Annotated in this window: 53 protein-coding genes, 5 tRNA genes and 1 pseudogene (1 of these 59 only partly in view); 15 read left to right on the forward strand and 44 right to left on the reverse strand. The window is 55.8% G+C overall.

The features are described 5' to 3' along the window. Window positions 1-253: 253 nt before the first annotated feature. Genes hemG through pepQ form a run of 4 tightly spaced genes read right to left on the reverse strand, consistent with a single transcriptional unit; the run spans window position 254 to window position 4,240 of the window. A complete protein-coding gene (gene hemG, locus ACLGE8_RS18665; protein ID WP_411000397.1) occupies window positions 254-787 on the reverse strand; it encodes a menaquinone-dependent protoporphyrinogen IX dehydrogenase in 534 nt (177 codons plus the stop codon). A gap of 12 nt (window positions 788-799) precedes the next feature. Further along, window positions 800-2,251, reverse strand: coding sequence for a Trk system potassium transporter TrkH (gene trkH / locus ACLGE8_RS18670; RefSeq protein ID WP_185669736.1), 1,452 nt, complete (start codon window positions 2,249-2,251; stop codon window positions 800-802). Window positions 2,252-2,294: 43 nt separating this feature from the next. Then, window positions 2,295-2,909 carry an IMPACT family protein gene (locus ACLGE8_RS18675; protein WP_411000399.1) on the reverse strand — a complete coding sequence of 205 codons (615 nt, stop codon included), beginning with the start codon at window positions 2,907-2,909 and terminating at the stop codon, window positions 2,295-2,297. Further along, complete coding sequence (gene pepQ, locus ACLGE8_RS18680; protein WP_411000401.1) at window positions 2,909-4,240, reverse strand: Xaa-Pro dipeptidase; 1,332 nt, start codon at window positions 4,238-4,240, stop codon at window positions 2,909-2,911. Before pepQ ends, ACLGE8_RS18675 begins: the two co-directional genes overlap by 1 nt. 191 nt (window positions 4,241-4,431) lie before the next feature. Between pepQ and fadB the strand changes: the two genes are divergently transcribed. Then, window positions 4,432-6,621: a fatty acid oxidation complex subunit alpha FadB gene (gene fadB / locus ACLGE8_RS18685; RefSeq protein ID WP_411000403.1), complete on the forward strand. Its 2,190-nt coding sequence runs from the start codon at window positions 4,432-4,434 to the stop codon at window positions 6,619-6,621. Window positions 6,622-6,630: 9 nt separating this feature from the next. Then, window positions 6,631-7,794: an acetyl-CoA C-acyltransferase FadA gene (fadA, locus tag ACLGE8_RS18690; protein ID WP_035894432.1), complete on the forward strand. Its 1,164-nt coding sequence runs from the start codon at window positions 6,631-6,633 to the stop codon at window positions 7,792-7,794. 176 nt (window positions 7,795-7,970) lie between these two features. On the opposite strand, the gene fre is transcribed toward fadA, so the two are convergent. After that, entirely contained in the window at window positions 7,971-8,672 is a 702-nt protein-coding gene (gene fre / locus ACLGE8_RS18695) for an NAD(P)H-flavin reductase (protein ID WP_411000405.1), read from the reverse strand. 87 nt (window positions 8,673-8,759) lie between these two features. Next, a complete protein-coding gene (gene ubiD / locus ACLGE8_RS18700) occupies window positions 8,760-10,238 on the reverse strand; it encodes a 4-hydroxy-3-polyprenylbenzoate decarboxylase (RefSeq protein WP_411000407.1) in 1,479 nt (492 codons plus the stop codon). 162 nt (window positions 10,239-10,400) lie between these two features. Here ubiD and rfaH point away from each other — a divergent pair, with 162 nt between their 5' ends. Then, a complete protein-coding gene (rfaH, locus tag ACLGE8_RS18705; protein WP_411000409.1) occupies window positions 10,401-10,889 on the forward strand; it encodes a transcription/translation regulatory transformer protein RfaH in 489 nt (162 codons plus the stop codon). 1 nt (window position 10,890) lies between these two features. Here rfaH and tatD read toward each other — a convergent pair whose 3' ends face one another. From tatD to rmuC, 8 genes are all read right to left on the reverse strand, one after another. Beyond that, on the reverse strand, window positions 10,891-11,685 hold the full coding sequence (tatD, locus tag ACLGE8_RS18710) for a 3'-5' ssDNA/RNA exonuclease TatD (RefSeq protein ID WP_411000411.1): 795 nt from the start codon (window positions 11,683-11,685) through the stop codon (window positions 10,891-10,893). A 30-nt stretch (window positions 11,686-11,715) separates the two neighbouring features. Beyond that, the gene (tatC, locus tag ACLGE8_RS18715) at window positions 11,716-12,480 is read right to left on the reverse strand and encodes a Sec-independent protein translocase subunit TatC (protein WP_185669745.1); all 765 of its coding nucleotides are present in this window, start codon (window positions 12,478-12,480) and stop codon (window positions 11,716-11,718) included. A gap of 2 nt (window positions 12,481-12,482) precedes the next feature. Further along, complete coding sequence (gene tatB / locus ACLGE8_RS18720) at window positions 12,483-13,004, reverse strand: Sec-independent protein translocase protein TatB (RefSeq protein WP_411000413.1); 522 nt, start codon at window positions 13,002-13,004, stop codon at window positions 12,483-12,485. 3 nt (window positions 13,005-13,007) lie between these two features. Continuing rightward, complete coding sequence (gene tatA / locus ACLGE8_RS18725; protein WP_411000415.1) at window positions 13,008-13,262, reverse strand: Sec-independent protein translocase subunit TatA; 255 nt, start codon at window positions 13,260-13,262, stop codon at window positions 13,008-13,010. 76 nt (window positions 13,263-13,338) lie between these two features. Further along, the gene (gene ubiB, locus ACLGE8_RS18730) at window positions 13,339-14,979 is read right to left on the reverse strand and encodes a ubiquinone biosynthesis regulatory protein kinase UbiB (protein WP_411000417.1); all 1,641 of its coding nucleotides are present in this window, start codon (window positions 14,977-14,979) and stop codon (window positions 13,339-13,341) included. Continuing rightward, on the reverse strand, window positions 14,976-15,581 hold the full coding sequence (locus tag ACLGE8_RS18735; RefSeq protein ID WP_333497230.1) for an SCP2 domain-containing protein: 606 nt from the start codon (window positions 15,579-15,581) through the stop codon (window positions 14,976-14,978). Before ACLGE8_RS18735 ends, ubiB begins: the two co-directional genes overlap by 4 nt. Window positions 15,582-15,595: 14 nt before the next feature. Next, window positions 15,596-16,351: a bifunctional demethylmenaquinone methyltransferase/2-methoxy-6-polyprenyl-1,4-benzoquinol methylase UbiE gene (gene ubiE / locus ACLGE8_RS18740; RefSeq protein WP_185669749.1), complete on the reverse strand. Its 756-nt coding sequence runs from the start codon at window positions 16,349-16,351 to the stop codon at window positions 15,596-15,598. A gap of 100 nt (window positions 16,352-16,451) precedes the next feature. Beyond that, on the reverse strand, window positions 16,452-17,861 hold the full coding sequence (gene rmuC, locus ACLGE8_RS18745) for a DNA recombination protein RmuC (protein WP_411000420.1): 1,410 nt from the start codon (window positions 17,859-17,861) through the stop codon (window positions 16,452-16,454). A 398-nt stretch (window positions 17,862-18,259) separates the two neighbouring features. Between rmuC and ACLGE8_RS18750 the strand changes: the two genes are divergently transcribed. Beyond that, window positions 18,260-18,697 carry a CZB domain-containing protein gene (locus ACLGE8_RS18750; protein ID WP_411000422.1) on the forward strand — a complete coding sequence of 146 codons (438 nt, stop codon included), beginning with the start codon at window positions 18,260-18,262 and terminating at the stop codon, window positions 18,695-18,697. A 54-nt stretch (window positions 18,698-18,751) separates the two neighbouring features. Here the strand turns inward: ACLGE8_RS18750 and udp are convergent, their stop codons facing one another. After that, a complete protein-coding gene (udp, locus tag ACLGE8_RS18755; protein ID WP_185669752.1) occupies window positions 18,752-19,513 on the reverse strand; it encodes a uridine phosphorylase in 762 nt (253 codons plus the stop codon). A 237-nt stretch (window positions 19,514-19,750) separates the two neighbouring features. Here udp and ACLGE8_RS18760 point away from each other — a divergent pair, with 237 nt between their 5' ends. After that, a complete protein-coding gene (locus ACLGE8_RS18760; RefSeq protein ID WP_411000424.1) occupies window positions 19,751-20,563 on the forward strand; it encodes a dienelactone hydrolase family protein in 813 nt (270 codons plus the stop codon). Between the two features lie 44 nt (window positions 20,564-20,607). Here the strand turns inward: ACLGE8_RS18760 and metE are convergent, their stop codons facing one another. Next, entirely contained in the window at window positions 20,608-22,869 is a 2,262-nt protein-coding gene (metE, locus tag ACLGE8_RS18765; protein ID WP_411000480.1) for a 5-methyltetrahydropteroyltriglutamate--homocysteine S-methyltransferase, read from the reverse strand. Window positions 22,870-22,986: 117 nt separating this feature from the next. Here metE and metR point away from each other — a divergent pair, with 117 nt between their 5' ends. After that, window positions 22,987-23,940 (forward strand): HTH-type transcriptional regulator MetR, encoded by a 954-nt coding sequence (gene metR, locus ACLGE8_RS18770; protein ID WP_411000426.1) that lies wholly within the window; start codon window positions 22,987-22,989, stop codon window positions 23,938-23,940. Here the strand turns inward: metR and ACLGE8_RS18775 are convergent. The 3 genes from ACLGE8_RS18775 to pldB form a co-directional block, all read right to left on the reverse strand. Then, window positions 23,828-24,727: a carboxylate/amino acid/amine transporter gene (locus ACLGE8_RS18775; protein ID WP_185669755.1), complete on the reverse strand. Its 900-nt coding sequence runs from the start codon at window positions 24,725-24,727 to the stop codon at window positions 23,828-23,830. The genes metR and ACLGE8_RS18775 overlap by 113 nt on opposite strands. 85 nt (window positions 24,728-24,812) lie before the next feature. Then, a complete protein-coding gene (gene yigL, locus ACLGE8_RS18780; protein ID WP_411000427.1) occupies window positions 24,813-25,613 on the reverse strand; it encodes a sugar/pyridoxal phosphate phosphatase YigL in 801 nt (266 codons plus the stop codon). Window positions 25,614-25,654: 41 nt separating this feature from the next. Then, a complete protein-coding gene (gene pldB / locus ACLGE8_RS18785; RefSeq protein ID WP_411000429.1) occupies window positions 25,655-26,647 on the reverse strand; it encodes a lysophospholipase L2 in 993 nt (330 codons plus the stop codon). A gap of 109 nt (window positions 26,648-26,756) precedes the next feature. Here pldB and rhtB point away from each other — a divergent pair, with 109 nt between their 5' ends. Both rhtB and ACLGE8_RS18795 read left to right on the forward strand, forming a co-directional pair. Further along, complete coding sequence (rhtB, locus tag ACLGE8_RS18790; protein WP_411000430.1) at window positions 26,757-27,377, forward strand: homoserine/homoserine lactone efflux protein; 621 nt, start codon at window positions 26,757-26,759, stop codon at window positions 27,375-27,377. Window positions 27,378-27,531: 154 nt separating this feature from the next. Beyond that, window positions 27,532-28,204: pseudogene (locus tag ACLGE8_RS18795) on the forward strand (Rpn family recombination-promoting nuclease/putative transposase). Window positions 28,205-28,249: 45 nt separating this feature from the next. Here ACLGE8_RS18795 and rhtC read toward each other — a convergent pair. From rhtC to pldA, 3 genes are all read right to left on the reverse strand, one after another. Continuing rightward, window positions 28,250-28,873 (reverse strand): threonine export protein RhtC, encoded by a 624-nt coding sequence (gene rhtC, locus ACLGE8_RS18800; RefSeq protein ID WP_411000431.1) that lies wholly within the window; start codon window positions 28,871-28,873, stop codon window positions 28,250-28,252. An 81-nt stretch (window positions 28,874-28,954) separates the two neighbouring features. Then, window positions 28,955-30,784, reverse strand: coding sequence for an ATP-dependent DNA helicase RecQ (gene recQ, locus ACLGE8_RS18805; protein ID WP_411000432.1), 1,830 nt, complete (start codon window positions 30,782-30,784; stop codon window positions 28,955-28,957). A 117-nt stretch (window positions 30,785-30,901) separates the two neighbouring features. Next, window positions 30,902-31,768 carry a phospholipase A gene (gene pldA / locus ACLGE8_RS18810; protein ID WP_411000433.1) on the reverse strand — a complete coding sequence of 289 codons (867 nt, stop codon included), beginning with the start codon at window positions 31,766-31,768 and terminating at the stop codon, window positions 30,902-30,904. Between the two features lie 159 nt (window positions 31,769-31,927). Here pldA and yigI point away from each other — a divergent pair, with 159 nt between their 5' ends. Both yigI and rarD read left to right on the forward strand, forming a co-directional pair. Beyond that, window positions 31,928-32,395 (forward strand): acyl-CoA thioesterase YigI, encoded by a 468-nt coding sequence (gene yigI / locus ACLGE8_RS18815; protein WP_220439443.1) that lies wholly within the window; start codon window positions 31,928-31,930, stop codon window positions 32,393-32,395. Window positions 32,396-32,445: 50 nt separating this feature from the next. Next, window positions 32,446-33,339 (forward strand): EamA family transporter RarD, encoded by an 894-nt coding sequence (gene rarD / locus ACLGE8_RS18820; RefSeq protein ID WP_411000434.1) that lies wholly within the window; start codon window positions 32,446-32,448, stop codon window positions 33,337-33,339. 93 nt (window positions 33,340-33,432) lie between these two features. On the opposite strand, the gene corA is transcribed toward rarD, so the two are convergent. The 8 genes from corA to lptM all read right to left on the reverse strand — a co-directional run bounded on the left by corA (window position 33,433) and on the right by lptM (window position 40,346). Continuing rightward, window positions 33,433-34,383 (reverse strand): magnesium/cobalt transporter CorA, encoded by a 951-nt coding sequence (gene corA, locus ACLGE8_RS18825; protein WP_411000435.1) that lies wholly within the window; start codon window positions 34,381-34,383, stop codon window positions 33,433-33,435. 149 nt (window positions 34,384-34,532) lie between these two features. Continuing rightward, a complete protein-coding gene (gene ysgD, locus ACLGE8_RS18830) occupies window positions 34,533-34,589 on the reverse strand; it encodes a YsgD/CorL family protein (RefSeq protein WP_368301982.1) in 57 nt (18 codons plus the stop codon). 147 nt (window positions 34,590-34,736) lie between these two features. Next, complete coding sequence (gene uvrD, locus ACLGE8_RS18835) at window positions 34,737-36,899, reverse strand: DNA helicase II (RefSeq protein WP_185669765.1); 2,163 nt, start codon at window positions 36,897-36,899, stop codon at window positions 34,737-34,739. A 64-nt stretch (window positions 36,900-36,963) separates the two neighbouring features. Continuing rightward, window positions 36,964-37,680 (reverse strand): 5-amino-6-(5-phospho-D-ribitylamino)uracil phosphatase YigB, encoded by a 717-nt coding sequence (gene yigB, locus ACLGE8_RS18840; protein WP_411000436.1) that lies wholly within the window; start codon window positions 37,678-37,680, stop codon window positions 36,964-36,966. After that, a complete protein-coding gene (xerC, locus tag ACLGE8_RS18845) occupies window positions 37,680-38,582 on the reverse strand; it encodes a tyrosine recombinase XerC (protein ID WP_411000437.1) in 903 nt (300 codons plus the stop codon). Before xerC ends, yigB begins: the two co-directional genes overlap by 1 nt. Continuing rightward, a complete protein-coding gene (locus tag ACLGE8_RS18850; RefSeq protein ID WP_411000438.1) occupies window positions 38,579-39,286 on the reverse strand; it encodes a DUF484 domain-containing protein in 708 nt (235 codons plus the stop codon). Before ACLGE8_RS18850 ends, xerC begins: the two co-directional genes overlap by 4 nt. Further along, window positions 39,283-40,107, reverse strand: a complete 825-nt coding sequence (gene dapF / locus ACLGE8_RS18855; RefSeq protein ID WP_185669777.1) for a diaminopimelate epimerase — start codon at window positions 40,105-40,107, stop codon at window positions 39,283-39,285. The genes ACLGE8_RS18850 and dapF overlap by 4 nt, the downstream gene beginning before the upstream one ends. A gap of 35 nt (window positions 40,108-40,142) precedes the next feature. After that, window positions 40,143-40,346, reverse strand: a complete 204-nt coding sequence (gene lptM, locus ACLGE8_RS18860) for an LPS translocon maturation chaperone LptM (protein WP_411000439.1) — start codon at window positions 40,344-40,346, stop codon at window positions 40,143-40,145. Between the two features lie 139 nt (window positions 40,347-40,485). On the opposite strand from lptM, the gene cyaY reads away from it, so the two are divergent. After that, window positions 40,486-40,806 carry an iron donor protein CyaY gene (gene cyaY / locus ACLGE8_RS18865; RefSeq protein ID WP_035896460.1) on the forward strand — a complete coding sequence of 107 codons (321 nt, stop codon included), beginning with the start codon at window positions 40,486-40,488 and terminating at the stop codon, window positions 40,804-40,806. A 98-nt stretch (window positions 40,807-40,904) separates the two neighbouring features. Here cyaY and cyaA read toward each other — a convergent pair whose 3' ends face one another. Next, entirely contained in the window at window positions 40,905-43,451 is a 2,547-nt protein-coding gene (gene cyaA, locus ACLGE8_RS18870) for a class I adenylate cyclase (RefSeq protein ID WP_411000440.1), read from the reverse strand. A 417-nt stretch (window positions 43,452-43,868) separates the two neighbouring features. Between cyaA and hemC the strand changes: the two genes are divergently transcribed. From hemC to hemY, 4 genes are read left to right on the forward strand one after another with little or no spacing between them, the layout of a single operon-like run. Next, a complete protein-coding gene (hemC, locus tag ACLGE8_RS18875; RefSeq protein WP_411000441.1) occupies window positions 43,869-44,810 on the forward strand; it encodes a hydroxymethylbilane synthase in 942 nt (313 codons plus the stop codon). Beyond that, window positions 44,807-45,547, forward strand: coding sequence for a uroporphyrinogen-III synthase (gene hemD, locus ACLGE8_RS18880; protein WP_411000442.1), 741 nt, complete (start codon window positions 44,807-44,809; stop codon window positions 45,545-45,547). The genes hemC and hemD overlap by 4 nt, the downstream gene beginning before the upstream one ends. Before the next feature lie 21 nt (window positions 45,548-45,568). Beyond that, a complete protein-coding gene (gene hemX / locus ACLGE8_RS18885) occupies window positions 45,569-46,768 on the forward strand; it encodes a uroporphyrinogen-III C-methyltransferase (RefSeq protein ID WP_411000443.1) in 1,200 nt (399 codons plus the stop codon). A gap of 3 nt (window positions 46,769-46,771) precedes the next feature. Next, window positions 46,772-47,968 (forward strand): protoheme IX biogenesis protein HemY, encoded by a 1,197-nt coding sequence (gene hemY / locus ACLGE8_RS18890; RefSeq protein ID WP_411000444.1) that lies wholly within the window; start codon window positions 46,772-46,774, stop codon window positions 47,966-47,968. A gap of 442 nt (window positions 47,969-48,410) precedes the next feature. Here the strand turns inward: hemY and ACLGE8_RS18895 are convergent. The 13 genes from ACLGE8_RS18895 to rfbA form a co-directional block, all read right to left on the reverse strand. Beyond that, window positions 48,411-48,487: transfer RNA gene (locus ACLGE8_RS18895), tRNA-Pro, on the reverse strand. Window positions 48,488-48,577: 90 nt separating this feature from the next. Beyond that, a tRNA-Pro gene (locus ACLGE8_RS18900) sits at window positions 48,578-48,654 on the reverse strand. 44 nt (window positions 48,655-48,698) lie between these two features. Further along, window positions 48,699-48,784 (reverse strand) — tRNA-Leu (locus ACLGE8_RS18905). 23 nt (window positions 48,785-48,807) lie between these two features. Continuing rightward, a tRNA-His gene (locus tag ACLGE8_RS18910) sits at window positions 48,808-48,883 on the reverse strand. A 57-nt stretch (window positions 48,884-48,940) separates the two neighbouring features. Beyond that, a tRNA-Arg gene (locus ACLGE8_RS18915) sits at window positions 48,941-49,017 on the reverse strand. A gap of 102 nt (window positions 49,018-49,119) precedes the next feature. Beyond that, a complete protein-coding gene (gene thrP, locus ACLGE8_RS18920) occupies window positions 49,120-50,505 on the reverse strand; it encodes a bifunctional threonine/serine APC transporter ThrP (protein WP_185669598.1) in 1,386 nt (461 codons plus the stop codon). 234 nt (window positions 50,506-50,739) lie between these two features. Next, complete coding sequence (gene wecG, locus ACLGE8_RS18925; protein ID WP_411000445.1) at window positions 50,740-51,480, reverse strand: lipopolysaccharide N-acetylmannosaminouronosyltransferase; 741 nt, start codon at window positions 51,478-51,480, stop codon at window positions 50,740-50,742. Then, on the reverse strand, window positions 51,473-52,831 hold the full coding sequence (wzyE, locus tag ACLGE8_RS18930; RefSeq protein WP_411000446.1) for an ECA oligosaccharide polymerase: 1,359 nt from the start codon (window positions 52,829-52,831) through the stop codon (window positions 51,473-51,475). The genes wecG and wzyE overlap by 8 nt, the downstream gene beginning before the upstream one ends. Beyond that, a complete protein-coding gene (locus tag ACLGE8_RS18935) occupies window positions 52,828-53,907 on the reverse strand; it encodes a TDP-N-acetylfucosamine:lipid II N-acetylfucosaminyltransferase (RefSeq protein WP_411000447.1) in 1,080 nt (359 codons plus the stop codon). The genes wzyE and ACLGE8_RS18935 overlap by 4 nt, the downstream gene beginning before the upstream one ends. After that, entirely contained in the window at window positions 53,904-55,154 is a 1,251-nt protein-coding gene (gene wzxE / locus ACLGE8_RS18940) for a lipid III flippase WzxE (RefSeq protein WP_411000448.1), read from the reverse strand. The genes ACLGE8_RS18935 and wzxE overlap by 4 nt, the downstream gene beginning before the upstream one ends. A 1-nt stretch (window position 55,155) precedes the next feature. After that, a complete protein-coding gene (rffA, locus tag ACLGE8_RS18945) occupies window positions 55,156-56,286 on the reverse strand; it encodes a dTDP-4-amino-4,6-dideoxygalactose transaminase (RefSeq protein WP_411000449.1) in 1,131 nt (376 codons plus the stop codon). Window positions 56,287-56,290: 4 nt separating this feature from the next. Continuing rightward, the gene (rffC, locus tag ACLGE8_RS18950) at window positions 56,291-56,965 is read right to left on the reverse strand and encodes a dTDP-4-amino-4,6-dideoxy-D-galactose acyltransferase (RefSeq protein WP_411000450.1); all 675 of its coding nucleotides are present in this window, start codon (window positions 56,963-56,965) and stop codon (window positions 56,291-56,293) included. Beyond that, window positions 56,943-57,225, reverse strand: the final stretch of a protein-coding gene (gene rfbA, locus ACLGE8_RS18955; RefSeq protein ID WP_411000451.1) for a glucose-1-phosphate thymidylyltransferase RfbA. Its footprint extends 599 nt past the window's final position; only the last 283 of its 882 coding nucleotides appear in the window; its start codon lies off the right edge, out of view; its stop codon occupies window positions 56,943-56,945. Before rfbA ends, rffC begins: the two co-directional genes overlap by 23 nt.

Genomic DNA, 57,225 nt, shown 5'->3' on the forward strand with positions numbered 1-57,225 from the left:
AGAGCAGTGCAACACGGCTTTCGCTCACTGTTGCGAGGTGGCGTATATTACGCTTTCCTCTTTCAGAGTCAAGCGTTTAATTTCGCTTTTCTCTGTCGAAGTTCTCAGGAGAACCTCGCTGACCCGGCGGCTTGTTTGCCGTTGTTCCGTCTCAGTGGGGCCGCATTATAGGGAGTAATTGAGATCCCGCAAGCATAAATCTGAAAAAAATTTTCGTTCGCTCAATTTCCAGGCAACACGCCGAATTAGCACCCTATTTGCGTGAAAGTTGCGCGATTTCTTTGGCAAAACCGGCTACCTGTTCCCAGTCGGTATACACCACTTCTTTACTGGTATCCGTTTCACCGCCGGTCATCTTCATAATGAGGCGAATCATAACGCGGTCAAACCAGCGGTAGCGAGGGTATCTCAGCGCACCCGCGAACACGCCACAGGCATCTGGCTGCCACGGAGATCGCAGCAGGAACTTGCGCGTATAGCTGTTGGTCTGCGGAGAACGCTTCTCCGGTTTACGCGCCACCAGGTTCACGGCAAAAAACGCGCTCGGTATCGCCTGCAGTGCCGCAGTGTGTTTTTTAACAAAACGGTCGAGCGCAGGATGGAAATGGCCGTAGCGAATCGAAGCGCCAATCACTACCCGGTCATACTGCTGCCAATCGACACTTTCCGTACGGTTCAGATTCACCATCGCGGTATCAATACCCTGCTCACTCAGCTGTGAGCAGAGATAGGCTGCGATTTCACGCGTCTGCCCATCACGGGTAGAAAAGAGCATTAATGTTTTCAACGCTGACTCCTGTTATTCGCGCCAGAATGTTGGGGTAAACAGCACCAGCAGCGTAAAGACTTCAAGACGACCAAACAGCATGTTCGCAATCAGGATCCACTTCGCCACCGGGTTCATGCTGGCAAAGTTATCCGCCACCACGCCCAGCCCTGGGCCGAGGTTATTCAACGTCGCCACGACGGACGCGAACGCGGAAAAGTCATCTACGCCGGTAGCGATGATTGCCAACATGCTAATAATAAAGACCAGCGCATAGGCGGAGAAGAACCCCCATACCGCTTCGAGAATACGTTCAGGCAGCGCGCGATTACCCAGCTTAATGCTGTAGACCGCATTCGGGTGGACAAGGCGCTTCAGCTCACGGTTCCCCTGCTTGAACAGCAGCAGAATACGAATGACCTTCAAGCCACCGCCCGTTGAACCCGCACAGCCGCCGATGAAGGCCGAACATAAAAGAAGAACCGGCAGGAACAGCGGCCAGCGCGCAATGCTGTCGGTGGTGAAGCCCGCGGTCGTCGCCATCGAGACTACCTGGAAGAACGCCTGGTTTAGCGTCGTCACCGCCGAGCTATAGATGTCATGGAACCACAGCACAAGGGTACAGATAACCACCAACGTCAGCTGCACGCCGATAAACATGCGGAATTCTGGGTCACGCCAGTACACCTTCAGGCTTCGCCCGCTTAATAAAGAGAAGTGCAGGCCGTAGTTACAGCCGGAGATAAGCAGGAAGATGGCAATAATGGTGTTGATGGTTGGACTATTAAAGAAACCGACGCTGGCATCGTGGGTGGAGAAGCCGCCGATAGCGATGGTCGCAAAGCTATGACCAATCGCATCGAACGCGGGCATCCCGGCAAACCACAGCGCCAGCGCGCAGGCTACCGTCAGCAGCACATAGATAAGCCACAGCGTTTTCGCCGTTTCGGCAATTCGCGGGCGCATCTTATTGTCTTTCAGCGGCCCGGGCATTTCCGCTCTATATAGCTGCATCCCACCTACGCCAAGGATAGGCAGGATAGCTACCGCCAGCACAATGATCCCCATACCGCCGAACCACTGCAGCATCTGTCGATAGAAGAGGATAGCGTGAGGCAATGAGTCCAGCCCCACCAGCGTAGTCGCCCCGGTGGTCGTTAAACCGGAGAACGATTCAAAGAACGCATCGGTAACCGTCAGGTTCGGCTGTTCAGAGAAGATAAACGGCAGCGCACCCACGCTACCCAGCACCGTCCAGAACAGGACGACAATCAGGAAGCCTTCACGGGATTTTAGTTCGCCCTTCTCCCGACGGTTCGGCCACCACAGCAGCGAACCAATCACCAGCGCGACAAAAAAGGTTTGAGTAAATGCGCGCCCGGCGCCATCGCGGTAAATCAGAGCCACCAATCCCGGCAGGATCATTGTCCCCGAGAATAAGATGACCAGAAGTCCAACAATTCGAGTAATGGCACGAAAATGCATTTCCGGCGCGTCCTTTGATAATCAAAAAAAGTCAGGAGGGGGATTATTCGTCAATCGCTAACAATTGCAATGAACCACGACTAAAATCCGCCAGTCTTGCGGAAAAATCATGCACTTTTGCCTGCGGAAGCGCGATACGGAGCTGAACCGACGCCTGATAATCGCTGGCAACAATCTGCCCGGCATACTGTCCAACCAGCGACTCGATACCCGCAAGCTGCCCGTATTCACATAACAGAGTATATTCGGTTAACGGCGTTTTGATCTGCGTTGTCAGCAGATTGAGCGCCTGCTGCACGCCACCGCCGTAGGCTTTTACCAGCCCACCGGTGCCTAACAAGATACCGCCGTAGTAGCGAACCACTACGGCGGTAATTTCACCGACGCCGCTGCCCATCAGCTGAGCCAGCATCGGTTTACCGGCCGTACCCGCCGGTTCACCATCATCGGAGAAACCAAGCTGCTGTGAGTCGTCGGGCCTACCCGCGACCCATGCCACGCAGTGATGGCGGGCATCCGGGTGATCGGAGCGAACCGACTCAACGAACGCCTTCGCCGCATCCACCCCGTTGGTATGCGCCAACAGGGTGATAAAACGGCTCTTCTTTATCTCTTCAACGAAGGTGACCGGCTCAGCCGGTATTCGCCAGCTTTCCATTACGCCAGTTTCAGGTCACGCGTCATGTTTTCGATATTGTTCTCGTGGATAACCACGTTATCTTCAATACGAATGCCACCAAACGGCTTCAGCGCTTCAATTTTCTGCCAGTTGAAGTGCTTGCTGAACTGACCTTCACGCCACGGCGCGAGCAGAGACTCAATAAAGTAGATGCCCGGTTCGATGGTCAGCACCATGCCAGGTTGCAGCACGCGGGTGCAGCGCAGGTACGGATATTTAGACGGTGCCGCCAGATGTGTGCCGGTGTCATCCTGCATAAAGCCAGCAACGTCATGCACCTGCAGACCCAGCGGGTGGCCAATGCCGTGCGGCATAAACGGCCCGGTCAGGTCATTGTCGACCATCGCCTCTTCGCTCATGTCGGTAACGATCTGGTGCTTACGCAGCAGTTTGGCAATACGCTGATGGAACTGAATGTGGTAATCCACGTAGCTTACGCCCGCCTTCATGGTGGCAATCAGCGCCAGCTGTTCAGTGTTCACATCTTTGATGAGATGCGCAAAGTCGTTGTCGCCGTTTGCCGCCCAGGTACGGGTAAGGTCGGCGGCATAACCGTTGTATTCTGCGCCAGCATCCAGCAGGAAGCTGCGGATTTCCGCCGGTGCGCGGTGATCCAGCTTGGTATAGTGCAGCACGGAGGCATGCTCGTTCAGCGCCACGATATTGCCGTAAGGCACATCGGTATCGCGATGACCAGTGGCTGTCAGGTAAGCGAGGTTGATATCAAACTCGCTCATACCGGAACGGAAAGCTTCCTCCGCCGCTCGATGGCCGTTCACCGCCATCTTCTGCGCTTCGCGCATGCAGGCCAGCTCGTAATCGGTTTTGTAGGCGCGATAGTAGTGCAGGTAGTCAATCACCCCTTTCGGGTTGATGTTGTTCGCGGCAATACCTAAGCCCAGCGCACGCTCCGGAACCGGACCAATATAGCCGATGTTGCCGCGTGCAGCGGGCAGCTGGCTGCCAATGCCGTCAGCTTTTGGCAGCGCAATGACTTCAACGTCTTCCGTCCAGAACGAGGTCGGCAGCGGCTCAACGTTGTGCCAGTAGTCCACCGGGAGATAGAACCACAGCTTAGGTTTATTAACGCCGTCTACCAATAGCCAGCAGTTTGGCACCTGAGTAACCGGCACCCAGGCTTTGAACTGCGGGTTGACCTTGAATGGGTACGCGTGGTCATCCAGAAAAACATTCATCAGCTCGCCAGAGTGGATAAGCAGCGCATCGAGCTTGAAACGGTCGAGTGCGTTACGTGCTCGCTCCTGTAAGGTATCGATATGATTTTTATAGAGTGCGGCCAGAGATTCCATGATTTACCCTTCTGATTTTTTTACCCTTTAGTCACCGCATAGTAGCACACCTCTCCCACCCTGCGTGATTTCCGCCGGACGTGATCCGACCAGCAAATATTTAAAGTCTTATTTGCATTTATTTAACACAAAATACACACTCCTGATTATCTGGTATGACCAGATCACTTTGCTGGATTCAGGAGACTGACATGCTCTACAAAGGCGACACCCTGTACCTCAACTGGCTGGAAGATGGCATTGCCGAACTGGTGTTCGATGCCCCTGGCTCAGTTAACAAGTTAGATACCGCAACCGTAGCCAGCCTCGGCCAGGCGCTCGACGTCCTCGAAAAACAAAAAGAGCTGAAGGGGCTGCTGCTGCGCTCTGAAAAGGCGGCCTTTATTGTCGGCGCGGATATCACCGAATTCCTCTCGCTGTTCCTGGTGCCAGAAGAACAGTTCAGCCAGTGGCTGCACTTCGCCAACAGCGTCTTCAACCGTCTGGAAGATTTGCCGGTCCCAACCATTTCTGCCGTCAACGGCTATGCGCTGGGCGGCGGCTGCGAATGCGTGCTGGCCACCGACTACCGTCTGGCGACGCCGGATCTGCGCATCGGCCTGCCGGAAACCAAGCTGGGCATCATGCCGGGCTTCGGCGGCTCCGTTCGTATGCCGCGTCTGCTGGGAGCCGATAGTGCACTGGAAATCATCGCCGCCGGTAAAGATGTCGGCGCCGAGCAGGCGCTGAAGATTGGCCTGATTGACGGTGTCGTTAAGCAAGAGAAACTGTTCGACGGCGCGCTGGCGGTATTGCGTCAGGCGATTAACGGCGACCTCGACTGGAAAGCCAAGCGTCAGCCTAAGCTTGAACCGCTGAAACTTAGCAAGATTGAAGCCACCATGAGCTTCTCTATCGCTAAAGCAATGGTGATGCAGACGGCGGGTAAACACTACCCGGCGCCGATCACGGCAGTGAAAACGATTGAAGCCGCAGCCCGCTTTGGCCGCGAAGAAGCGCTCAATCTGGAAAACAAAAGCTTTGTTCCGTTGGCCCACTCAAACGAGGCCCGTGCGCTGGTCGGTATTTTCCTCAACGACCAATACGTAAAAGGTCAGGCTAAGAAACTGACCAAACATATCGAACCGCCAAAACATGCCGCCGTACTCGGTGCGGGCATCATGGGTGGCGGGATCGCTTACCAGTCCGCCTGGAAAGGCGTGCCGGTTATCATGAAGGATATTAATGAAAAATCGCTGACCCTCGGCATGACCGAAGCCAGCAAGCTGCTCAACAAGCAGCTTGAGCGCGGCAAAATCAACGGTCTGAAGCTAGCAAGCGTGATCTCAACCATTCAACCGACGCTGGAGTATGCCGGTTTTGACCGCGTTGATGTGGTCGTCGAAGCCGTCGTGGAAAACCCGAAGGTGAAGAAAGCCGTGCTGGCGGAAACCGAGCAAAAGGTGCGCCCGGATACCGTGCTGGCTTCTAACACCTCGACCATTCCCATCGGTGAACTGGCCGACGCGCTGGAGCGCCCGGAAAACTTCTGCGGCATGCACTTCTTCAACCCAGTGCACCGTATGCCGCTGGTCGAAATCATCCGCGGTAAGAAAACCTCAGAAAGCACCATTGCAAAAGTGGTCGCCTGGGCAAGCCAGATGGGCAAAACGCCTATCGTGGTCAACGACTGCCCTGGCTTCTTCGTCAACCGCGTACTGTTCCCGTACTTTGCAGGCTTCAGCCAGTTACTGCGCGACGGTGCGGACTTCCGCAAGGTTGATAAAGTGATGGAGAAACAGTTCGGTTGGCCAATGGGCCCAGCCTATCTGCTCGACGTGGTCGGTATTGATACCGCGCACCACGCACAGGCGGTCATGGCAGCCGGTTTCCCGCAGCGTATGCAGAAAGATTATCGCGACGCTATCGACGCGCTGTTCGAAGCAAGCCGCTACGGTCAGAAAAACGGTCTGGGCTTTTGGCGTTATAAAGAAGACAGCAAAGGCAAACCGAAGAAAGAAGAAGACGCCGCGGTGGATAGCCTGCTGGCAGACGTTAGTCAGCCGAAGCGCGATTTCAGCGACGAGGAGATCATTGCCCGTATGATGATTCCGATGGTCAATGAAGTGGTGCGCTGCCTGGAAGAAGGCATCATCGCCAGCCCAGCAGAAGCCGATATGGCGCTGGTCTACGGCCTGGGCTTCCCTCCGTTCCACGGCGGCGCGTTCCGCTGGCTGGATACGCTCGGCAGCGCGAAGTACCTCGATATGGCGCAGCAGTATCAGCACCTCGGCCCGCTGTATGAAGTCCCGGCCGGCCTGCGCGACAAAGCGCGCCATAACGACGCGTATTATCCACCGGTTGAGCCAGCCCGCCCGGCTGGTGAGCTGAAAACGGCTTAAGGAGTCACGATGGAACAGGTTGTTATTGTTGATGCAATTCGTACCCCGATGGGCCGTTCCAAAGGCGGTGCGTTCCGTAACGTGCGCGCCGAGGATCTCTCCGCGCACCTGATGCGTAGCCTGCTGGCGCGTAACCCTGCGCTGGAAGCGGCGGCCATTGACGACATCTACTGGGGCTGTGTTCAGCAGACGCTGGAGCAGGGCTTTAACATTGCCCGTAACGCGTCGCTGCTGGCGGAAATTCCCCATTCGGTCCCGGCAGTTACCGTCAACCGTCTGTGTGGTTCTTCTATGCAGGCACTACACGATGCGGCCCGTATGATCATGACCGGCGATGCGCAGGTCTGTCTGGTGGGTGGCGTAGAGCACATGGGCCACGTGCCGATGAGCCACGGCGTCGATTTCCACCCAGGCATGAGCCGTAACGTGGCAAAAGCCGCGGGCATGATGGGCCTGACGGCGGAAATGCTCTCCCGTATGCACGGCATCAGCCGTGAAATGCAGGATGCGTTTGCCGCCCGCTCACACGCCCGCGCCTGGGCTGCGACACAATCAGGAGCCTTTAAGAATGAGATCATTCCAACCGGCGGCCATGACGCAGACGGCGTACTGAAGCAGTTTAACTATGACGAGGTGATTCGTCCGGAGACCACCGTTGAAGCGCTCTCAACGCTGAAACCGGCCTTCGACCCGGTCACGGGGACGGTGACCGCAGGCACCTCTTCCGCCCTCTCCGACGGCGCATCCGCCATGCTGGTGATGAGCGAAAGCCGCGCCCGCGAGCTGGGCTTAACGCCACGCGCGCGTATTCGCTCAATGGCGGTGGTCGGCTGCGACCCATCGATTATGGGTTACGGCCCAGTTCCAGCCTCGAAGCTGGCGCTGAAGAAAGCCGGTCTGACCGCGAACGATATCGATCTATTTGAGATGAACGAAGCATTTGCCGCACAGATCCTGCCATGCATTAAGGATCTGGGACTGATGGAGCAGATCGACCAGAAGATCAACCTTAACGGCGGCGCGATCGCGCTGGGTCACCCGCTGGGTTGCTCCGGTACGCGTATCAGCACCACTCTGCTAAACCTGATGGAGCGCAAGGATGTCCAGTTTGGTCTGGCAACGATGTGCATCGGGTTAGGTCAGGGCATCGCGACGGTTATCGAGCGCGTATAAAAAACGCGCCCCGAAAGTCGGGGGCGCGCAGTATATCGTTATTGTAGGCCGGGCAAGCGTCGCGCCCTCGGCAATCATGCCAGAAAGCAACGCACCGCGTTTTATCCAGCATGCAACCATAACAAAGTTTAGTTGCCGTTCTTCCCGCCTGTCAGGGGCGGGTTTTTTATTGCCTATCAGATAAAGGCAAACGCATCGCCGAACAGGCGGTCTTCACGCGCCTGACGTTCGTTGCAGAACAGATCACGGGCAATCTTCGCCATTTCAAAACGACCGGCGATATAAATATCGTGGTTCGTCAGCGTGCCGTAATCCTGCAGCACAGCCGTCAGCACGGTGCCGGAACGCCCGCGCCAGTCGTCTTCCGGCTGCTCAACTACCGGCACCACGCGCAGATTCGGGTGATTCACCGACAGTGCTTCCAGCTCAGAGAGATCGTACAGATGCTTCTCTTCACGGCCGCCCCAGTAAATCGCCACGTCGCGATTCGGGTTTTGCGTCAGCGCGGTCAGCAGGATAGAACGGACGTAAGAGAACCCGGTGCCGCCAGCAATCAGCACTAACGGACGATCGTCTTCTTCACGCAGCCAGGCTTCGCCGTGCGGGATATCGACAACCACTTCACGTTCTTTGAGGATACGGTCCATCACCGCCATGGCGTACAGATTCAGCTCTGACGCGCCAATATGCAGCTCAATAAACGCCTTTTCATCCGGCGTAGAGGCCATGGAGAACGGACGTTTGTCACGCTCATCCATCACCACCATCAGGTACTGCCCGGCACGAAATGAGAAGTCAGCTTCGGGTACTAAACGAACGCGATATACCGTATCGGTAATGGCGTCCACCGAGGTCACTTTACAGCTTAAGGTTGTCATGCGCTCCCTCTGTCGGGTCTTTTCCTCATCACACTTCACGCTGCGGATGCGTTGTCCGCGGCGTGGAGGACTCAAAGGATATCATTATCATTTATCGTCGGAGAAAATGGCCAGCTCGTCCCAGATTTCATCGATGCGCGCCGTAACGGCGGGATCTTTCTTAATAGGACGGCCCCATTCGCGCTGGGTTTCCCCAGGCCATTTATTGGTGGCATCCAGCCCCATTTTCGACCCCAGGCCAGAAACCGGCGAGGCGAAATCCAGATAATCAATCGGCGTGTTCTCGACCAGAACCGTATCCCGTGCGGGATCCATTCGGGTGGTAATCGCCCATATCACATCGTTCCAGTCACGTGCGTTGACGTCATCATCGCAGACAATCACGAATTTTGTGTACATAAACTGGCGTAAAAACGACCATACGCCCATCATTACGCGTTTTGCATGCCCCGCATACTGTTTTTTCATGGTGACGACGGCCAGGCGATAAGAGCACCCTTCCGGCGGCAGGTAGAAATCAACAATCTCCGGGAACTGTTTTTGCAGGATAGGCACGAAGACTTCGTTCAACGCCACGCCCAGCACTGCCGGCTCATCCGGCGGACGGCCGGTATAGGTGGAGTGATAGATAGCATCTTCACGCTGGGTTATATGCGTGACGGTAAAGACTGGGAAGCTATCCACTTCGTTGTAATAGCCGGTATGGTCGCCATACGGGCCTTCCGGCGCCATCTCGCCAATCTCGATATACCCTTCAAGCACGATTTCCGCGCTGGCGGGTACTTCCAGATCGTTGGAAATACACTTCACGACTTCCGTTTTGGTACCGCGCAGCAGGCCCGCGAAGGCATATTCAGAGAGCGTATCCGGCACCGGCGTCACCGCGCCCAGAATGGTCGCCGGATCGGCGCCAAGGGCAACGGATACCGGGAAGCGTTCCCCTGGATGTGCCGCGCACCACTCCTGGAAATCCAGCGCGCCGCCGCGATGCGACAGCCAGCGCATAATCAGTTTGTTTTTGCCAATCACCTGCTGGCGATAGATGCCCAGGTTCTGCCGCTCTTTATGCGGGCCTCGGGTCACCGTCAGACCCCAGGTGATCAGCGGTGCGGCATCTTCTGGCCAGCAGGTCATCACCGGAATGCGGGACAAATCAACGTCATCACCGGAGATAACTTTTTGCTGACAAGGGGCGCCACGCAGGCGTTTGGTCGGCATGTTCAGAACCTGCTTAAACTGCGGCAGCTTGTCGAACAGGTCGCGGAAGCCTTTCGGCGGTTCCGGTTCTTTCAAAAAGGCTAAGAGCTTACCCACTTCGCGCAATGCGCTGACATCTTCCTGCCCCATCCCCATCGCGACGCGCTTGGGCGTACCGAACAGGTTGCACAGCACCGGCATGTCATAACCTTTAGGATTTTCAAAAAGCAGCGCCGGGCCACCGGCACGCAGCGTGCGGTCGGCAATTTCGGTAATTTCCAGATGGGGATCAACCGGGAGGCTAATGCGCTTTAATTCGCCCTGCTGTTCAAGTAATGTCAGAAAGTCGCGTAGGTCATGGTATTTCATGGGGTAATTCTTGGCCTCCTGGTAAGCGCCTTAGTATACGGCGAATGGTCCTGTGATGCTGTATTTTTGTTAAATTAGCGTAAATTAAAGCAGCGACAATCAACGTCGCGCTTTAGCCCTACTTTTGTTATGCTTGCGCGCTAAACTTTGGGAAGAGTCATTATGCAAGCCTGGTATTTACTGTATTGCAAGCGTGGGCAGCTTCAGCGTGCTCAGGAACATCTGGAACGGCAGGCCGTCAATTGCCTGACGCCAATGATTACGCTTGAGAAAATGGTGCGCGGGAAGCGTACGTCGGTCAGTGAGCCACTGTTCCCGAACTACCTGTTCGTCGAGTTTGATCCCGAAGTTATTCACACGACGACCATCAACGCCACTCGCGGCGTCAGCCACTTTGTCCGTTTTGGTATGCAGCCAGCGACGGTTTCACCCGAGGTGATTCACCAACTGTCCATCTACCAGCCTGACGATATTACCGACCCAGAAACGCCGTACCCAGGCGATAGCGTCGTCATTACCGAAGGGGCGTTCGAAGGACTTCAGGCTATCTTTTCCGAACCGGACGGAGAAGCGCGCTCCATGCTGCTGCTAAACCTGCTGAACAAACAAATTAAGCAGAGCGTCAAAAACACCGACTTCCGCAAAGCCTAAGCTAAAAGTGGATATTAAACAGCCGTCTGGCGTTATTGTCTGTGACGGCTTCCAGCCATTGCGCCTCTTCACCCCGCCAACCGGCAACCCGTTCCAGAATATGCGTCACATATGCCGGTTCATTGCGTCGCGATGCAGGTTTAGGCGTCATATCGCGCGGCAGAAGATACGGGGCATCGGTCTCCAGCAGTAGCCTATCCGCCGGGATCATCGGCAACAGCTCTCGCAGTTCCAGGCCACGACGTTCATCGCATACCCAGCCGGTAATACCAATCGATAGCCCACGATCGAGACACGCCTGCGCCTCATCCCGCGTTCCGGTAAAGCAGTGCAGCACAGCACCCGGCAGATGGTCGAGCCACGGCTCTAGCAACATGAGAAAACGGTCATGCGCATCGCGGCAGTGCAGGAATACCGGCATTCCGAGTTCAGAGGCCATCGCTAGCTGTGCGGTAAACGCCGCTTCCTGTTCGGCTGGGGTAGAGAAGTTACGATTAAAATCGAGGCCACATTCGCCCACCGCCACCACTTCCGGCTTATTGACCAGCGTATAGATAGCCTCAGCCACTTCTGGCGACCAGCTACTCGCATCATGTGGATGCACACCGGCGGTAGACCAGCAGCAACCAAAGCGTTCAGCCAATTGTTGCGCCTCTTCGCTTTCATGAAGGTTGGTGCCGGTTAACAGCATACCGTGTACACCCGCGGCGCGAGCGCGTGCCACCACGTCATCACGGTCACGAGCAAACTGCGAGCTGGTCAGATTGACCCCAATGTCAAACATCATCACTCCCATATGACAACCGCCCTGACGGGCGGTTGGTGATTATTCTTCAGTTTGTTCTTCTTCCGCGTCTTCATCACGCGTGAGTCGCTTCCCGGCGTAGAAGCGAGAGAAGAAGACCCCCACCTCAAACAAACAGTACATCGGAATCGCCAGTAGCGTTTGCGAGAACACATCCGGCGGGGTCAGCAACATGCCGACAACGAATGCGCCAACCAGCACGTACGGGCGCTTTTTACGCAGGTCGTCCGGCGTGGTCACACCCACCCAGCACAGCAGCACAATCGCTACCGGCACCTCAAACGACACGCCGAACGCAATAAACAGCGACATGACAAAATCGAGGTAGCTCTTAATATCGGTCGAGACCAGCACCCCTTCCGGCGCGGTATGCGTCAGGAAGCCAAATGCCAGCGGGAACACCACAAAGTAGGCAAACGCCATACCGATATAGAACAGCAGCGTACTGGAGACCAGCAGCGGTACCACCAAGCGGCGCTCATGCTTGTACAGCGCAGGCGCAACAAACGCCCATACCTGGTAGAGAATGACCGGTGCGGAGAGGATCAGCGAGACCATAAAGGTCAGCTTAATTGGCGTAAAGAACGGGGATGCCACGTCAGTAGCAATCATCGTCGCGCCAGCCGGCATCTGCTTAATCAACGGTGCAGAGACCATCTGATAGATGTCATTGGCGAAGTAGACCAACGCCAGGAAAATCACAATGACCGCAATGATGCAGTTGAGCAGGCGCTTACGCAGCTCAATCAAATGAGCGATCAGCGGTTGAGTATCTTCTACGCTCATGTTTACGGTTTATCACTCGATGCGGGGGATGAATCAGGAACAGCGGCCGCAGGGATTTTTTCTTTCTCTGCGGGCTTTACTGCCTCAGCGTCAGGCGCGGGTGCCTCAGCGGACGGCACTTTAGGCTCGTCAACATGTGGCTCAGCCACTTCAGGCTGCACAGCGTCCTTCTCCTTCACCACCGGGTTATGGATGGTATTGGCCTCGTCACTCGCCTTTTCAGGATCATGCGCCGTATAAGAACGCTTCATCGACTCTGCCGCTTCACGCAGTTCGTCCATGGATGCCTTTAGTTCTGGCGTCAGGTTATCCAGACTCGCTTTCTCCACTTTTTTCAGGCTGTCCTGAAATTCCTGGAGTTTAAGCTCCTGCGTCAGCTCGTTTTGTACGGTTGTCGCCAGAGAACGCAGCGCGCGTATCCAGCCAACAACCGTCTTCACTGCTACCGGCAAGCGTTTTGGCCCCAATACGACGAGGCCAATAATAAACACCAGCAGCAGTTCACTGAAACCAATATCAAACACGAATTACACCTGCTCGTTGTCGTGGCGTTTCGCTTCGTCTTTCTTTGCACTTTCCTGCTTATCAGAGATTGATTTTGCAGTGAAATCTGCATCCTGGTCCGCTTTAGTTTTGGTCTCGTCTTCATCACTCATGGCTTTCTTGAAGCCTTTGATAGACGAACCTAAATCGGATCCCAGTGAGCTCAGCTTTTTAGTCCCGAAAAGCAGAACCACAATAACGACGATAATCAGCAACTGCCAAATACTAATACCACCCATACAAGTTCCTCTGATAGATGATGAAATAATCAGCGCGCATTATACGTTATGCAGCGCCCTCTTAGCGACGCATAATTCAGCGCGTCTTCCGCCACCCGATGAGCCATACCACCAAGCCTCCGGCCATAAGCCATGCGGGTGTCAGGCCCCATTCCGGGCGATTCACTAACAAAACGGTACCGCTCAGGAGTAAAACCGCACCTATACCAAAGAGATAACGCGATTGCCCCTGGCGGGTATGATGCGTCGTCAGATTCTGCGAGAGTTTCTCAAGGCTCGCCTGAACCTGCTTACTCTGACGCAGGCTGTCGTACACCAGTTCAGGCAACTCCGGCATCTTTTCAATCCAGAACGGCGCTTTGTCCTTCAATGCACGCACCAGCGCCGGAATACCGACCTGGTCTTTCAGCCATGACTCAAGGAAAGGCTTCGCCGTCTTCCATAAATCTAACTGAGGATAGAGCTGACGTCCTACCCCTTCTACGTAAAGTAATGTCTTTTGCAACAGCACCAGCTGCGGCTGGACTTCCATATTGAAGCGGCGGGCGGTGTTAAACAGGTTCAGCAACACGTGACCGAAGGAGATCTCCGCTAACGGTTTTTCAAAAATCGGCTCGCAGACGGTACGAATGGCAAACTCAAACTCTTCCACATTGGTGTCCGCCGGAACCCAGCCGGAATCAACGTGCAGCTCGGCGACTTTACGGTAGTCGCGGTTGAAGAAGGCGATAAAGTTTTCCGCCAGATAGCGCTTATCGTCCTTGTTGAGCGAGCCAACAATACCGCAGTCGATGCCGATGTACTGAGGGTCTTCCGGGTGCTCATAGCTGACGAAAATATTCCCCGGGTGCATGTCCGCATGGAAGAAGCTGTCACGGAACACCTGGGTAAAGAAGACCTGCACGCCGCGTTCAGCCAACAGCTTCATATTGGTGTTCTGTTTTTCCAGCGTCTCTACGTCAGAGACCGGAATACCGTAGATGCGCTCCATCACCAGCATATCGACGCGGCAGTAGTCGGAATAGACTTCCGGCACGTACAGCATCGGGCTATTTTCGAAGTTGCGGCGCAGCTGAATGGCGTTCGCCGCTTCACGCAGCAGGTTCAGCTCATCGATCAGCGTCTTTTCATAGTCACGCACCACTTCCAGCGGGCGCAGACGACGACCGTCCGGCAGCAGGCGAGGTACCCAGCGCGCCAGGCGATAGATAAGCTTCATGTCCGCTTTGATAATCGGCAAGATATCCGGGCGGATAACCTTAATGACCACCTCTTTGCCGTTCTCTTTCAGGCGAGCAGTGTGCACCTGGGCAATAGAGGCCGAAGCCAGGGGCTCGATGCTAAAATCATCAAACCAGCTTTCAACAGGAATATCGCCCATCGATTTTTCAATCTGCTGCTTCGCCAGCCTGCCGTCGAACGGCGCTACGCGATCCTGCAGCATAATGAGCTGATCGGCAATTTGCGGGGGGAAGAGGTCACGGCGAGTTGAAAGCATCTGGCCAAACTTGATCCATACCGGGCCAAGCTCCTGCAGCGCTAAGCGCAGACGTTCGCCTAGCGACTTTTCCTTGTGGCGATTTGGCATCCAGAACAGCATCCGACGCCCAATTCGCAGCGGCAGCGTGATACGCATTTTGGGAATGAGCTCATCAAGCCCGTAACTCAAAAAGGTGCGGATGATAAAATACAGGCGCCGTAATTCTCCTGGCGTCATTTCCCCTCCAGTTTTTCCAACCGTTTTGTCAGCGCGGCAACGTCACGCTCAACGGCCGTCGTTTCTTCCGCAAACCAGGCCACTTCCAGCGCGCCCGGCGCTAGCCGCCACTCTTCCGTCAGGGTTTCCGCCACATAGCGCTGCTGGCGCGCCAGCCCGTGCTGTATGAACTTCGCCCCGCCGCGCAGCGCTTTGCTAATACCCTCTGCCGCCACATCGCCAGTGTAGGGTGCCAGCAGTTCTGCGGGAGAAAACTCCGCCAGATCGGCCAGCGAAACCAGGTTTTGCACCACCTGAAGATCGCCCTGCACTTCCAGGTCGTTATTGCGGATAAGCGCCGTCAGTTGCTGACGGTTGCGTAGTTGAGGCAGCACGCTGACGCGGGTGATGACGGTGCAATCTGCCTCGTCGTCCCACGCGCCGACCACGTCAACCTGACGTTCGCTAAAGATAAGCACCAGCGGAGAAGAAAACTCTTTCAGCTCAATGCGTAATACTTTTCCGATAAGACGCTGGCGGGCAGGCTTCAATGCTTTCTCACGCCATAACAGCGCGTTAATCGCGGTTTCGATACTGCCGGTCACTAAGGGTTTTAAAGGCATATGGCCCCCGCTTATCAGAATTTATAGCCGCGATGCAGCGCGACAATCCCTGCCGTCAGGTTGAAGTACTCAACGTTTTCCAGCCCAGCGTTCTGCATCATCTCTTTCAGGGTGTCCTGATCGGGGTGCATACGAATAGATTCTGCCAGATAGCGGTAGCTTTCTGCGTCGTTTGCCACCATTTCGCCAATACGCGGCAGGATGTGGAACGAGTAGGCATCGTAAGCTTTACTCAGCGGGTCGATAACCGGCTTGGAGAACTCCAGCACCAGCAGACGTCCGCCCGGCTTCAGTACGCGATACATCGAACGCAGCGCTTTGTCTTTGTCGGTGACGTTACGCAGGCCAAAGGAGATGGTGATGCAGTCAAAGGTGTTATCCGGGAACGGCAGCGCTTCGGCGTTTGCCTGCACGTACTCCACGTTACCCACCACGCCGATGTTGCGCAGCTTTTCACGGCCCATTTTGAGCATCGAGTCGTTAATATCTGCCAGCACCACACGGCCGGTTTCACCAACCATACGCGAGAATTTTGCCGTCAGGTCACCGGTGCCGCCCGCCAGATCGAGGACCGTCTGTCCACGGCGCACGCCGCTGCAATCAATGGTAAAACGCTTCCAGAGACGATGGATACCGAATGACATCAGATCATTCATTACATCGTATTTTGCGGCGACAGAATGGAAGACATGCGCCACCATGTTTTCTTTCTGTGATTTGGCGATTGTTTGAAAGCCAAAGTGCGTCGTTTCTTGTGAATCCTCAACCATCTCTATGCCTGCTTATCAAGAAAATGTTCATGGAGTGTAACAGATTGGACGCAATTGCCCTACGATTCCACCCCGTTACCAAACCCGTGCAGCGAGCGTTTTAGCGACGTTCTGCGGCTAACGGATTGTCATCATTGGTGTCGGTGTCGTCACGCAGACGAAAATCATCGTCCTGCGCCGTCGCCTGTTCAACCAGTTCCGGATTAATCTCGCGTTTGACCTCCACCCCAAGGTGGCGAAACGCCTCGGCCTGCGTTAGCAGATTACCGCGCCCGGTGGTGAGCTTTTTCATCGCCTGACGGTAGTTATCCTGTGCTTTATCGAGGCTCTGGCCGATAGCCGACATGTCATCGACGAAGAGGCGCATTTTGTCATATAAGCGGCTTGCCCGTTCAGCAATATGCTGCGCATTGCGGCTCTGGTGTTCATAGCGCCATAGGTTGGCGATGGTCCGCAGCGCCACCAGCAGCGTGGTCGGGCTGACCAGCATAATGTTGTTTTTCAGCGCTTCGCTTATCAGCTCAGGCTGCCTGTCCAGCGCCAGCAGAAAGGCGGGTTCCACAGGGATAAACATCAGGACGTAGTCCAGCGATCGTAGCCCCGGTAACTGCTGATAATCCTTACGACCCAGCATGCGGATATGGTTACGCACCGCCGCAATATGTTCCTGCAGCGCGGCCTCGCGGGTGTAGTCATCTTCGGCGTTAAAGTAGCGCTCGTAGGCCACCAGCGTCATTTTGGCATCCACCACCACATCTTTGCGGTGCGGCAGGCGCACGATAACGTCCGGCTGCATGCGGGAGTTCACGTCTGTATTGATGCTGACCTGGGTTTCGTATTCATGCCCTTCTCGCAGGCCGGACGCCTCTAGCACGCGCGTGAGTACCACTTCCCCCCAGTTGCCCTGGGTTTTGTTGTCGCCTTTCAGCGCGCGGGTCAGGTTGACTGCCTCCTGCGCCATCTGGGCGTTGAGCTGCTGGAGGTTACGAATTTCGTGCGCCAGCGTGTGACGCTCGCGCGCCTCCTGCCCAAAGCTCTCCTGAACCTGACGGCGAAAACCATCAAGCTGCTCGCGAAGCGGCGTCAGCAGGCCGTGCAAGCTTTGGCGGTTTTGCTCCTCCACCCGGCGATTACTCTGTTCGAAGATGCGGTTGGCCAGATTTTCGAACTGCTCGCTCAGGCGCTGCTCGCTGTTGAGCATCAGGCGGTACTTTTCATCCCCGTGCTGACGGGTGGTCTCCAGCAGCGTGGTGACTTCACGCAGGTCAACCTCTAACGAAGAGTTGATTTCCCGTAGGTTACGCAGTTCGTTATTGAGCAGCTCACACTCTTCCCGCCAGTGAGCGTTCTGGGCAATTTGCTGTTTTGCCGCGCTCAGCTCACTGTACACGTCACGTTCTTCAGCCAGCTGTTCGGCGCGCTGCTGCGCCACGCGATAGCTCGCCGCCAGCCAGCCAATCGCCATTCCCGCCAGCGCGACCAGCGCATAAATCACCACGGCAATATCCACAATGCCCCCTGCATAAACCGGTTATCAGCACAAAATAGAATTGTGCTGTATAAACGTCCAGTTTTAAAGCAGTTTCCTGCGAGGCTCTACGCAAAAAAAGAGGGACTAGCCTGCGGAGTGATATTTATTTAATTAATAGCAACATTTATATTATTCCCGAGAATTATTTAAATACCAACAAAAATATATAATAAAAAATTATAACAAATATATATATCACAGAAATATATTTATAATATCGTTGCCTGGCGGCATAAATTACCATACCCTTAATAACCATATTATCTTAGGTGACCACAACAACACCTAATAATATATGAATAAATTTATTAATTATTAACATAAATAAATAACAAACCCAGATAATATAAATAATCAACATAATAATGGAGAATATAATGGAATTCAGCACATGGATAAGAAAAAGAATTGCTGGTGAAGATGTGAGTCTTGGTCTTCCTAAGGAACAGCAAAACCTGAACGGTTTAATCCTTGAAGAGGCAATCGCTTTCCACATTGCATGGCGTGAACGTTGGACCACCGCCCTGCGAGAGCACCGGGAAGATGAGTTTGATGCAGCGCAGGTCTCTAACGATACGTTGTGCCAGGTGGGTGAATGGATATATAACGAAGGAAAATCATTAGCTAAATATCCCGAATATGAGCGCTTTCGTGAACTCCATGCAAAATTTCATCAATGTGCCGGTACTATTGTGGTGTCACATCAGAAAGGTCATTTTATGGAGGCATTAGCGACCATTAAAAATGAACTTATGCCGCTGTCAGAAGAAGTAGGATTATCTCTGGGTGAGTTATTAGAAGCTTCAAAACGTTAAATATGTGAATGGTATAAAGGCCTCATAATAAGGCCTTTATACTTGAGTATTTATTTACAGCAGACGGCGTGCCGCTTCCACTACGATTTTCACCGCGTGGCTTTCAGTCTGCTTCATCGTCTCAGCGTTCGGGATTTCCTGCTGGGTACGGTTAACGATAACGCCTGCCACCATCCCCGCACGCAGACCCTGGCTTGAGCACATGGTCAGCAGCGTCGCAGATTCCATCTCGTAGTTCATCACGCCCATTGACTGCCACTCTTCCATAGAGCCTTTGTAGTTTCTCACTACGCGGCCAGAGAAGGTGTCATAGCGTTCCTGACCTGGATAGAAGGTGTCGGAAGAGGCAGTTACGCCGATGTGCGTGGTCGCGCCTACCGCTTTCGCCGCTTCAACCAGCGCAGTCGTACATGCGAAGTCAGCCACTGCCGGGTATTCCATCGGCGCAAAGTGCAGGCTCGCCCCATCCAGACGGACGGAAGCGGTGGTCACCAGAACGTCACCGACGTTGATATGCGGCTGAATGGCGCCGGTGGTACCGACGCGCAGGAAGGTGCGGATACCCAGCTGGGCCAGTTCTTCCACGGCGATAGAGGTGGATGGGCCACCAATACCGGTAGAGCAAACGATCACCGACTTGCCATCAAGTTCGGCACGCCAGGAGGTAAATTCACGGTGAGATGCCAGTTTTACCGGCTTTTCCATCAGCGCGGCGATCTTTTCCACACGTTCCGGGTCACCTGGGACGATAGCGAGTGTAGCCCCTTGAAGGTCGCTTTTGGTGAGGCCGAGATGAAAAACATCAGACTTGGACATAAAGAACTCCTCTGTGGTTCAGTTTTGTCAGAAGAAGCAAAAATGTACTTTATAGAAGACCACAACATCTTTTCGTGACCACCATCACTAAGAATTAAAAATATTACATTAAATTCCACGCAATTAGTGATTCACATCACATTAACAAGTTATTGTTACTCCCTGCTGACCAAAAATACGCCGCATTCAGGCAATGTGATTTGGCTATGAGTTCATTAAAAGGGTACGGAGAATGCCATGACAACCAACAGACAACCTGGATTTGCCCCTGCGGCTTCACCTCACGCCTCAACCACCGTTCATACGCCCGAAGAGGCCATATCAGCGGGAGAAACCTCTATTCCTTCACAAGGTGATACGCTGCCAGCGTACTACGCTCGCCCTAAGCATAGCGATGCGCCGCTTCCGGTAATCATCGTAGTGCAGGAGATTTTTGGTGTCCACGAACACATCCGCGATATTTGTCGCCGTCTGGCATTAGAGGGCTATCTGGCTGTCGCACCAGAACTCTACTTCCGTCAGGGCGACCCGAACGATTATGACGATGTCCCCACGCTGTTTAGCGGCCTGGTATCAAAAGTTCCCGACGCGCAGGTGCTGGCCGACCTCGATCACGTCGCCAACTGGGCGGCACGTAACGGCGGTGATGCCAGCCGTTTATTGATGACTGGCTTTTGCTGGGGCGGCCGTATTACCTGGCTGTACGCCGCGCATAACCCGCAGCTCAAAGCCGCCGTGGCCTGGTATGGCCGTTTGGTGGGCGACAAGACGCTGAAGATGCCGAAAAACCCGGTAGATGTGGCGGTCGATCTTAGCGCCCCGGTGCTGGGGCTGTACGGCGGTCAGGATACGGGAATTCCGCTGGAGTCGGTCGACACCATGCATCATGCGCTGCGAGCGGCCAATGCGAATGCCGAAATCGTGGTTTACCCTGAAGCTGGACATGCGTTCAACGCCGATTACCGCCCGAGCTATCATGAAGAGTCAGCGAAAGACGGCTGGCAGCGCATGCTGGCGTGGTTTGCGCAGTACGGCGGGAAAAAAGGCTAATTCCCTTATTAAAGAAAACGGAGGCATTAGCCTCCGTTTGGTTTTTAAGCCTGACGCAGGTTCTGCGCCGCTTTTACCATGTTCGCCAGCGCCGCGCGAGTTTCCGGCCAGCCGCGGGTTTTCAGACCACAGTCCGGGTTAACCCACAGTCGCTCTGCCGGAATGCGCTGCTCTGCTTTCTTCAACAGAGCTTCAATCCACTCCACGCTCGGTACGTTCGGCGAGTGAATGTCATAGACGCCCGGCCCGATTTCGTTCGGGTAATCGAACTCTTCAAACGACTCCAGCAGTTCCATATCGGAACGGGAGGTTTCGATGGTGATCACATCCGCATCCAGCGCTGCAATAGAGTCCATGATGTCGTTGAACTCGCAGTAACACATGTGGGTGTGGATTTGGGTATCATCACGCGCCACCGCGGCGTTAATGCGGAAGGCTTCCACGCCCCACTCCAGATAAGCCGCCCAGTCGCTGCGGCGCAGCGGCAGACCTTCACGCAGTGCCGGTTCATCAATCTGGATGATGCCGATACCGGCCGCTTCCAGATCCGCCACTTCATCACGCAGCGCCAGCGCAATCTGCTTAGCGATGGTTTCGCGGGTCACATCTTCACGCGGGAAAGACCAGCAAAGAATCGTGACCGGGCCAGTCAGCATCCCTTTCACCGGTTTGTCGGTCAGGGACTGGGCGTACTTCGCCCACTCCACGGTGATCGCTTCCGGGCGGCTCACGTCGCCAATGACGACCGGCGGCTTCACGCAGCGAGAACCGTAACTCTGTACCCAACCGTTCTGGGTGAAGACAAAGCCATCGAGATGCTCGCCAAAGTACTCAACCATATCGTTACGCTCGGCTTCGCCGTGCACCAGCACATCGAGCCCCAGGCGCTCCTGTTCAATAATCGCCTGCTTGATATGTTCGGCAATACCGGTGCGGTAGTTATTCGCATCCAGGTTACCTTTTTTGAAATCCAGACGCAGGCCGCGAATCTCGGTGGTTTGCGGGAACGAGCCGATAGTCGTCGTCGGCCAGGCCGGAAGATTGAAGCGCGCGCGCTGCGCTTCAGCGCGTACCGGGTAGGCGCTAGTACGCTGGCTGTCTTTGGCGGTAATCGCCGCCAGGCGCTGTTCCACTGCCGCATTGTGCACGCGGGTTGAATGACGGCGGGCCTGAATTGGCGCACTCCACTCGACCAGAGCCGCCGTATTGCCGGTGTTCAACGCATCGCGTAGTAGCGCCAGCTCACCGCATTTTTGCAGAGCAAAGGCGAACCAGCTCTTCACTTCCGTATCCAGGCGGGTTTCGACGCTCAGGTCGATAGGGCTGTGCAGCAGCGAGCAGGAAGAGGCGACCCAGAGGTCACGCTGACCAACCAGCGCTTTAATTTGCGAATATTTTTCGGTGAGATCAGCGCGCCAGACGTTGCGACCATTAATCAGGCCAGCGGAGAGCAGCCAGTCCGCCGGCAGACGCTGATGCAGTACTTCAACATCATCTTTACCATGCACCAGATCAACGTGCAGCCCCTGCACCGGCAGCGCGGCGATGATGTCCAGATTCGGCGTCACGCCCTCGAAATAGGTGGTGAGCAACAGCTTCACATGCCCCTGCAGCGCATCGTAGGCCGGTTTAAACGCATTCAGCCACGCCTGCGGCAGTTCGAGAACCAGCGCAGGCTCATCAATCTGTACCCACTCAATACCGCGTTTCGCCAGCTCGGCCAGCACCTGCTGATACACCGGCAGAATGTCGTTCAGCAGGGTCAGGCGGTCAAACTGCTCACCCTTCACTTTGCCCAACCACAGATAGGTGACCGGCCCCAGCAGGACAGGCTTAACGTTGTGGCCAAGCGCCAGCGCTTCGTCGACTTCATCCAGCAATTGGGTCCAGGTCAGCTTGAACTGCTGGCCTTTGGTGAACTCGGGCACCATGTAGTGATAGTTGGTGTTAAACCATTTGGTCATTTCTGCCGCCGCCGCAGGTTCACCGGTCGGTGCGCGGCCACGGCCAATACGGAATAGAGTGTCGATATCGACGGAACCATCTTTATTCTGATGGCGAGCCGGTACGTTGCCCAGCAGCAGGCTGGTGGTCAGCACGTGATCGTACCAGGCGAAGTCGCCCACCGGCAGCAGGTCGATACCTGCCTGCTTTTGCTGATCCCAATGACGGGCGCGCAGTTCACGGCCAACGGCCAGCAACTCTTCACGGGAAGCGTTACCCGCCCAATAGCTCTCTTGCGCTTTTTTCAGCTCGCGACGCAGGCCAACGCGAGGGAAACCGAGGGTGTGGTTTTGGATAGTCATCATATGCCTCTCATGGATTTTTTAGTATTTAGCCGTCCAGATGTTTACACATCCATAATCGACAGGTACTGTATATTCCTCAAGCGCAAATTACTCATGCCGAAGTGAAGGACTTTCATGATCGAAATTAAACATCTGAAAACGCTCCAGGCGTTGCGGAACAGTGGTTCTCTGGCGGCGGCCGCGGCGACGCTGCACCAGACCCAATCCGCCCTGTCTCACCAGTTCAGCGATCTGGAACAGCGCCTTGGCTTCCGGCTATTCGTACGTAAAAGCCAGCCGCTGCGCTTTACCCCGCAGGGGGAGATTTTGCTGCAGCTGGCAAACCAGGTGCTGCCGCAAATCACTCAGGCACTGCAGGCCTGTCATGAACCACAGCAGGCCACCCTGCGTATCGCCATCGAATGCCATAGCTGTATTCAGTGGCTGACGCCCGCGCTGGAGAATTTCCGCAAGCAATGGCCGCAGGTTGAGATGGACTTTAAGTCCGGCGTCACCTTCGACCCACAGCCTGCGCTGCAGCAGAGCGAGCTGGATCTGGTACTCACCTCGGACATCCTGCCGCGCAGCGGCCTGCACTATTCACCGATGTTTGATTTTGAAGTGCGCCTGGTACTGTCACCGGATCACCCGCTGGCGGCCAAAGCGCGCATCACGCCAGAAGATTTGGCGGCAGAAACGCTGTTGATTTACCCGGTACAGCGCCAGCGCCTTGATGTCTGGCGCCATTTCCTGCTGCCTGCTGGCGTGAGCCCACAGTTGAAAAGCGTCGATAACACGCTGCTGCTGGTGCAGATGGTTGCCGCGCGGATGGGCATTGCCGCCCTGCCGCACTGGGTAGTGGAGAGTTTTGAGCGCCAGGGTCTGATTGTGACCAAAACCCTGGGCGAAGGACTGTGGAGCCGGCTGTACGCCGCCGTGCGCGATGGCGAGCAGCGTCAGCCGGTGATGGATGCGTTTATTCGCTCAGCGCGGAATCACGCTTGCGATCATCTGCCGTTCGTGAAGAACGCGGAGCGACCCAATGGCGATGCACCCACAGTGAGGCCAGTATCACCGCAGCCCCTGTAAGGAAGCTCGGCCAGTGGGGCTGTTGATGCCAGATTGCCAGGTTCACCAGCAGCCCGGCGGGCACATGCATATTGTTCATAATCCCTAAGGTGCCCGCATCCACCTGCGTGGCGCCGTAGTTCCACATAAAGTAACCAATCCCTGAAGCCACGACGCCAAGAAATACCAGAATCCCCCACTGCGGCAGAGTCTGCGGCATTTTCTGCGCATTGCCGAGCAGCATCCAGGCCACCGTCGCCACCAGAAACGCGCCAAGGTAGAACCAGGCAAAGGCGTTATGCTGCGGCATTGGTCGGGTCTCCATCAGGCGTTTATAGCCCACCATACCGATGGCAAAGACGATGTTGGAGAGCTGCACCAGGATAAGCCCAGTCCAGAAATGGTTGGTGATATGGTCATAGCGAATAATCCCCGCGCCAATCACCGCCAGCAGCGCGCTAAACGCATAGCTCCAACGCAGGCGGCGCCCGCTCATCAGGTCGTAAATCAGCGTGATGTAGAGCGGCGTGAGGACGGTAAACAGCAGCAGCTCGGAGACGGTCAGGTAAAGATAGGCATGGAAGCTCAGCATATACATGATGCCAAGCTGCATTGCGCCCACCAGCATGTACAGGCCAACGGTTTTCAGACTGTGCCCGCGGGTGCGAAGAAACGGCAGGAAGACCAGCGCCGCCAGGCCCACGCGCACCAGCACCGCAAAGTAACTGTCGACGTGTCCGGCAAGGTACTCGCCGTAAAAGCTAAAGGAGAAAGCCCACAGGATGGTGGTAATAATCAGCAGCGCCACAATGAATGTCTCATAAGAAGATGAGCATTCATTGTAGCGGAGTTGATGGTTGACAACTGACCACTAAATAGCCAGTTATTGATAATTAACGCAGGTACATGTCGCGTAGGAAGTGCGGTACCGCGTCATCGGCGTTCGAGCCGATCACTTCAAGCTCCGGATGCAGATCTTTCAGACGCTGGTGCGCACCTGCCATGATGCAGCCTTTACCTGCCATCGACAGCATTTCAGCGTCATTCATCCCATCACCAAACGCGATGCAATCTTTAAGGGTATAGCCCATCGCTTTCGCCACCGCTTCCAGCGCATGACCTTTCGACACGCCGCCCGCCATCACTTCCAGGCAGGTGAGCGTGGAGAAGCTGACGTTGACGCGATCGCCCCAGCGCGCGTTAATCGCCTGTTCCAAAGGCAGCAGCGTTTCGTGGTCGTTGCAGGTGAAGAACACCTTGCTGACTCCCTCCGGCTCTAGCATACCCGGCTCATACAGGGTGTAGTTAAAGACGGCTTCCTTGAAGAAACGCATCTCTTCCGGGCGGTGGCGGTTCATAAACCATTCGTCTTCACGGTAAACGTTGGTGACGATATCCGGGTTGTCATTCACTACGCCGAAGAGATCGGCGGCGATATCGCGATCGAGGTTATGGGCGAAAACCTGTTTCCCATCGGCATCGTGCACACGCGCGCCGTTGGAGGTGATCATGTAGGATTTGATCCCCAGATTATCGCGAATCTGACCTACGTCGATGTAATGACGGCCGGTAGCAAAGACGAAGTTCAGGCCGCGCTCGGTGAGCAGCTTCAGCGTCTCTTTCGCGTACGGCGTTAAGTGGTGGTCGGGGGAGAGTAAGGTGCCATCTAAGTCAGACGCAACAACCTGGTACATATTCGAATTTAACCTCTAAACAGTGCGCCGCTGGCGCCGAATTAACAATGTCGATGGAAAAAATCGACGATGGCAGTGAGTGCGACTGAGCGCATAGCGTCCTTTTCAAAAAGGATCTCATGATAGGCGCCCTGTATGACAAGCGGCTTACCGCCATCACAAGGATGGCCCGCTTCGGCGCGGATTTCGCAATAACGATCGTGCATGCGATTATCAACGACGCGTTCTTCCTCTGCCTGAATCAGCAGAACAGGGAACGTCTCTTTTGCGGCACCGGCGAGGATTTGCTCCCCAGCCAGGATACCTTCTCTGACCCAGTGATACGTGGGGCCTCCCACGCGCAACCGGGGCTCATCGGCATAAAAACGGACGTTACGCCGATAGCGCTCGCGGCTATGGGTCAATACATTAATGCCAAACGGCAGCGCGTGCCATCGGCCCGTACCCATTGCATACCCTTCCCGAAGACGCTGATGGCCCTCAGCCCAGTCGAGAAGCGGTCTTACCACCCATTCCGGCAGGCGCATAATAATACCGAACATCGGCGCGCAAAGCGCGATGGCATCACAGCCTTGCGGATTACGCTGCAAAAACTGCGTGGCGATGGCCCCCCCCATCGAGTGAGCGAGAATAAATCGCTGCCGCCAGTGTCCCGGCAGTACCTGCTGTTGCCAGAAGGCCGTGAGATCGTCAACGTAGTCGCTAAATTTCGCTACGTGACCGCGATGGGTGTCAGACAACATGCGCCCGGAGCGCCCCTGACCGCGATGGTCGATAATCAGCACATCAAAGCCGCTATGGAACAGGTCGTACGCCAACTCGGCATACTTCACGTAGCTCTCAATTCGCCCAGGGCAGACCACGATCACGCTGTCGTGCGCGGGTGAACTGAACCGAACAAACCGTACTGGAATGCCGTCAACGCCAATAAACTCCGCTTCCTTCCGCCCTCGCCAGAAATCCATCAGCGGGCCGGTCGTAAAGGCAGCAAACGCGTTTTCTCTCGTATTCCAATCCTTTTGCTGTTGAAACATCGGGCTTCCACCCCTGCTAACCGCTGAAAATCATTTTTTTGTGACACCTGACACAACGTCAGGACAATAGCGTATTGTGGCACAAAAACAGATATCCAGGGAGATTCTCATGACCTTCGAATGGTGGTTCGCCTACCTGCTCACATCCATAATTCTTAGCCTGTCGCCGGGCTCAGGGGCGATCAATACCATGACCACCTCCATTAACCACAGCTATCGCGGCGCAGCGGCATCGATTGCCGGGCTGCAAACCGGCCTGGCGATTCACATTGTGCTGGTTGGCATAGGTCTCGGGACACTCTTCTCGCGCTCCCTGCTGGCCTTTGAGGTGCTGAAATGGGCGGGTGCGGCGTACCTTATTTGGCTCGGCATTCAGCAATGGCGCGCTGCAGGCTCCATCGACCTGAAAACGCTGGCGAAAACGCAAAGCCGCGGCAAACTGTTCCAGCGGGCGGTGTTCGTCAACCTGACCAACCCGAAAAGCATCGTGTTCCTGGCCGCCCTGTTCCCACAGTTTATCGTGCCGCATCAGCCGCAGGTCGCGCAGTATCTGGTTCTTGGCGTGACGACCATCGTCGTTGATATCATCGTAATGATTGGCTATGCCACGCTGGCACAGCGGATCTCAGCGTGGATTAAAGGGCCGAAGCAGATGAAGGCGCTGAATAAGGTGTTTGGTTCGCTGTTTATGCTGGTAGGTGCGCTGCTGGCGTCGGCACGCCATGCCTGAACGCGACGCGCAATATTTTGCTGCGGGGTTTGCTCGTCGACAAAATTGCGCGAGCCGCCACGCATCCCTGACAGAAGCCTGAAATCACCGCTATCGCCGCAGATCGCCCCGGTGCCTGAATGCCGCCAGACTTTTCATTCACGGATGATGCACGATGGCGGAGACAGCCACACCGCATGACGCGGTATTTAAAACCTTTCTCTCCTGCGCCGATACGGCGCGGGATTTTATTAGCCTCCGTCTCCCCACTCAGTTTCTCCAACTCTGCAAACTGGAGACGATACGGCTGGAATCGAGGAGTTTTATCGAAGACGATCTGCGTCCCTACTATAGCGCTAAGTTGGCTGGATGCGTTCAGCGATCCCGTTGCCTCGCGTCAGCTCTACACCTCGTCTTTCCCGCTGGTTGATATTACGGTCATTCCTGACGAGGAGGTTATGCAACACCGCAGTATGGCGGCGCTGACCCTGGTGCAGAAGCATATTCGCCAAAGGGATATCGCGTTGCTACAAGACAAGCTAGCCAGTTTGTTCATTCTGGGACACATGAACGGACAACAAATAACCATGCTGGTAAACTATTTGATACAAGCAGGACAAGCCCAGGATGGTCAAAAACTATTGTATGGACTGGCACAGCGCGTGCCGCAGCATGGAGAAAAGTTTATGACCATGGCAGAACAGCTACGTAAAGAAGGGATTCAGGAAGGTAAACTTGCCGCAACGCAGGATATTGCTAAAACCATGCTGGAAAGGGGCATCGATAGCAACATCATCACTGAGATCACCGGACTTTCTCCCGATGAACTCCAGCAACTTAGCCACTAAACACCGATGAGCCCACCCGAAAAAGTTACCGAGTGGGCCAATCACTTAGCGCGAAATAATCAGGTGAATGCCGAAACCCGCGAACAGCGTGCCCGCTACGCCGTCAATCCACTTCGCTGCGCGCTGGTAGCCGCGACGCATCGCGGGTAGCGCAAACAGGCTTGCCACGACGGTAAACCAGGCCAGCGTTTCGAGGATAATCAGCAGGAAGATCCCCCAGCGTTCGCCCGCGCCGACGTTATCGCCGACAAACAGCGAGAACACTGAACCAAAGTAGATAATCGCTTTCGGGTTGGCGAGGTTAGTCAGCAGGCCCTTCATAAAGCTGCGTCCGCCCTGAGCCAGTTCAACCTGCGGCTCTTCGGCTGAATCGGTTTTCTCTTTCTTCAGCGCCCCACGCAGCATCTGGTAGCCCATCCAGCACAGATACAAACCACCGCCGACCATAATAATGGTGTGCAGCCAGGCCATTTTTTCGATAATCAGGTGCAGGCCGAGCAGCGCAACGCCCGCCCAGACCATCACACCACAGGTGATCCCCAGCACGCCCATCATCGCTTCTTTGCGCGAGCGGCTCACGGCAGTCTGGGAGACAAAAAAGAAGTCCGGGCCCGGGCTCATTAAGGCAATGATGTGCACCAGCGCGACGGTCAGGAACAGCGTAATCATGATAGACCTACCAAACGAGGCGATAAATTCGCGGAAAATAGTACAGTGAGTAACTATCCTGACACTTTTTCCGCAAGCTGACTACTCTTCATCGTCACCGTCAACGTGAGCGCGAATCAGCGCCAGGAATTCACGACCAAAGCGTTCGAGTTTACGCGTGCCCACACCGTTGACGCTGAGCATATCGCTCGGAGAGATAGGCATCTGTTCTGCCATTTCAATCAGCGTCGCGTCGTTAAAGACGACATAAGGTGGGATATTTTCTTCATCGGCAATGGCTTTACGCAGCTTACGCAGCTTAGCAAACAGCTGCTTGTCATAGTTACCCACCGCCGCTTTTTGCATCACGCGCGGCTTCAGCGCCACAATACGCGGTACCGCCAGTTGCAGCGGCACTTCGCCGCGCAGCACCGGGCGGGAAGCGTCGGTAAGCTGTAGCGCCGAGTGTTGAGCAATGTTCTGGGTGACGAAGCCTAAATGAATGAGCTGACGAATGACGCTGACCCAGTGTTCATGACTTTTGTCGCGGCCCATACCGTAGACTTTGAGCTTATCATGGCCGAATTCACGGATACGCTGACTGTTGGCACCGCGAATCACCTCGACGACGTAGCCCATCCCAAAACGCTGGTTAACTCGGCCAATGGTGGAGAGCGCAATCTGCGCGTCCTGCACGCCGTCGTACTGTTTCGGTGGGTCGAGACAGATGTCGCAGTTGCCGCACGGCTCCTGACGGCCCTCGCCAAAGTAGTTGAGCAACACCAGACGACGGCAGGTCTGCGCTTCAGCAAACGCCCCCATCGCGTTGAGCTTATGCCGCTCGATGTCCTGCAACATGCCCTCAGGCTTTTCTTCCAGGCAGCGGCGCAGCCACGCCATATCGGCCGGGTCGTAAAACAGCATCGCTTCCGCTGGTAGGCCATCGCGCCCGGCGCGGCCAGTTTCCTGATAGTAGGATTCGATATTGCGAGGGATGTCGAAGTGCACCACGAAACGGACGTTGGGCTTGTTGATACCCATCCCGAAGGCCACGGTGGCGACCACGATTTGCAGATCGTCACGCTGGAATTTTTCCTGCACGTCAGCGCGCACGGTGTTTTCCAGCCCGGCATGGTACGCCGCCGCGCTGATGCCACGACTTTGCAGGCGAGCCGCGGTGTCTTCCACCTTCGCACGGCTATTGCAGTAAATAATGCCCGATTTTCCCCGCTGCTCCTGCACGTAGCGCATCAGCTGATCGAGCGGCTTAAACTTCTCCATCAGCATGTAGCGGATATTCGGGCGGTCGAAGCTGCTGATTTGAATCAGCGGGTCGTTAAGCCCCAGCAGGCGTACAATGTCGCTACGGGTAGTGTCGTCGGCGGTGGCGGTCAGCGCCATAAACGGCAGCGCGGGGAAGCGCTGACGCAGCTGGCCAAGTGCCGCGTATTCCGGGCGGAAGTCATGCCCCCACTGCGAGATACAGTGCGCTTCATCCACCGCCAGCATTGCCGGATTCCAGTGCGCCAGATGCTCCAGGAAGTTATCCAGCATCAGGCGTTCCGGGGCGATATAGAGCAGGCGAATCTGCCCGGTACGGCAGCCAGCCATCACCTCTTGCTGCTGTTCACGGGTTTGGGTGGAGTTGATACAGGCCGCCGCCACGCCGTTCGCCAGCAGCTGATCGACCTGGTCCTTCATCAGCGAGATCAGCGGTGAAACCACCACGGTCAGGCCGTTAAGCACCAGTGCAGGGATCTGATAGCACAGCGATTTACCGCCGCCGGTGGGCATCACGACCAGGCAGTCGCGCCCTTCCAGCACGGTGTCGATAATGGTTTCCTGGCCAGGACGGAACTGCTGGTAGCCAAAGGTCTCTTGCAAAACCTGCTTAGCCAGCGATTCCTGATTTAAAACTTCCGCCTGTGCCACATTGACCCCATTACCGTTAAATAAAAACAGGCGCTATTTTCAGCGCCCGCGTGCCAAACTGCAACGTTTTAGACGAATTCCTTCGGCCATGCTCGCAACAAACCGCAGGAATTGCTCTTAAAACAGGTCGTTAAGCATTACCCCGACCCCAACACGAGTCTGGTTAAAGTTATAGTCGATAAGCGATTCGCCGTACCCGCTGTACACCTGAGTATAGAAACGAACGTGCTTAGTAACCGGATAGCTCACGCCAAGCTCCGCGCCGCCGTAGCCGGTGTTCCAGTTATATTGCCCCTGTGCACTGAGCACCGCGTCGCCCAACTGATAGCCAATTTTCAGCCGGTAATAGCCCATATATTTGGTGATATCCGGGTTATCGTCGGTATCGCCAATCACGTACCAGGGCTTAACTTCAACCAGCCAGTTACCGTTTTGCGCCATCAGGCGCGTATAGAGTCGGTTCCAGCTACGGGAAGTGGGATCTGAGCGGCCGTTGGAATCATGGTTATAGCCCATCTCAACGTCGCGAAGCGTCCAGCCTGCAAAGCGATAATCGGTAGCAAAACCAAGGAAAAGCTGCGGTTCATAGTTGGTTTCACGGAACGGCGAAGACTCATCGCTGTTGGAGAGCTGCCACCAGGAGCGCTGGGTATAAGACGCTGCCAGCACTGAGTTATCCCCCAGAATGCCGCGCCACAGCGGGAAGGCCAGGCTAAGCTGGAATTTCACCTCATCTTTACGCGCATTCTCAGCCCAGTCGTAGGAACGAATGGCCTCTTTATTGAGGTCGCTGGTCCAGGTGTAGAGCAGGTAGTTGCTTTCATAAGGGTAGAGCGTGAACGGATTATCATGCTCCTGTAGAAGGTTGGCGATAATGCTGCCGCGTACTGCCGGTGCATCGTGCACCTCTTTAATTGTCGCTTCCTGTGCCAACGCCGCGACAGGCAGCAGCAGCGCCAGTAACCCACTGAGTGAGATCCGCATCAGTCAACTTCCCCTGAGATATATAAATAATGGATAACAAATTGACACGTATTCTACCTGTTTACGCTGTTCTTGCTCATCAAACCTTTCTGAAAGTAGAAATCAACATTCAATCGGCATAAAATCAACATTTTATTAACAATGAAATGTAAGGTCACTATGTCTGCAGAACTCACCGCGGAAGCCGCACTCAAGCTAGTTGGCGAAATCTTTGTCTACCATATGCCGTTCAACCGGGCGCTGAATCTGGAGCTGGATGTCTACGAAAAGGCATTCGCTCAGCTGAGTTTTAACAACCAGCCGATGATGGTGGGCAACTGGGCGCAAAGCATTCTGCACGGTGGAGTGATCGCCTCGGCGCTTGATGTCGCGGCAGGCCTGGTCTGCGTAGGTAGCACATTGGCACGTCATGACACCATCAATGAAGATGAACTGCGCCAGCGCCTGTCAAAGATGGGCACCATCGACCTGCGCGTGGACTATCTACGCCCAGGACGCGGCTCGCGCTTTACCGCCACCAGCACGCTGCTGCGCGCAGGCAATAAGGTTGCCGTTGCCCGCGTTGAATTGCACAACGAAGAGAAGACACATATCGCCAGCGCCACAGCGACTTATATGGTGGGATAACCGCCAGAATCGCGTAAAATTGCGTTACTTTTTCGAAATGGATGTTTCACATGGATCCCAAACAGACGCGACAAGGCGTGCTTCTGGCCCTTGCCGCCTATTTCATCTGGGGCATCGCTCCAGCCTACTTCAAGCTGATTTACTACGTTCCAGCCGATGAAATCCTGACCCACCGTGTTATCTGGTCATTTTTCTTTATGGTAGCGCTCATCAGCATTAGCCGTCAGTGGCCGCAGGTCAAAACGCTGCTGAAGACCCCAAAGAAGATCTTCCTGCTCGCGCTATCGGCTGTCTTAATCGGCGGCAACTGGCTGCTGTTTATCTGGTCGGTCAATAACCACCATATGCTGGAGGCGAGCCTCGGCTACTTCATCAATCCGTTGGTGAACATTCTGTTGGGGATGATTTTTCTCGGCGAGCGTTTTCGTCGGATGCAGTGGTTAGCCGTGGTGCTGGCGATTTGCGGCGTTCTGGTACAGCTATGGACCTTTGGCTCGCTGCCAATCATTGCACTGGGGCTGGCGTTTAGCTTCGCCTTCTATGGGCTGGTGCGTAAGAAAATTGCCGTCGATGCCCAGACAGGGATGCTGTTTGAGACGCTCTGGCTGCTTCCCGTGGCCGCGATTTATCTCTTCGGCATCGCCGATAGCGCCACCAGCCACATGGGTCAAAACCCGTGGTCGCTGAATCTGCTGCTGATTGCCGCAGGCGTCGTGACGACTATCCCACTGCTGTGCTTTACCGGGGCGGCGACCCGCCTGCGCCTGTCAACACTGGGCTTCTTCCAGTACATCGGCCCGACGCTGATGTTCCTGCTGGCGGTAACGTTCTACGGTGAGGTGCCGGGCGCAGATAAGATGGTGACCTTTGCCTTTATCTGGGTGGCGCTGGCGATCTTCGTGATGGATGCGGTGTATACGCAAAGACGGGGACGTCGGAGCTAAAAGCCATGCCGGATGGCGGCTACGCCTTATCCGGCCTACATTGATGTGCTGTTGTAGGCCGGATAAGCGAAGCGCCATCCGGCACAGCCATGATTACAGCCAGTTCTTGCGCTTAAAGTACAGGTACGGCGCAAGCCCCGCCAGAATCATAAAGATAATGGCTCCAGGGTAACCAAAGCTCCACTTCAGTTCCGGCATAAACTCAAAGTTCATCCCGTAGCTGGAGGCCACCAGCGTCGGCGGCAGGAAGACCACGGAGACTACCGAGAAGATCTTGATGATGCGGTTCTGCTCGATGTTGATAAAGCCCATCGCCGCCTGCATCAGGAAGTTAACCTTCTGGAACAGCGATTCGTTGTGCGGCAGCAGGGATTCGATATCTCGCAGGATTTCTCGCGCCTGCTCAAGCTGATTCGCTGGCAAACGCGCCTTACGCACCAGGAAGTTCAACGCGCGCTGGGTATCCATCAGACACAGGCGTACCTTCCAGCCGATATCTTCCAGTTCCGCCAGCGTCGAGAGCGCTTCGTCGTACTCATCGCCCTGATGCCCTTCCATAATGACGCGGCTTAGCTTTTCGAGGTCGCTATAGATGTTTTCGATTTCGTCCGCCAGCTGTTCAATTTTGGTTTCAAACAGGTCGAGCAGCAGCTCGTAGGCGTTACCGTCCGCCATTGCCTGGTTACGCGCACGCATGCGGTAGAGGCGAAATGCGGGCAGCTCACGCTCACGCAGGGTGAACAGGCGCCCTTCGCGGATGGTGAATGCGACGGTGGAGTTACCTGCGTGATCGTCCGCATCTTCATAAAAGAAGAAGGAGTGAATGTGCAGGCCGTCTTCGTCTTCAAAAAAACGTGCGGATGCTTCGATGTCTTCCAGTTCAGGGCGCGTGGCCAGGTTCTGGCCCAAATCCTTTTGCACACGGTTTCGTTCGTCGTCATCTGGCTCGACTAAATCCACCCAAACCGAGCTGGCAAGATGATCGATCTCATCCGCCTCAAGACGCGTTAAACGATTGTTTTCCAGTTGAAATGCGCTCAGCATGACCGGGACTCCCAATGCAAAAAATTATCGGACAGCCGGTGGGCACACAGAAACTACAGGGGTTTCAGACCATTAAACAGCCTGACTCAATGCGACGGGAAATACGAGTCGCTGACAACCGCTAAGGCTATCAGCATAAGAGGATAGCCTTAGGAGTTGTTCCTGAATGACAGGAAGGTGAGCCAGCATCTACTGGGTGTGTCCAAGGCTTTGTCCTCTTAGCGTAATCGTGCGCGCATGTTACGCCAGCAAAAAAACGCCGTCAACACGCAACGAAACGCTAAGTTAGATTAATTACCTTCTCTTTATTAAGGCTAGCATAAGGTGACAAAAATGTTATGTTTTTCTGAATGTTATACGTTTTCTAACCTGGCGTAAGCGGCCACCAGCCATTTAATTCCTTGACCCTGGAAAGCGACCTGCAGCCGGCTATGTTCACCGCTGCCTTCCAGGTTGACGATAGTGCCTTCACCAAACTTCGCATGGCGTACACGTTGACCGAGTTTATAGCCGGTATCGTTCTCCGCCATTGGCGTGCCCATCCGCTGATGGCTGACCGGTCGGCTAACCGTTGCGCGCAGACGAACCTCTTCGACACAGGCTTCCGGCAGCTCGCCGATAAAGCGCGACGGGCGATGGTAAACCTCTTTGCCGTACAGGCGGCGCGTTTCGGCGTAGGTCAGCGTCAGCTTTTGCATCGCACGGGTGACGCCGACGTAGGCCAGACGGCGTTCTTCTTCCAGACGCCCGCCTTCATCCAGCGACATTTGGCTTGGGAACATCCCCTCTTCCATGCCAACGATAAACACCTGCGGGAATTCCAGGCCTTTCGCCGAGTGCAGGGTCATCAACTGCACCGCGTCCTGCCAGGTATCTGCCTGACCTTCCCCGGCTTCCAGCGCCGCATGGGAGAGGAACGCCTGCAGCGGCATTAAATCTTCATCTTCTTCGTTGTAGCTGAACTGCCGCGTAGCCGTGACCAGTTCGTCTAAGTTCTCGATTCGCGTCTGGCCTTTCTCGCCTTTTTCCTGCTCGTACATCATGCGCAGACCAGAGTCTTTCACCACGCGGTCGGTCTGCACGTGCAGCGGCATATCGGCCGTTTCCTGCGCCAGTGCGTCAATCAGCTCCATAAAGCGCTGCAGCGCGCTCGCCGCACGGCCGGCAAGGGCTTTCTCCTGCAGCAGCTCGCGGCAGGCCTGCCACAGTGTCAGCTGACGGTCACGCGAGGTCTGGCGCACCACGTCCAGCGTACGATCGCCGATACCACGCGTTGGCGTGTTTACCACGCGCTCAAACGCTGCGTCGTCGTTACGATTGGCGATAAGACGCAAATAAGAGAGCGCGTCTTTGATTTCCTGACGTTCGAAGAAGCGCATACCGCCGTAGATACGGTACGGCATGCTGGCCTGCAGCAGCGCCTCTTCCAGCACGCGCGATTGGGCGTTGCTGCGGTAGAGGATGGCGCATTGCGTCAGCGCGCCGCCGTTGTCCTGCCAGGTTTTAATGCGGTTCACCACGAAGCGCGCTTCATCGAGCTCGTTAAACGCGCAGTAGAGCGAAATCGGTTCGCCGTCGGCGCCGTCGGTCCACAGTTTTTTTCCCAGTCGCCCGTTGTTGTTTTCAATCAGGGCGTTCGCGGCGCTGAGGATATTGCTGGTTGAACGGTAGTTCTGTTCCAGACGGATGGTTTCTGCGCCGGGGAAATCGTTGAGGAAGCGCTGGATGTTCTCCACCTGCGCCCCGCGCCAGCCGTAGATCGACTGGTCGTCATCGCCGACGATCATCACCTTACCGGTGTCGCCCGCCAGCAGGCGGATCCAGGCGTACTGAATGTTGTTGGTATCCTGGAATTCGTCCACCAGAATATTGGTAAAACGCTCGCGATAGTGCTGCAGGATATGCGGCTTGTTGAGCCACAGTTCATGGGCGCGCAACAGCAGCTCGGCGAAGTCCACCAGCCCTGCACGGTCACACGCTTCCTGGTAGGCCTGATAGACCTTCTGCCAGGTCTGTTCAACCGGGTTACCGTAGCTTTGCAGATGGTGTGGACGCAGCCCTTCGTCTTTCTGGCTGTTGATAAACCACATCGCCTGGCGCGGCGGCCACTGTTTCTCGTCGAGATTCATCGCCTTGATCAAGCGCTTAAGCAGGCGTAGCTGATCTTCGCTGTCGAGGATCTGGAAATCCTGCGGCAGATTGGCGTCCAGATGGTGCGCGCGCAGCAGGCGGTGCGCCAGCCCGTGGAAGGTCCCGACCCACATGCCACCCTGAGAGGTCCCCATCAGCTCAGCGATACGGTGGCGCATCTCTGCCGCCGCCTTGTTGGTAAAGGTGACCGCCATGATGGAGTACGGCGAGCAGTTCTCGACGCTTTGCAGCCAGGCAATGCGATGCACCAGCACGCGCGTCTTGCCGCTGCCTGCCCCGGCGAGCACCAGCATATTGGTACGCTCCGCCGCGACGGCTTCGCGCTGTTTATCGTTGAGGCTGTCGAGCAGGTAAGAAACGTCCATTGGCACCGCCGGAATCAACAGGGCCCAGTGGGACCCCTGGGAATTTATACAGAGTTGCTTACGATTATATCAGCGAGGTCAGAGATGCCAACCGGGAAATCTCGACATGCGGCAACAAACGGCTGTCTGCGGTTTGCATCAGGTCGGCATTTTCCGGTTTGATCCAGCAGGCTTGCATGCCGCAGCGAATGGCACCTGCCACGTCGGTGGTCAGGTCATCGCCTACGTGCAGGATCTCGCCGAGCGGCACGTTGAGCTTGTCTGCCGCCAGATGGTACATATCGGCAAATGGCTTCGAACGCCCGTCCGGGCCGGCGCGCAAAACGAACTGGAAGTAATCGCTCAGGCCGAACAGTTCCGGCTGGGCGTTACCGTTGGTGATCGCCACCAGCGGCCATTTCTGGCCCAGTTTCGCCAGCGTGTCGTGGGTTTCCTGCGGCACGTCAATCCGGCTGCGCCACTGGGCGAAATTCGCCATCGCCGCATCGGCACCGGCTTTGGCTTCCTGAGCCGTCAGCCCAAGCTGACGCATACCGGACTCCAGCGCACGCCAGCGCCATTCGGTGACGTCATGATAGATTTCTGGCTCTGTCTTTAACAACTCATCGCGCCACTGCTGCAACGTACGGGCATCGAAGTTCGCCAGCGCCGGATGGTAGCCGCGTACAAAGGCCAGCGATTCCTGCATCGTGCGGTCAATCACCGGGCGGTTATCATAAAGGGTGTCATCAAGGTCAAACGTCAGCGCCGCGATAGCGCCTAACGGCCGATAAAAACGCATTATTTCTCCCGTTTGGCGCGCGGATGCGCCGCATCGTACACCGAGGCAAGGTGTTGAAAATCAAGGTGGGTATAGATTTGGGTGGTAGACAGGTTGGCGTGGCCCAGCAGTTCCTGCACGCCGCGCAGGTCACCGCTCGATTCGAGCATATGAGTGGCAAATGAGTGGCGCAGCTTGTGGGGGTTCACGTGGCTGTTCAGCTCCTGCTTAATGCCCCATTCCGCAAAGCGTTTTTGCACATTACGCGCCGAAATTCGCTTGCCGAGCTTCGAGAGAAACAGCGCGTCCTCGTCGCTGCCAAACAGCCCGCGCAGGTCGAGCCAGTGCTCAATCCACGTCACGGCGTTACGGCCAATCGGCAGGCGACGCTCTTTGCTGCCTTTCCCCATCACCCACACTTCGCCGGTATCGAGATCCAGATGTTTAATATCCAGATTCACCAGTTCAGAAAGACGTAAGCCCGCGCCGTACATCACCTCCAGCATGGCGCGGTCGCGCACCGCCAGCGGGTCGTTGAGATCGATATCCAGCAGGCGGTTAACGTCATCGACGTCGATATTTTTTGGCAGATGGCGCGGTGCTTTCGGCGCGGCGATGCCTTTTGCCGGGTTTGCCGGCAGCTCGCCCTGACCCACCATCCAATCAAAGAAGCTACGCAGCGCCGACAAGCGTAGCGCCAGGCTTGCAGCCCCCAGCCCTTTGCGGCGGCTGCGGGTCGCAAAACTGCGCACCATCGCAGCATCACATTGTTGCCAATTCTGCAGGCCCATTCCTTCGGCCAGTTCAATAATGGCATCAAGCTGACGCTGGTAGTTGAGGAGCGTGATGGGGCTAAGCTGGCGCTCTACGCCCAGATAGCGCAGAAAGCGGGTAACGGCTTGCTCTAGTTCGGTACCGGTCATACGCGCTCTATCCAGCGTTCCAGCAGGCCCGGCATCATCAGGGCGATTTCCTGCAGCAGCTGCGTGCCCTGCCCCGGTTGATAGTGGTGCGGGTCGCGGCTGCTAAAGAGGATCACGCCTAAATCGCCGTCGCTGCCCATCATCGACATCGCTACCGATCCTACGGCTTTCGCCTCAGGAAGCACCAGCAGCAGCTCGGGACCGTTGAGAGGGCCAAGATAGTGGTTGGCCTGGCCTAAGCGCTGAATACGCAGCGGTTCAAAGGCCTGACGGGAGAGCACCAGATCGGTATGTCTGGAAGGTGCGCCAAGGCGCCAGCGGTCGGAGAACAGCCGCAGCGATGCGCCCGCCAGCCCCAGCTCACGTGCCCAGCGATGGAAGCGCAGCAGGAGATCGTCCAGGCTTTCCGCGCAGGCCAGCCGATTTTGCAGATGCAGCAAGCGATAAAACAGGCTTTCGTTAGCCATCGCCTGCTCCATCAACTGGCTCATATTCTCTTCCAGCATGGCAATGTAGTTGCGCGAACGCGCCATGTGCCACTCCACCAGAGAGACCATGCCCCGCACCGGGTGCGGGACGCGCATTTGCTCAACCACTGATGCATTACGAATAAAGAATTCAGGATGTTGCAACAGATAATCCACGACCGCGCCGTCATTTAGCGTAGCGAGAGCGTCCTGCTGTTCTTCCCCGACGTGTTTCATAAGTGAATAAATCCGTCATAGACATGTGCCGCCGGGCCAGTCATAAACAACGGTTGGCCCGGGCCTTTCCAGGCGATATCAAGTCGCCCGCCAGGCAGTTCCACGCGCACCTCTTCCGCCAGCAAGCCCTGCTGGATGCCAACGGCAACCGCCGCACATGCGCCGCTGCCGCAGGCCTGAGTTTCACCCGCACCGCGTTCGTAAACGCGCAGACGGATGTGGTCCCGTTTCACTACCTGCATAAAACCAATGTTAGCGCGTTCTGGAAAACGCTCATGACTTTCCATCACCGGGCCAAGCGTTTCTACCGCGGCGGTGTCGACATCATCGACCTGAATCACGCAGTGTGGGTTCCCCATCGAGACCACGCCGCACAATACTGTCTGTTCAGACGCGCGCATGATATAGGTCTTTTCCGCTTTGTTAGCGCGGAACGGCACCTGTGACGGTTCGAAGTTAGGCTCGCCCATATTCACGCGAACCAGTTCATCGTCGGTCACGCTTAAGACCATACGGCCATTGGCGGTGCTCACGCGGATATCGCGCTTGTTGGTCAACCCTTTCAGGCGCACAAAGCGGGCGAAACAACGGGCACCGTTACCACACTGGGAGACTTCGCTACCGTCGGCGTTAAAGATGCGGTAGTGAAAATCCAGGTCAGGATCGTAAGGCGGTTCCACGACCAACAGCTGATCGAAACCCACGCCAAGATGCCTGTCCGCCAGTCGGCGGATAAGCTCAGGCGAGAAAAAAACATTCTGCGTTACCGCGTCGACGACCATGAAATCGTTGCCGAGGCCATGCATTTTAGAGAACTGCATCATCTACTCCAGTTGCGCGGAACAGAACGGTAATATTAGTAATTAACCTGCGTCGGGCCGCCGTTATCACCACGGTCGTTACGATCCGGAGAACTGCTCTGAATCGGAGGAGTGACGGATTGCGTCGGCGGAGCTGCCGTTTTATCAGCCGGAGGAAAATAGAGCGGGCCCTTCAGGCCGCAGCCTGCAAGGCTAAATAATGCAAGTAACACTGCCAGCGGTCGAAAAATCTTATTCATTCTTAAGATGCCTGTAGTTCAATGCTTTCTATTTTCTATCATCGCAGGAGAAGGCGCAAAAGCAAGCGTTAAGCACCTGACTGCAACGTGATTTGTTTCACGCTATACTGCCGCCATCACTAAATAACGGGAAACAACAATGAACGACAGTGAATTTCATCGCCTGGCCGATACCCTGTGGCTGACCATCGAAGAGCGCCTGGACGATTGGGACGGCGACAGCGATATCGACTGCGAGATCAACGGCGGCGTGCTGACCATCAGCTTTGAAAACGGCAGCAAAATTATTATTAACCGTCAGGAACCATTGCACCAGGTGTGGCTGGCAACCAAACAGGGCGGCTACCATTTTGACCTGAAGGGTGATGAGTGGATTTGCGACCGCAGCGGCGAAACCTTCTGGGATCTGCTTGAGCAGGCGGCGACGCAGCAGGCGGGTGAAGAGGTTAGCTTCCGCTAAGGTGGATTGCCGGATGGCGGTGTAAACACCTTATCCGGCCTACAAACGGCACGAAACGAGTCGGCCGGATAAGGCGGAGCCGCCATCCGGCATCATGATTAAGAGAAATACTGCTGCAACAACGGTGCGTTGTTATTGTCCTGATTGGACGGCGGCGGCACGATGGCCTGGCTGCGGAACGGGATCACCTGCGCGCGACCATCAACCTTCACAATCTGATAGAACTGCGGCAGGTTGAAGTTGATAAAGCTTGAGCCGTAGGTGAAGCGATCGTGTGACGATGAGTAGAAGCGGCTGACGTCACGTACCAGCTCTTCTTTACTGCCCTCACAGTGGTGATACACCTCTGCGCGGTTGCTCTCGTCAAGAATGTAGATATTAAAGCCCTGATCCTCGCCCGACTCTTCGAAGAAGAACTGAATAATCCCTTCGCTCGCAAAACCATCGACCACCTGGGGCAGCTCAACATGATTGGTCTCAACCTGAACGGAAAGCCCGTGCAGCTTGTTATGCGAAATCGCGCCGTAGAACTCAATGGCGTTTTCCAGCTTCTGCACCGACACGTTAAGACGCTCAAAGAACAGGCCCCAGGTCTGCCCGGAGACGCGCAGCGCTTTAAAGCGACCGGTTTCCTGACGGGTGCTGGAAAGACGCAGTTCGATGCACTCGGACACCAGTTGCTGTACGCGAGTACGGATTAAACCGCGCAGATGCTGGCTATAGCAGAACACTTCAACGCTGTCCGGCGGCGCAGCATCCTGGTGCATCTTACCAAGGATAGTTTTCAGCGCTTCGATCATCGCCTGCTCGCCGTTGAAGTGCAGCGTACGCACTTCATTCCACGAGTTGCGATACAGCAGGTCAACGCTGCCGACCAGGCATTTCTGATCTTCGCCGAAGCTGAAGGTATCAAGCTTGCGGAAATCGAAATGCACCACCTGATTGCGGAAGGCCGCCGTCGGGTCATATTCGAGGTTAACAATAATCGCCAGATGGCGAATTTCGCACGGGCTATAGAGCGCTTTCGGCGTTGGCGCAGGCAGACGCAGCGGGAAGTGGTGCGACACGTCAGCAACCATCTCCTGCAGTTTTGCCAGATCGACAATACCGTTGCCTTTAATAAACAGGCGCGTGCGCGAGGTCAGCAGGCCGTTAAACCAAGCCCAGGCCACCAGCTTATTCAGATAGCGGTTATATTCCAGCGGCTGATGGCTGATTATTGATTCCATGTTCGGCGAGCGGTTGTAGAGATACCAACCCGTACGGTTGGCGCGTCCCGGCGGAACATAGATAAAGGTCAGATTCGGTTCGGACAGGTCCGGGGAGATCTGCGGGTTCACCAGCGTCACTTTACCCGGCAGCGCTTCAAACGCGGCGTACAGCTTACGCGTCAGCACACCGATATCCTGCGGGCTGGCGGAAACGCTCAGGTTATTCCGACGAGCGAAGCGAATCAGGTTACGGTAGCTCTGCATCATTGCATCGAGCAGCTCGTTGTGCGCTTCGCGGACCTGGTCGATTTTCCAGTTGGCGCGGTTGTCGAGCATCGCCAGACGCTCTTCGCTCCAGCCCCACTCTTTCACCAGTTGGCCGACCACTTCACGACGCCAGCCAACGCAGGCGCGTTCGCGGCTGAGCTTTTCGCACACCTTCAGATAGAAGCAGCGGCGCACGAGGTCAAGGCGGGTTTCATCTTCAATCGCCTTCAGGTACTCGGTCACGCGCTCCAGCATCATGCAGTAGGCATCGAGACCGAAGGAGACGATCTCGCCGTTGTGCAGGCGCTGTTTAATGTCTTTTGCCAGCAGGTGCGTATTCGGGTATTCCCAGGAATAGGCTTCCAGCAGCAGGGTTTTCAGCACCGCTTTATACGGTGAGTCGATACTCTTATAGAGCTGCCACAGGCTGGCACCGAAGTACTCTTCGGCGGAGAGCGAGCTCAATCCACCGAGGTCGAGCCATTCGTTCGGCGTCAGGACACCCTGGGCGTAAAGCGTCATCACGTAGTCGTCGTAATGATCTTCTTCTTCGCCCGGCACCATATTCCACAGAATACGTTTGCCCGCCAGGCGGACCGCCGTGCGGTAAAATTCGTCGAGTAATAAAATGTGCTGCGTTGAACCGCAGTCTTCGCCACCGAGGCTGCCGCTTTCATTATGACGGAAGCGGTTTTCGTCGATCAGGAAGAAGCTGACTTCAACGCCCAGCGATGCCGCCCAGCTTTCCAGCAGGCTGCATTTGCGCTGTAACAATTGGCGTTCATCATTATCGAGCCACGACTGGTGGCAGACCCAGATATCCAGATCGGAAGAGCAGCTCTGGCCTACCGATGAGGTACTCCCCATCGAGTAAACGCCGGTAATCGGCAGTTCACCTTTTGCGGAGGTCTGCGGCGGCATGCCGCGGTGCAGCTCGAGCTCATCAAGATAATGGCGTTGGGTTTCATCAGGCGTGTAGAGGCAGATGCCCTTGGGAACGTTACCGTCGAGGTAACCCGGCATCAGCGGATGATGATAATGTAATAATGTCGGCAGTAGACTGTAAACCTGCTGGAAAGCAGGCCCCATGGCTGCAAGCGCGCGATCCACACGCAGTTGGTTGATGGCATCCAGTCTCTGTTTCAGTGTCTCAATATAGAGGTACAAGACATATCGCCTGATGTTCAAAACCTCGACGTATCCTGTCAGAGCGGTACGGAGGTTTTAATATTTCAACAAGAAGAACCGTTACCGTTTTGTGTCCGCCGTTGTGATTATCAAAATTCGGACAAAAAATGGTTTAAAACGTGATCAATTTAACACCTTGCCGGTTGACCGTAAAGAATGTTGCACTACAACAAGTGTAGCATTGAATGCTGCTGTAAACCCCGGCATACGATCAAGACAGTGCCAGTAATGAACGGTAAACACAACCCCGTTTATGCTTACCTTTACTGACTCTCAAGGCACGCTTCGTGCATACCCCTTAATTCCCAGCAAGAATTTTTACGAAGACCGTGAAAACTAACATCATTAGGGCAACAATGTTAGGATGGTCAATGGACGATAACGACGGTAACAAGCATGTTAGACAAAGTTTTGAGAATTGCCACACGCCAAAGCCCGCTCGCTCTCTGGCAAGCGCACTATGTACAAGAACGCCTGATGGCTTGCCATCCCGGGCTTACGGTGACGCTCGTGCCGATGGTCACGCGAGGGGACATCATCCTTGATACGCCGCTGGCCAAAGTGGGCGGTAAAGGGCTTTTCGTCAAAGAGCTGGAGCTTGCGCTGCTTGAAAACCGTGCGGACATCGCCGTCCACTCGATGAAAGATGTCCCAGTGGAGTTCCCGGAAGGGCTTGGACTGGTGACCATCTGCGAACGTGACGACCCGCGCGATGCCTTTGTCTCTAACCATTACGCCTGCATGGACGACCTCCCGGCAGGCAGCATCGTCGGCACCTCCAGCCTGCGCCGCCAGTGTCAGTTGGCCAAGCGACGCCCGGACCTGGTGATCCGCTCGCTGCGCGGCAACGTCGGCACGCGTCTGAGCAAGCTCGACAACGGTGACTACGATGCCATTATCCTGGCGGTCGCGGGGCTAAAACGCCTTGAGCTGAATGACCGCATTCGCCAGCCAATGTCGCCGGAAGAGTCGCTCCCGGCGGTCGGTCAGGGAGCCGTCGGCATTGAGTGCCGTCTGGACGATGAACAGACCCGCGCCCTGCTCGCCCCATTAAACCACGACGACACCGCCATTCGCGTCCGCGCCGAACGCGCGATGAACACGCGTCTGGAAGGTGGCTGCCAGGTGCCTATCGGCAGCTACGCTGAGCTGAACGACGGCGAACTGTGGCTGCGCGCGCTGGTTGGCGCGCCGGACGGCAGTGAAATGGTGTGCGGTGAACGTCGCGGCAAGCCGGAAGATGCCGAACGCATGGGCATTGAACTTGCCGACGAACTGCTGGACAACGGCGCGCGGGCAATCCTTGCCGCCGTTTACGACGGAGATACCGCCGTATGACCATTCTGGTTACCCGCCCCTCCCCGCAAGGTGAAGAGTTAGTCAGCCGTTTGCGCGCGCTGGGGCGAGTAGCCTGGAATTTCCCGCTGATAGAATTTACGCCCGGACGCGAGCTGAACGCGCTGGTACCGGCACTTGGCGCGCTGCGCGAAGGCGATTTAGCGTTTGTTCTGTCGCAGCACGCGGTCAGCTTCGCCCACGCACAGCTTCAGCAGCAGCGCGTTAGCTGGCCCACTTCTCCCCGTTATTTTGCGATTGGCCGTACTACGGCGCTGGCGCTGCATCAGGCGAGTGGCCTCGATGTTCGCTATCCATTAGATCGGGAAATCAGCGAAGTGTTGCTACAATTACCTGAATTGCAAACTATTGCGGGAAAGAAGGCGCTGATTCTGCGCGGCAACGGCGGGCGTGAACTGCTGGCCGAAACGCTGAGCGCTCGCGGCGCCGATGTCACCCTTTGCGAATGTTACCAGCGCAGCGCTATCCATTATGACGGCGCCGAAGAGGCTATGCGTTGGCAGTCGCGAGAGGTCAACACCCTCGTGGTGACCAGCGGCGAAATGCTGCAACAACTCTGGACGCTGATTCCCCTCTGGTACCGGGAGCGCTGGCTGCTCACCTGCCGGCTACTGGTGGTGAGTGAGCGTATTGCAAAACTGGCCCAGGAGTTGGGCTGGCAGGATATTCAGGTTGCCGATAGCGCAGACAACGATGCGCTGCTGCGCGCACTACAATAACTCTCAAAATTGGAAGCCATAATGACGGAACAAAAAGAAAACTCCGCCGTGGTTGAAGAGTCCGAAGATGCGGTGAAAACCTCACCGCAGCCTGAAGCTCGTAAGCCGGAAAATGCTGAGAAGAAAAATAACGGCGGGAAAACCAGTCTGGCGCTCAGCGCCGTTGCTATCGCCATTGCGCTAGCGGCAGGCATTGGCCTGTACGGCTGGGGCAAACAGCAGGCCGTCAACCAGACCCAGACCAGCGACACTCTCGCCAATCAGCTTATCGCCCTGCAAAAAACGCAGGACGCACAAAAAGAGGCGCTGGAAACCACGCTTAAACAGCAGGCCGAACAGCTGCAGGAAGCCAAAACCCAGCAGGTGGAAATGGCTAAACAGCTGGACGAAATGCAGCAGAAAGTGGCGGCTATTTCTGGTACCGACTCGAAAACCTGGCTGCTGTCCCAGTCCGACTTCCTGGTGAAGCTGGCCGGTCGTAAGCTGTGGAGCGATCAGGATGTCACCACCGCCGCGGCGCTGCTGAAAAGCGCGGACGCCAGCCTGGCGGATATGAACGACCCGAGCTTAATCGCCGCTCGTCGCGCCATTACCGAAGATATTGCCAGCCTCTCCGCCGTCTCTCAGGTGGACTACGACGGCATCATTCTCAAGGTCAATCAGCTTGCCAATCAGGTGGATAACCTGCGCCTGGCGGATAACAACATCGACGATTCGCCGATGGATAACGATGATGATGAGCTGTCGGCTTCGCTCGGTGAATGGCGCGTGAACCTGCAGAAAAGCTGGCAGAACTTTATGGACAGCTTTATAACCATTCGTCGCCGCGATGAGACGGCCGTGCCGCTGCTGGCGCCAAACCAGGATATCTACCTGCGGGAGAATATCCGCGCCCAGTTGCTCGCCGCTTCTCAAGCGGTTCCGCGCCATCAGGATGAAACCTTCAAGCAGGCGCTGGATAACGTTTCAACCTGGGTACGCGCTTATTACGACACCGACGACGCCGCCACGAAAACGTTCCTTGATGAGATAGACAAGCTCAGCCAGCAGAGCATCTCCATGGATATCCCGGAAACGCTGCAAAGCCAGCCGATTCTGGAAAAGCTGATGCAAACTCGCGTGCGTAACCTGATGGCGCAGCCTGCCGTCACGTCTGCAGAACCTGTCGCTGCGGCTCCCGCGCAGCCAGCGCCAGCACCTGCCCCAGCGCAAGGAGAGTAACCGATGCTAAAAGTTCTCTTACTCTTTGCACTGCTGATTGCCGGCGTGGTAGTCGGCCCGATGATCGCGGGCCATCAGGGCTATGTGCTTATCCAGACGGACAACTACAACATTGAAACCAGCGTCACCGGTTTAGTCATTATCATGATCCTGATAATGGTGGTGCTGTTCGCTCTGGAGTGGATTCTGCGCCGTATTTTCCGCACCAGCGCCCACACGCGCGGCTGGTTCGTTGGGCGTAAGCGTCGCCGTGCGCGTAAGCAGACAGAACAGGCGCTGCTGAAGCTGGCGGAAGGCGACTATCAGCAGGTTGAGAAGCTGATGTCGAAAAATGCCGATCACGCCGAGCAACCGGTGGTGAACTACCTACTGGCGGCCGAAGCGGCGCAGCAGCGTGGTGATGAAGCGCGCGCCAATCAGCACCTTCAGCGCGCGGCTGAAAACGCAGGCAACGACCTGATCCCGGTCGAAATCACCCGCGTCCGTCTGCAATTGGCGCGCCACGAGAATCACGCGGCACGCCACGGTATTGATAAGCTACTGGAAGTGGCGCCGCGCCACCCGGAAGTGCTGCGTCTGGCAGAGCAGGCCTATATTCAGACCGGAGCCTGGAGCTCACTGCTGGATATCATCCCGTCCATGGCGAAAGCGCACGTTGGCGACGACGCACACCGTGCTGCGCTGGAACAGCAAGCCTGGATTGGTCTGATGGATCAGGCCCGCGCCGATCAAGGCAGCGAAGGGCTGCGCAACTGGTGGAAAAACCAGAGCCGCAAAACCCGTCATCAGGTGGCCCTGCAGGTCGCCATGGCCGATCACCTGATTGAATGTGACGATCATGACACCGCACAGCAGATCATTATTGATGGGCTGAAGCGCCAGTATGACGATCGTCTGGTGATGTTGATCCCGCGACTGCGCACCAATAACCCGGAGCAAATGGAAAAACTGCTGCGCCAGCAAATCAAAACGGTAGGCGATCGGCCACTGCTGTGGAGTACGCTGGGTCAGTCGCTGATGAAGCACGGCGAGTGGCAGGAAGCGAGCCTGGCGTTCCGTGCCGCTCTGAAGCAGCGTCCGGACGCGTTCGACTACGCCTGGCTTGCCGATACGCTTGACCGTCTGAAGCAACCGGAAGAGGCGGCGGCAATGCGCCGCGATGGCTTGATGCTGACGTTGCAGAATAACCCGCCTGCATAAGGTGGCGCGTTTTTCTTAAGGGGCCGAATGGCCCCTTTTTTTTGGCTGCAGTGCGGCCCCGGCGGCGCTGCGCCTGGCCGGGCTACTACTCCGGGCATAAAAAAACGCCCGCTCCTTTTGGGAGCAGGCGTTAAACAGGTTTAATTCGACAACATAATGGGTGCTTCACTCAACGTAATGTCCATGGTGTCTGATGAGGCAAAAGCGACATCTGTCAGTGGACGATAAGCACCGTAAACGGCTCTGCGTCATTCCCGAGTTTATGAGGCCAAAGGCGAACATAAGAGGTGGAATGAGCATCTACGCGGCGCATTATGTCACAGTCAGTTGTTGATAACATCCCCTTTGTTTCACAACGGGATTAATCTGTAGAGGTAACAAAATGGCGGTGAATTGGGTGGGGAGAGAAAACAAAAAACCCCGCCGAAGCGGGGTTCAAAATTGGTCGGCGAGAGAGGATTCGAACCTCCGACCCACTGGTCCCAAACCAGTTGCGCTACCAAGCTGCGCTACTCGCCGAAATACTGCTTTTTGAATTATCGTTCAATTCGGTTTTTATTCGTGACGTTAGGTCTTGAATAAAAAACCCTGCTCTGCAGGGTCTAAAATTGGTCGGCGAGAGAGGATTCGAACCTCCGACCCACTGGTCCCAAACCAGTTGCGCTACCAAGCTGCGCTACTCGCCGATGTACTGCTTTTTGAATTATAAATTCAATTCATTATAAAGTCGTGGTGCGAGGGGGGGGACTCGAACCCCCACATCCTAAGGACACTAACACCTGAAGCTAGCGCGTCTACCAATTCCGCCACCTTCGCAATTTCACAACTCTATCAAATAATGGGGTGGCTAATGGGATTCGAACCCACGACAACTGGAATCACAATCCAGGGCTCTACCAACTGAGCTATAGCCACCACTGCAAACCTCTTACGCGGTCTTTTAAAACCACCGCAGCTCCAGCACCGGGTAAATGGTGCGCCCGACAGGATTCGAACCTGAGACCTCTGCCTCCGGAGGGCAGCGCTCTATCCAGCTGAGCTACGGGCGCTTAGCGCCGTTGCGGGGTCGGATAATACGGACTTCCTCCCCCGCTGTCTAGTGCCTTTTAAAAGAAAATTATCGTTTGCTCATGCTTTGCGCGTTTTGTCGCTTATTTCTGCAAATCTTGCACTTCCGCGCCCTGGCTCATGCCAAAAACCTTATAAACCAGCGTCACAAGGGCCAGGAAGATCACGCCAACAAACAGCGACATCCGGGTGTCATCGTTGAATCCCATACCGATCAGCACGCAAATCAGGAACGCCATGGTCAGATAGTTGGCCCACGGGAACATAATCGAACGGAACGGGTGACTAGCAATCGCTTCTTTATGTGCACGACGGAAGCGCAGCTGGCTAATCAGAATCACAAACCACGGCACCATACCCGGCAGTACGCTTGCACTATAGACATAGACGAACACGCGCTGCGGGTTAGGAATGATGTAGTTCAGGCACGAGCCAATCAGCAGGATAACAATCGATACGCTAACGCCAGCCGCCGGAACGCCGCTTTTGGTCACTTTCGCCATCGCCGACGGCAGCTGACGGTTTTTCGCCAGCGCATAGAGCATACGGCCACAGCTGTACATTCCGCTGTTACAGCCGGATAGCGCCGCCGTCAGCACCACGAAGTTGATAATCCCTGCCGCCGCAGTGATCCCGATTTTAGCGAAGGTCAGCACAAACGGGCTGCCGTTGGTGCCAATTTCATTCCACGGGAAGATAGTGACAATAACGAAAATCGCGCCCACATAGAAAATCAGGATGCGCCACAGCACCTTGCCTACCGCGCTGCGCAGAGTCACCTGCGGGTTTTTCGCTTCACCGGCGGTCATGCCGATAAGCTCAACGCCCTGGTAGGATGCAACCACAATACACAGCGCCGTCAGGAAGCCTTTCCAGCCGCCGGCAAAGAAACCGCCGTGTTCGGTCAGGTTGCTAAAGCCAATGGATGTACCGCCGTTGCCGAAGCCAAAGAAAATGACGCCGAGGCCAATGACAATCATCACGATAATGGTCGTGACTTTAATCATTGCGAACCAGAATTCGATTTCGCCGTACAGGCGCACCGCCGCCAGGTTTGCCAGCGCGACCAGCCCTACGGCGATCAGCGCTGGTATCCACTGCACCATATCCGGGAACCAGAACTGGACGTAAACCCCTATCGCGGTAATCTCCGAGATCCCCACCGCCATCCACATAAACCAGTATGACCAGGCGGTGAGATAGCCGAAGAACGGGCTCATATAACGGTGCGCGTAGACGGCGAACGAACCGGTTACCGGCTCGAGAAACAGCATTTCGCCCATTGATCGCATAATGAAGAAGACAAATACCCCAGCCAGAATATAGGCCAGCAGCACCGACGGCCCGGCCCACTTCAGGGTGCTTGCCGCGCCCATAAACAGGCCCACGCCGATGGTGCCCCCAAGGGCAATTAATTCGATATGACGGGCTTCCAGACCGCGCTGGAGCTCCGGTTTATTCTCTGCCATAGATCCTCTTGTGTTTGCATATGTCCGGTCGATGCCGGTTTTTATTTTTTTATAGAAAAATAGATGTCTGTCGGATACGGATACCGCCGTAGAAAATACGTAGATATCGTCAGGGCAGGCGAATGGTTTAACAATTTGGCTGAAATGGCAAATAGAAATGAGGAATAAAGTATCGAAGTTGTGAATACATCACGCATATTCTGCGTGATATATCACAGGTAACACGCAGGAAATTCAGAGATTATTGGTGTAGTGCCAGCGTAAATAGCGCAGCAGACGAAGCTGGCGTTTAATTCGGCTTGGTTGGGAGAGCAGGCGGTAAAGCCACTCCAGCCCCAGCGTCTGCCACACCTTAGGGGCGCGCTTCACGTGGCCGGTAAAGACATCATAGGTGCCACCCACGCCCATATAGAGCGCATCGGGGTAAACCTGCCGGCAATCGCGCATCAGGATTTCCTGCTTCGGTGAGCCCATCGCCACGGTAACGATTTTCGCCCCGCTCTCACGAATACGCTCGAGCAGTGCCGGGCGCTCTTCCGGCGTAAAATAGCCATCCTGGATGCCGACCAGATTCACGTTCCACTGCTTGCGCAGCTTCTCTACCGTTTCCGCCATCACCTCAGGCTTGCCACCAACGAGGAACACCGGCGTGCCCTCTGCGCCAGCGCGCGCCATCAATGCTTCCCAAAGGTCCGCTCCCGCCACGCGTGAGACGTTAGCTTCGGGATATTTCTTGCGAACTGAACGCACCACGGAAATACCGTCGGCGTACTTAAACTCCGCCGCGTTAATCAGCTCCCGCACCTCGGCGTTATCTTCCAGCGTCAGCATCTTTTCGGCGTTAATCGCCACCAGCGTGCCCTGCTTCAGATTGCCGTCCGCGTACAGATAGTCCAGCGCATGCTGCATGTTGCGCCAGCCGATAAGCTTCAGCCCACGCAGGGTATAAATCGGCGCGGTTAATGAATCAGCCATTTTGTCCTTCTCCAACGTGCGGGGGACGTTTTAGCCGCTGATGAATCAGCCCCGCGCTTTCAAGCAACCAGTACAGCAGTTTTGCCACCAGCAAGCAGACCCCAAAGATAACCATGAAAAAGACGACGCGAGAGCCGAAAGAGTCCAGCCCTTCACGCGCCAGCACGATCATATTGAAGATCGCGCCAAAGCAGAAACTATGCAGAATCGCCGATTTATAGCGGTTAGTTTCCCGGTTGCCCAGCATATACAGCCAGTCGAACCATTTGATAATCAGCCCCACCGCCACCGCACCCAGCGGCACAAACCACATCCCCCCCATCACCACCAGCGAGCCAATCAGCGTCGGGGAGATAGCCAGCCCGGAGTGGTTGTTCAGCACTTCCCAGGTAAAGTAGTTGGCGGTGTTCAGCACAATGCTCGGCCGCGATGGCCACATCCAGCTGGGGATAAAGACGTAGAAGTCGCGCACCATCGGCGCCAGCCCCTGGAAGTCAATCTTGTCGTAGTTTTGCAGCAGCAGCGCCAGGTTTTCCCACGGCGAGAAGGTATCGCGCGTCAAGTAGAGGAAGGTATAAAACGCTTCATCGCCGCTAACGTTCATGCCGTAGCGCTTCAGCGCCAGCCAGAACATACCGACAATCCCCATCCCCCCGGCGGCCACCAGCATCCACAGGGAAATCCAGCCGCGAATAATGCCGATAAACAGGAAGATGGCGAAGGCGATAATAATGTTGGCGCGGGTGCCGCCAACAATCGCGTAGGTCAGCAGGCCAAAGGCGGTGGTGGCAATCAGAAAGCCAATCCACCGCTTCCAGCTCGGATTAAGGAAATAGACCACCAGCATCGCCGGAATAAAGAAGTAGAAGAAGCGCTTAAGCGCCACGCCCGAGACTTCACTGGAGAAAATCTGGCTGTAGGAGTGCAGCTTAAACAGCAGGAAGCCGTTATGCATGAAGAAGGTGCCGACCGTAAACAGCGCGATCGCCATCAGCAAAATCCAGGTGATATTCGTTTCAACCCGATTCATGGTAAACAACGGCCGCCGCGCAACGTTGGTCTGCACAGGCCGCAGGCGCGTTTTGTAGGTTACGTAGTAAACCGCATAGAAGCAGACCGAAATCAGCAGCGTTTGCAGCAGCACGTCCGGTGGCGACACGCCGACGCCAAAGCGAAACACCAGCGTACAGGTCAGCGGGAAGCCGAAGAAGAAGGTCAGCAGGAACAGCAACGAGAAGAAAACGTTGAAGTTAAAGCGAACACGGCGAAACTCAAACCAGGTCAGGGTGCCGATAAACAACGTCGACAGCAGCCAGACGGCAAGCAGCCCGGTAAACTGCATTTCGCTCATACCGCTTCCCCCGCCGCCAGTTGCAGCGCCCGATGCCACGGCGCCAGATAGTTAGGTTTGAAAAAGGCGATGGCGTTTTTATCCACCAGCGCCAGCTGGCGCTGCGCTTCACGCACCACCGGGACGGTCAGCGCGTCGTCAGTGAATAACACCGGAATATGCTGCTCGGCCATATCCTGCCAGAACGGGTTCTGCCGGTTAAGCACGCAGGGGATCCCTGCCTGAATCAGCAAACAGAGCGTGCCGATACCTTGCTGGCGTGCAAAAATAAAATAGCCCAAATCGCAGCGACGCAATAGCGCAAGATAGGCATCAAACTCCATCTTTTCACGCAAAATCTGTACATTTTCGGCGCTAAATAGCGCCAGCGCAGCTTCGTTTACTTCCGCAATATAAGCCGCGTTGTTCGCCGGGTAGCCCATCGGCACAATAACGTTCACCGTATCGCCAAACTGCTGATGCACGGCCTTCAATGCCGCAACATGCTCATTGCTACGATCGCCGGAGTTACCCACCAGGACCGTCAGCTTGCCGTCGCGCGGCGCGGCGTCTGCCAGCCCGTTCAGCGAAGGGTCCATCCGCGTTGGAAAATAAAGCAGCTCGCCGGGTACCTGCGGGTGACGGGTAGCAAAATGGCTGAGATCGCCACGGGTGGCAAAAACGCGCCCCATCCGCCCCTGTGCCATGCGGCGCAGCGGATAGAACAGGCGGAACTTCAGCCCGCGGGAGACTTCATACAGATCCGCCCCCCAGATATGCCAGCTCGCCTGCGACGGCTTCAGGCCGCCGCTCAGAAGCGCCAGCCAGATACCGGTATTAAACTGACCGTGGAAGAAAAAGCGCTGATGTCGGTTGGCCTTCGCTTTTGCCACCACCGCCTTTGCCAGCGCCGATTTATCGTTATAGCGGTCTATCACCAGCGAAGGAAATGCCTGCGCCAGGCTCTCATCGCCGCTCACCACCATAAACAGACGGGCGTGCGCGGGCTCTGCGGCCAGCTCATCGGCAAAAAAACGTAGCACCGTTTGGTTGTGATGAGGGATATCCGATCCCAGGATATGTATCAGTTCGGTCATTGCCGTTTACGCCAAATTAAAAATACGCCGCTACACAGCGTGAAATAGACAATATAGGTCGCCATATAGGCCTGCGCCGCCCCCAGCGCGCCGTGCGCCGGGATAAGCCAGTGGGAGAACGCCGTCAGCAGCGTAAACTGGCTCAGTTCGGCCAGAATATAGAAACGCAGCGAGGCTTTGGCGATCACTAAATAACCATAGACGTAAGCGCCTACTTTCAGTACATCCCCCACCAACTGCCAGGCGAACAGGTCGCGCATGGCGACAAATTTCGATGAAAACAGCAGCCAGATAGCAAAATCGCGCAGCAGCCAGACGGTCAGGCTTGCCGCCGCCACCGCCGGCACCACAAACTTCAATGAGCGGCCAATTTCACGGCCAATATCCTGCTTGGCGGTCAACCGCGATAGCGTAGGTAACAGATAGACGCTAAACGAGGCGGTAATAAATTGTAGGTAAGCATCGGAGATACTGCTTACCCCCTGCCAGATCCCGACCTCATCCCAGCTGTAGTGCTCCGCCATCAGGTTTCGCATCATCACGTAGGCTACGGGCATGGTAACGGAGGTAATCACCGCCATCAGGGTAAATTTACCCAACTGACCGGCCAGCAAACGGTCCCACTGCGGCTTGAGATAGCCCCAGGGAATGACGCCACGCTTAGTGAGCATCACCGCCGCAGGGATCACTATCAGCGCCGGTACCAAAGCCAGCCCCAGCAGCGCGCCCTGATAGCCACCAAAATGATAGCAGGCATAATAGGCCACCACGCCAATCAGGCTACCGGCAATCAACGACAGCGCGTTACCCGCCGCATCGCGGAAGCCTTTCATCAGCGCCAGTAGCAGGTTCGCCCAGGCGATACCTAACTGCACCAGCGCCACCAGACGCACCAGCCCCTGATAGTGGGTATGGCCGAACAGACCCTGGCTTATCGGCGCGGCCGCCAGCAGGAAGATTACCGCCAGCAGCGTGGAGAAGCCGAGCACCATCGCCGATGACGTGCCCACCACCTGGCGCAGTCGCGCCGGGTCATCGTGATGCTGGGCGACGAGCTTCGTCACTCCGTTAAAGATTCCCGCCCCGGCCAGCACGCCAAGTACGGTCACCAGTTGGCGGAAGTTACCCGCCTGACCCACTCCTGAAGGACCAAATGATACCGCCAGCAGCTTGACCACCAGCAGCCCAACGCCGATCTTTACCAGCGTGGACGCGGCGGTCCACACCGAAGCTTTTGCCAGTGACATATCAGGCGAAGTAGCTCAACAGGGTATTAATGACCGTGCGCTGGTCAACCGGCGACAGGTTATAGAACAGCGGCAAGCGAAGTAAACGCTCACTTTCTTGCGTTGTGAAACGGTCTTCGCCGTGGAACTCGCCAAACTTCTCGCCCGCCGGGCAGGAGTGCAGCGGAATGTAGTGGAACACCGCGAGGATTTCCGCCTCTTTCAGCCAGCTAATCAGCGCGCTGCGGTCTTCTACGTCACGCAGTTTGATATAGAACATATGCGCGTTATGGCCGCAGTTTTCCGGGATCACCGGCAGGTCGATGCGCCCGGCGTTTGCCAGCGGCAGCAGCGCGTCATAGTAGGTTTGCCACAGAGACAAACGCTGTTTATTGATACGTTCGGCGGCTTCCAGCTGAGCCCAGAGATAGGCGGCCTGCAGGTCAGACATCAGGTAGCTGGAGCCGATATCGCGCCAGGTATATTTATCCACCAGACCACGGAAGAACTGGCTGCGGTTGGTGCCTTTCTCACGGATAATTTCCGCGCGTTCCACCAGCGCGCGATCGTTAATCAGCGTCGCGCCGCCTTCACCGCCGGCGGTGTAGTTCTTGGTCTCGTGGAAGCTAAAGCAGCCAATATGGCCGATGGAGCCCAGCGCGCGGCCTTTGTAGGTCGACATCACGCCCTGCGCGGCATCTTCCACCACGAACAGATTGTATTTTTTGGCCAGCGCCATGATGGTGTCCATCTCGCAGGCCACGCCCGCGTAGTGCACCGGCACGATAGCGCGGGTTTTGTCGGTGATGGCCGCTTCAATCTGCGTCTCATCGATATTCATGGTCTCTTTATGCACGTCGATAAACACAATTTTCGCGCCGCGCAGCACGAAGGCGTTGGCGGTGGAGACAAAGGTGTAGCTCGGCATAATCACTTCATCACCCGGCTGGATATCCAGCAGGATGGCGGCCATTTCCAGCGACGCGGTACAGGACGGGGTCAGCAGCACTTTGGCGCTGCCGAAGCGCTGTTCCATCCACTGCTGGCAGCGACGGGTAAAGCCGCCGTCACCGCACAGTTTTCCGCTGCCCATCGCGGATTGCATGTAATCGAGTTCAGTACCCACTACCGGTGGGGCGTTAAATGGAATCATGGAGTCACCTGTATAGCCAGTACGCGGTGCTAACCACGTTAGCGCCGCTATGAATATAGCGTTGAAGTGCTGCGGTATTGCCGGCTTGCGTCGCCACCCGTAGCGTCGAAAGACCGCGGGTATGCGCCCAGCATACCGCCGCCTGCATCAGTTCTGCACCCGCACCGCGCCCGGCCAGCAGGCCGATTCTTGCGTCGGAGGTGTTTAATTCTCTTAAGGAAACAAAGGCGCGAATCGCCCCGTGTTCATCGCGAAACACCAGGCACTGGTTATCAAAGGTGCCTTTTACCGCGTTTTCAACCCACTGTGCGTAAAAACGACCGCTCGCCTCCGGGGCATACCACGGCGCGCGAAAGCGGCTCTGGGCAAAGGCCTGAGCGGCAAGGTTTCGCAGCGCGGGGATATCGTCGTCAGTGGCAACCTGTGCCAGCGTCGTTCCACCAGCGGTCACCGACAACGCCAGGTCAACTTCGCCCTCTACCAACCGGAAACCCAACTGCTGGAGTGCATCAAGATTTTCCACCTGATGTGCGGCGATTTTCGCCTGCACCCGCGACCATCCCGCTAGCCGTTCAGCGGTCAGCAGCGGCGCATCGTCGGCGATACGAACAATCGCGCTGTTCACACCGAAGAATTGGTTTTCCCACGTCAGGGGATCAATATTGGCGCGGACGAGCACGAAGCAGCTCCAACAGATATTGACCGTAGCCAGTTTTCGACAGCTGCGCCGCGGCGCGCTTAACGCCGTCGTCGTCGAGCCAGCCGTTGCGCCAGGCTATCTCTTCCAGACAGGCAATCTTAAAGCCCTGACGTTTTTCTACCGTCTGCACAAACATGCTCGCCTCAATCAGGCTGTCGTGCGTGCCGGTATCGAGCCAGGCAAAGCCGCGTCCCAGCAGTTCAACGGTCAGCTTGCCGTCGTCCAGATACATCTGGTTG

The organism is Kluyvera sp. 142486, from assembly GCF_046569695.1.
Classification (GTDB): domain Bacteria; phylum Pseudomonadota; class Gammaproteobacteria; order Enterobacterales; family Enterobacteriaceae; genus Kluyvera.

Excerpts from the sequence above, each read along its gene's own strand:
- trkH (WP_185669736.1), bottom strand. The coding sequence starts at position 2,251 with ATGCATTTTCGTGCCATTACTCGAATTGTTGGACTTCTGGTCATCTTA.
- ACLGE8_RS18675 (WP_411000399.1), bottom strand. The coding sequence starts at position 2,909 with ATGGAAAGCTGGCGAATACCGGCTGAGCCGGTCACCTTCGTTGAAGAG.
- pepQ (WP_411000401.1), bottom strand. The coding sequence starts at position 4,240 with ATGGAATCTCTGGCCGCACTCTATAAAAATCATATCGATACCTTACAG.
- fadB (WP_411000403.1), top strand. The coding sequence starts at position 4,432 with ATGCTCTACAAAGGCGACACCCTGTACCTCAACTGGCTGGAAGATGGC.
- fadA (WP_035894432.1), top strand. The coding sequence starts at position 6,631 with ATGGAACAGGTTGTTATTGTTGATGCAATTCGTACCCCGATGGGCCGT.
- fre (WP_411000405.1), bottom strand. The coding sequence starts at position 8,672 with ATGACAACCTTAAGCTGTAAAGTGACCTCGGTGGACGCCATTACCGAT.
- ubiD (WP_411000407.1), bottom strand. The coding sequence starts at position 10,238 with ATGAAATACCATGACCTACGCGACTTTCTGACATTACTTGAACAGCAG.
- rfaH (WP_411000409.1), top strand. The coding sequence starts at position 10,401 with ATGCAAGCCTGGTATTTACTGTATTGCAAGCGTGGGCAGCTTCAGCGT.
- tatD (WP_411000411.1), bottom strand. The coding sequence starts at position 11,685 with ATGGGAGTGATGATGTTTGACATTGGGGTCAATCTGACCAGCTCGCAG.
- tatC (WP_185669745.1), bottom strand. The coding sequence starts at position 12,480 with ATGAGCGTAGAAGATACTCAACCGCTGATCGCTCATTTGATTGAGCTG.
- tatA (WP_411000415.1), bottom strand. The coding sequence starts at position 13,262 with ATGGGTGGTATTAGTATTTGGCAGTTGCTGATTATCGTCGTTATTGTG.
- ubiB (WP_411000417.1), bottom strand. The coding sequence starts at position 14,979 with ATGACGCCAGGAGAATTACGGCGCCTGTATTTTATCATCCGCACCTTT.
- ACLGE8_RS18735 (WP_333497230.1), bottom strand. The coding sequence starts at position 15,581 with ATGCCTTTAAAACCCTTAGTGACCGGCAGTATCGAAACCGCGATTAAC.
- ubiE (WP_185669749.1), bottom strand. The coding sequence starts at position 16,351 with ATGGTTGAGGATTCACAAGAAACGACGCACTTTGGCTTTCAAACAATC.
- ACLGE8_RS18750 (WP_411000422.1), top strand. The coding sequence starts at position 18,260 with ATGGAATTCAGCACATGGATAAGAAAAAGAATTGCTGGTGAAGATGTG.
- udp (WP_185669752.1), bottom strand. The coding sequence starts at position 19,513 with ATGTCCAAGTCTGATGTTTTTCATCTCGGCCTCACCAAAAGCGACCTT.
- ACLGE8_RS18760 (WP_411000424.1), top strand. The coding sequence starts at position 19,751 with ATGACAACCAACAGACAACCTGGATTTGCCCCTGCGGCTTCACCTCAC.
- metE (WP_411000480.1), bottom strand. The coding sequence starts at position 22,869 with ATGACTATCCAAAACCACACCCTCGGTTTCCCTCGCGTTGGCCTGCGT.
- metR (WP_411000426.1), top strand. The coding sequence starts at position 22,987 with ATGATCGAAATTAAACATCTGAAAACGCTCCAGGCGTTGCGGAACAGT.
- yigL (WP_411000427.1), bottom strand. The coding sequence starts at position 25,613 with ATGTACCAGGTTGTTGCGTCTGACTTAGATGGCACCTTACTCTCCCCC.
- pldB (WP_411000429.1), bottom strand. The coding sequence starts at position 26,647 with ATGTTTCAACAGCAAAAGGATTGGAATACGAGAGAAAACGCGTTTGCT.
- rhtB (WP_411000430.1), top strand. The coding sequence starts at position 26,757 with ATGACCTTCGAATGGTGGTTCGCCTACCTGCTCACATCCATAATTCTT.
- rhtC (WP_411000431.1), bottom strand. The coding sequence starts at position 28,873 with ATGATTACGCTGTTCCTGACCGTCGCGCTGGTGCACATCATTGCCTTA.
- pldA (WP_411000433.1), bottom strand. The coding sequence starts at position 31,768 with ATGCGGATCTCACTCAGTGGGTTACTGGCGCTGCTGCTGCCTGTCGCG.
- yigI (WP_220439443.1), top strand. The coding sequence starts at position 31,928 with ATGTCTGCAGAACTCACCGCGGAAGCCGCACTCAAGCTAGTTGGCGAA.
- rarD (WP_411000434.1), top strand. The coding sequence starts at position 32,446 with ATGGATCCCAAACAGACGCGACAAGGCGTGCTTCTGGCCCTTGCCGCC.
- corA (WP_411000435.1), bottom strand. The coding sequence starts at position 34,383 with ATGCTGAGCGCATTTCAACTGGAAAACAATCGTTTAACGCGTCTTGAG.
- uvrD (WP_185669765.1), bottom strand. The coding sequence starts at position 36,899 with ATGGACGTTTCTTACCTGCTCGACAGCCTCAACGATAAACAGCGCGAA.
- yigB (WP_411000436.1), bottom strand. The coding sequence starts at position 37,680 with ATGCGTTTTTATCGGCCGTTAGGCGCTATCGCGGCGCTGACGTTTGAC.
- xerC (WP_411000437.1), bottom strand. The coding sequence starts at position 38,582 with ATGACCGGTACCGAACTAGAGCAAGCCGTTACCCGCTTTCTGCGCTAT.
- ACLGE8_RS18850 (WP_411000438.1), bottom strand. The coding sequence starts at position 39,286 with ATGAAACACGTCGGGGAAGAACAGCAGGACGCTCTCGCTACGCTAAAT.
- dapF (WP_185669777.1), bottom strand. The coding sequence starts at position 40,107 with ATGCAGTTCTCTAAAATGCATGGCCTCGGCAACGATTTCATGGTCGTC.
- lptM (WP_411000439.1), bottom strand. The coding sequence starts at position 40,346 with ATGAATAAGATTTTTCGACCGCTGGCAGTGTTACTTGCATTATTTAGC.
- cyaY (WP_035896460.1), top strand. The coding sequence starts at position 40,486 with ATGAACGACAGTGAATTTCATCGCCTGGCCGATACCCTGTGGCTGACC.
- hemC (WP_411000441.1), top strand. The coding sequence starts at position 43,869 with ATGTTAGACAAAGTTTTGAGAATTGCCACACGCCAAAGCCCGCTCGCT.
- hemD (WP_411000442.1), top strand. The coding sequence starts at position 44,807 with ATGACCATTCTGGTTACCCGCCCCTCCCCGCAAGGTGAAGAGTTAGTC.
- hemX (WP_411000443.1), top strand. The coding sequence starts at position 45,569 with ATGACGGAACAAAAAGAAAACTCCGCCGTGGTTGAAGAGTCCGAAGAT.
- hemY (WP_411000444.1), top strand. The coding sequence starts at position 46,772 with ATGCTAAAAGTTCTCTTACTCTTTGCACTGCTGATTGCCGGCGTGGTA.
- thrP (WP_185669598.1), bottom strand. The coding sequence starts at position 50,505 with ATGGCAGAGAATAAACCGGAGCTCCAGCGCGGTCTGGAAGCCCGTCAT.
- wecG (WP_411000445.1), bottom strand. The coding sequence starts at position 51,480 with ATGGCTGATTCATTAACCGCGCCGATTTATACCCTGCGTGGGCTGAAG.
- wzyE (WP_411000446.1), bottom strand. The coding sequence starts at position 52,831 with ATGAGCGAAATGCAGTTTACCGGGCTGCTTGCCGTCTGGCTGCTGTCG.
- ACLGE8_RS18935 (WP_411000447.1), bottom strand. The coding sequence starts at position 53,907 with ATGACCGAACTGATACATATCCTGGGATCGGATATCCCTCATCACAAC.
- wzxE (WP_411000448.1), bottom strand. The coding sequence starts at position 55,154 with ATGTCACTGGCAAAAGCTTCGGTGTGGACCGCCGCGTCCACGCTGGTA.
- rffA (WP_411000449.1), bottom strand. The coding sequence starts at position 56,286 with ATGATTCCATTTAACGCCCCACCGGTAGTGGGTACTGAACTCGATTAC.